44 protein-coding genes, 1 tRNA gene and 1 pseudogene are annotated in these 45,169 nt (G+C 34.4%); 12 read left to right on the top strand and 34 right to left on the bottom strand.

Annotated features, from left to right (window positions below; all coding sequences use genetic code 11):
- Positions 1-59: 59 nt before the first annotated feature.
- The 3 genes from IR213_RS12585 to IR213_RS12575 all read right to left on the bottom strand — a co-directional run bounded on the left by IR213_RS12585 (position 60) and on the right by IR213_RS12575 (position 2,761).
- Positions 60-335, bottom strand: a complete 276-nt coding sequence (locus IR213_RS12585; protein WP_228479183.1) for a cyclic nucleotide-binding domain-containing protein — start codon at positions 333-335, stop codon at positions 60-62.
- Positions 336-435: 100 nt separating this feature from the next.
- Complete coding sequence (locus IR213_RS12580; protein WP_194312660.1) at positions 436-1,623, bottom strand: pyridoxal phosphate-dependent aminotransferase; 1,188 nt, start codon at positions 1,621-1,623, stop codon at positions 436-438.
- 43 nt (positions 1,624-1,666) lie between these two features.
- Positions 1,667-2,761 (bottom strand): fatty acid desaturase family protein, encoded by a 1,095-nt coding sequence (locus IR213_RS12575; protein ID WP_194312659.1) that lies wholly within the window; start codon positions 2,759-2,761, stop codon positions 1,667-1,669.
- A gap of 107 nt (positions 2,762-2,868) precedes the next feature.
- Here IR213_RS12575 and rsmG point away from each other — a divergent pair, with 107 nt between their 5' ends.
- Complete coding sequence (gene rsmG / locus IR213_RS12570; RefSeq protein ID WP_194312658.1) at positions 2,869-3,498, top strand: 16S rRNA (guanine(527)-N(7))-methyltransferase RsmG; 630 nt, start codon at positions 2,869-2,871, stop codon at positions 3,496-3,498.
- 110 nt (positions 3,499-3,608) lie between these two features.
- Here the strand turns inward: rsmG and pruA are convergent, their stop codons facing one another.
- From pruA to xrtF, 5 genes are all read right to left on the bottom strand, one after another.
- Positions 3,609-5,237, bottom strand: a complete 1,629-nt coding sequence (gene pruA, locus IR213_RS12565; RefSeq protein WP_194312657.1) for an L-glutamate gamma-semialdehyde dehydrogenase — start codon at positions 5,235-5,237, stop codon at positions 3,609-3,611.
- Between the two features lie 249 nt (positions 5,238-5,486).
- Positions 5,487-5,873: a Co2+/Mg2+ efflux protein ApaG gene (apaG, locus tag IR213_RS12560; RefSeq protein WP_194312656.1), complete on the bottom strand. Its 387-nt coding sequence runs from the start codon at positions 5,871-5,873 to the stop codon at positions 5,487-5,489.
- Between the two features lie 78 nt (positions 5,874-5,951).
- Positions 5,952-7,205 carry a type IX secretion system plug protein gene (locus IR213_RS12555; RefSeq protein ID WP_194312655.1) on the bottom strand — a complete coding sequence of 418 codons (1,254 nt, stop codon included), beginning with the start codon at positions 7,203-7,205 and terminating at the stop codon, positions 5,952-5,954.
- Positions 7,206-7,263: 58 nt separating this feature from the next.
- Entirely contained in the window at positions 7,264-7,722 is a 459-nt protein-coding gene (locus tag IR213_RS12550; RefSeq protein ID WP_194312654.1) for an exosortase F system-associated membrane protein, read from the bottom strand.
- Entirely contained in the window at positions 7,697-8,254 is a 558-nt protein-coding gene (xrtF, locus tag IR213_RS12545) for an exosortase family protein XrtF (RefSeq protein ID WP_194312653.1), read from the bottom strand. The genes IR213_RS12550 and xrtF overlap by 26 nt, the downstream gene beginning before the upstream one ends.
- A gap of 71 nt (positions 8,255-8,325) precedes the next feature.
- Between xrtF and IR213_RS12540 the strand changes: the two genes are divergently transcribed.
- From IR213_RS12540 to rpe, 5 genes are all read left to right on the top strand, one after another.
- Positions 8,326-8,781: a GAF domain-containing protein gene (locus IR213_RS12540; protein ID WP_194312652.1), complete on the top strand. Its 456-nt coding sequence runs from the start codon at positions 8,326-8,328 to the stop codon at positions 8,779-8,781.
- A gap of 114 nt (positions 8,782-8,895) precedes the next feature.
- The gene (gene rpsO, locus IR213_RS12535; RefSeq protein WP_194312651.1) at positions 8,896-9,162 is read left to right on the top strand and encodes a 30S ribosomal protein S15; all 267 of its coding nucleotides are present in this window, start codon (positions 8,896-8,898) and stop codon (positions 9,160-9,162) included.
- A gap of 179 nt (positions 9,163-9,341) precedes the next feature.
- Positions 9,342-11,468, top strand: a complete 2,127-nt coding sequence (locus IR213_RS12530; protein ID WP_194312650.1) for a polyribonucleotide nucleotidyltransferase — start codon at positions 9,342-9,344, stop codon at positions 11,466-11,468.
- 170 nt (positions 11,469-11,638) lie between these two features.
- The gene (locus tag IR213_RS12525) at positions 11,639-12,502 is read left to right on the top strand and encodes a sigma-70 family RNA polymerase sigma factor (protein WP_194312649.1); all 864 of its coding nucleotides are present in this window, start codon (positions 11,639-11,641) and stop codon (positions 12,500-12,502) included.
- Positions 12,503-12,833: 331 nt separating this feature from the next.
- On the top strand, positions 12,834-13,496 hold the full coding sequence (gene rpe / locus IR213_RS12520) for a ribulose-phosphate 3-epimerase (RefSeq protein ID WP_194312648.1): 663 nt from the start codon (positions 12,834-12,836) through the stop codon (positions 13,494-13,496).
- A 61-nt stretch (positions 13,497-13,557) separates the two neighbouring features.
- Here rpe and IR213_RS12515 read toward each other — a convergent pair.
- From IR213_RS12515 to mraZ, 16 genes are all read right to left on the bottom strand, one after another.
- Positions 13,558-13,631, bottom strand: a tRNA-Arg gene (locus IR213_RS12515).
- Between the two features lies 1 nt (position 13,632).
- A complete protein-coding gene (locus tag IR213_RS12510) occupies positions 13,633-13,878 on the bottom strand; it encodes a GIY-YIG nuclease family protein (RefSeq protein ID WP_194312647.1) in 246 nt (81 codons plus the stop codon).
- 141 nt (positions 13,879-14,019) lie between these two features.
- Positions 14,020-14,469, bottom strand: a complete 450-nt coding sequence (locus IR213_RS12505) for a GatB/YqeY domain-containing protein (protein ID WP_194312646.1) — start codon at positions 14,467-14,469, stop codon at positions 14,020-14,022.
- Between the two features lie 311 nt (positions 14,470-14,780).
- Positions 14,781-16,709, bottom strand: coding sequence for a cell division protein FtsZ (gene ftsZ, locus IR213_RS12500; RefSeq protein WP_194312645.1), 1,929 nt, complete (start codon positions 16,707-16,709; stop codon positions 14,781-14,783).
- A 47-nt stretch (positions 16,710-16,756) separates the two neighbouring features.
- A complete protein-coding gene (gene ftsA / locus IR213_RS12495) occupies positions 16,757-18,127 on the bottom strand; it encodes a cell division protein FtsA (RefSeq protein WP_194312644.1) in 1,371 nt (456 codons plus the stop codon).
- A gap of 6 nt (positions 18,128-18,133) precedes the next feature.
- Complete coding sequence (locus IR213_RS12490; RefSeq protein WP_194312643.1) at positions 18,134-18,856, bottom strand: cell division protein FtsQ/DivIB; 723 nt, start codon at positions 18,854-18,856, stop codon at positions 18,134-18,136.
- On the bottom strand, positions 18,843-20,192 hold the full coding sequence (gene murC, locus IR213_RS12485; protein ID WP_194312642.1) for a UDP-N-acetylmuramate--L-alanine ligase: 1,350 nt from the start codon (positions 20,190-20,192) through the stop codon (positions 18,843-18,845). The genes IR213_RS12490 and murC overlap by 14 nt, the downstream gene beginning before the upstream one ends.
- Before the next feature lie 64 nt (positions 20,193-20,256).
- On the bottom strand, positions 20,257-21,342 hold the full coding sequence (murG, locus tag IR213_RS12480) for an undecaprenyldiphospho-muramoylpentapeptide beta-N-acetylglucosaminyltransferase (RefSeq protein WP_194312641.1): 1,086 nt from the start codon (positions 21,340-21,342) through the stop codon (positions 20,257-20,259).
- A gap of 12 nt (positions 21,343-21,354) precedes the next feature.
- Positions 21,355-22,656 carry an FtsW/RodA/SpoVE family cell cycle protein gene (locus IR213_RS12475; protein WP_194312640.1) on the bottom strand — a complete coding sequence of 434 codons (1,302 nt, stop codon included), beginning with the start codon at positions 22,654-22,656 and terminating at the stop codon, positions 21,355-21,357.
- 52 nt (positions 22,657-22,708) lie between these two features.
- The gene (gene murD, locus IR213_RS12470) at positions 22,709-24,043 is read right to left on the bottom strand and encodes a UDP-N-acetylmuramoyl-L-alanine--D-glutamate ligase (RefSeq protein WP_194312639.1); all 1,335 of its coding nucleotides are present in this window, start codon (positions 24,041-24,043) and stop codon (positions 22,709-22,711) included.
- The gene (mraY, locus tag IR213_RS12465; RefSeq protein ID WP_194312638.1) at positions 24,043-25,272 is read right to left on the bottom strand and encodes a phospho-N-acetylmuramoyl-pentapeptide-transferase; all 1,230 of its coding nucleotides are present in this window, start codon (positions 25,270-25,272) and stop codon (positions 24,043-24,045) included. Before mraY ends, murD begins: the two co-directional genes overlap by 1 nt.
- Positions 25,273-25,278: 6 nt before the next feature.
- Entirely contained in the window at positions 25,279-26,742 is a 1,464-nt protein-coding gene (locus IR213_RS12460) for a UDP-N-acetylmuramoyl-L-alanyl-D-glutamate--2,6-diaminopimelate ligase (RefSeq protein WP_194312637.1), read from the bottom strand.
- Complete coding sequence (locus IR213_RS12455; protein ID WP_194312636.1) at positions 26,739-28,745, bottom strand: penicillin-binding protein; 2,007 nt, start codon at positions 28,743-28,745, stop codon at positions 26,739-26,741. Before IR213_RS12455 ends, IR213_RS12460 begins: the two co-directional genes overlap by 4 nt.
- Positions 28,736-29,086: an FtsL-like putative cell division protein gene (locus IR213_RS12450; protein WP_194312635.1), complete on the bottom strand. Its 351-nt coding sequence runs from the start codon at positions 29,084-29,086 to the stop codon at positions 28,736-28,738. The genes IR213_RS12455 and IR213_RS12450 overlap by 10 nt, the downstream gene beginning before the upstream one ends.
- 16 nt (positions 29,087-29,102) lie before the next feature.
- Positions 29,103-29,999, bottom strand: coding sequence for a 16S rRNA (cytosine(1402)-N(4))-methyltransferase RsmH (gene rsmH, locus IR213_RS12445; protein WP_194312634.1), 897 nt, complete (start codon positions 29,997-29,999; stop codon positions 29,103-29,105).
- Positions 29,986-30,456 carry a division/cell wall cluster transcriptional repressor MraZ gene (mraZ, locus tag IR213_RS12440; protein WP_194312633.1) on the bottom strand — a complete coding sequence of 157 codons (471 nt, stop codon included), beginning with the start codon at positions 30,454-30,456 and terminating at the stop codon, positions 29,986-29,988. Before mraZ ends, rsmH begins: the two co-directional genes overlap by 14 nt.
- Before the next feature lie 373 nt (positions 30,457-30,829).
- On the opposite strand from mraZ, the gene IR213_RS12435 reads away from it, so the two are divergent.
- Together IR213_RS12435 and yihA are read left to right on the top strand one after the other, a co-directional pair.
- Entirely contained in the window at positions 30,830-31,603 is a 774-nt protein-coding gene (locus IR213_RS12435; protein WP_194312632.1) for an alpha/beta fold hydrolase, read from the top strand.
- 28 nt (positions 31,604-31,631) lie between these two features.
- Entirely contained in the window at positions 31,632-32,252 is a 621-nt protein-coding gene (yihA, locus tag IR213_RS12430) for a ribosome biogenesis GTP-binding protein YihA/YsxC (protein ID WP_194312631.1), read from the top strand.
- A 63-nt stretch (positions 32,253-32,315) separates the two neighbouring features.
- On the opposite strand, the gene gldC is transcribed toward yihA, so the two are convergent.
- Together gldC and gldB are read right to left on the bottom strand one after the other, a co-directional pair.
- Positions 32,316-32,654 carry a gliding motility protein GldC gene (gldC, locus tag IR213_RS12425; protein ID WP_194312630.1) on the bottom strand — a complete coding sequence of 113 codons (339 nt, stop codon included), beginning with the start codon at positions 32,652-32,654 and terminating at the stop codon, positions 32,316-32,318.
- A complete protein-coding gene (gene gldB, locus IR213_RS12420; RefSeq protein WP_194312629.1) occupies positions 32,644-33,609 on the bottom strand; it encodes a gliding motility lipoprotein GldB in 966 nt (321 codons plus the stop codon). Before gldB ends, gldC begins: the two co-directional genes overlap by 11 nt.
- A gap of 144 nt (positions 33,610-33,753) precedes the next feature.
- Between gldB and nadE the strand changes: the two genes are divergently transcribed.
- Both nadE and IR213_RS12410 read left to right on the top strand, forming a co-directional pair.
- Entirely contained in the window at positions 33,754-34,560 is an 807-nt protein-coding gene (gene nadE / locus IR213_RS12415; RefSeq protein WP_194312628.1) for an NAD(+) synthase, read from the top strand.
- Between the two features lie 88 nt (positions 34,561-34,648).
- Complete coding sequence (locus tag IR213_RS12410) at positions 34,649-35,278, top strand: response regulator transcription factor (protein WP_194312627.1); 630 nt, start codon at positions 34,649-34,651, stop codon at positions 35,276-35,278.
- On the opposite strand, the gene dnaG is transcribed toward IR213_RS12410, so the two are convergent.
- From dnaG to IR213_RS12385, 5 genes are all read right to left on the bottom strand, one after another.
- Entirely contained in the window at positions 35,275-37,257 is a 1,983-nt protein-coding gene (gene dnaG, locus IR213_RS12405; protein ID WP_194312626.1) for a DNA primase, read from the bottom strand. The genes IR213_RS12410 and dnaG overlap by 4 nt on opposite strands.
- A 133-nt stretch (positions 37,258-37,390) precedes the next feature.
- Positions 37,391-38,455, bottom strand: coding sequence for a hypothetical protein (locus IR213_RS12400; RefSeq protein WP_194312625.1), 1,065 nt, complete (start codon positions 38,453-38,455; stop codon positions 37,391-37,393).
- A gap of 44 nt (positions 38,456-38,499) precedes the next feature.
- Positions 38,500-39,168 carry a hypothetical protein gene (locus tag IR213_RS12395; RefSeq protein ID WP_194312624.1) on the bottom strand — a complete coding sequence of 223 codons (669 nt, stop codon included), beginning with the start codon at positions 39,166-39,168 and terminating at the stop codon, positions 38,500-38,502.
- A complete protein-coding gene (locus IR213_RS12390; protein ID WP_194312623.1) occupies positions 39,155-39,715 on the bottom strand; it encodes an RNA polymerase sigma factor in 561 nt (186 codons plus the stop codon). Before IR213_RS12390 ends, IR213_RS12395 begins: the two co-directional genes overlap by 14 nt.
- Before the next feature lie 204 nt (positions 39,716-39,919).
- Positions 39,920-40,897, bottom strand: a complete 978-nt coding sequence (locus tag IR213_RS12385) for a polyprenyl synthetase family protein (RefSeq protein ID WP_194312661.1) — start codon at positions 40,895-40,897, stop codon at positions 39,920-39,922.
- A gap of 358 nt (positions 40,898-41,255) precedes the next feature.
- On the opposite strand from IR213_RS12385, the gene IR213_RS12380 reads away from it, so the two are divergent.
- A complete protein-coding gene (locus IR213_RS12380; RefSeq protein WP_194312622.1) occupies positions 41,256-42,113 on the top strand; it encodes a hypothetical protein in 858 nt (285 codons plus the stop codon).
- Positions 42,114-42,165: 52 nt separating this feature from the next.
- Here IR213_RS12380 and rlmN read toward each other — a convergent pair whose 3' ends face one another.
- The gene (rlmN, locus tag IR213_RS12375; RefSeq protein ID WP_194312621.1) at positions 42,166-43,209 is read right to left on the bottom strand and encodes a 23S rRNA (adenine(2503)-C(2))-methyltransferase RlmN; all 1,044 of its coding nucleotides are present in this window, start codon (positions 43,207-43,209) and stop codon (positions 42,166-42,168) included.
- 100 nt (positions 43,210-43,309) lie between these two features.
- Between rlmN and IR213_RS12370 the strand changes: the two genes are divergently transcribed.
- Positions 43,310-43,951, top strand: a complete 642-nt coding sequence (locus tag IR213_RS12370; RefSeq protein ID WP_194312620.1) for an O-methyltransferase — start codon at positions 43,310-43,312, stop codon at positions 43,949-43,951.
- 31 nt (positions 43,952-43,982) lie between these two features.
- Here the strand turns inward: IR213_RS12370 and IR213_RS12365 are convergent, their stop codons facing one another.
- Both IR213_RS12365 and IR213_RS16650 read right to left on the bottom strand, forming a co-directional pair.
- Positions 43,983-44,546 (bottom strand): phosphatase PAP2 family protein, encoded by a 564-nt coding sequence (locus tag IR213_RS12365; protein ID WP_194312619.1) that lies wholly within the window; start codon positions 44,544-44,546, stop codon positions 43,983-43,985.
- Positions 44,547-44,683: 137 nt separating this feature from the next.
- Positions 44,684-45,004, bottom strand: a pseudogene (locus IR213_RS16650) (Sec-independent protein translocase subunit TatA/TatB); the annotation flags it as partial.
- Between the last annotated feature and the right edge of the window lie 165 nt (positions 45,005-45,169).

The raw sequence follows: 45,169 nt of genomic DNA, 5'->3' as shown, positions 1-45,169 counted from the left end.
AAGAATGAACAATCCGTTTTTCAACAAAGAATTTTAATTGTAGTTTAAATCACATATATTTACGCTCTGATTAACAAAATTGAGTCCGTTTGAGGGTTTTTAGACGAACTGACGTTGCAAGCAAAACTCATCACGTGTTCGACAATATTATCGTTGATGTTAAAACTTCTCAGTACTCCAGAATTAACAAAATAGGAGTTCTTGCAGACTTCGCCAGCATTCAGTAAAATAGTTTTTGCTTTGTAATGATGCGTTTCTGTTTTAGACAAAAATAGTTCTTGCTCTTGTATAGTGAGAGAAATATGTTTGCTTATATTTTCAAGAATTAAATTCATATGTTCAGATTGTTACTTTTTGAAATTGTGGGCAAGACCAAATATAACAAAAAAAGCCTCAAGAATTTCCTGAGGCTTTGCGTTTTATGCTACAAATTAGTTATGCTACAGCAGCTTTTATTCTTCTTAATGCTTCTGTCAATAAATCTTCGCTGGTTGCGTAAGAAAAACGGATACAATTTGGATTTCCAAAAGCGTCACCGGTTACCGTGGCAACATTGGCTTCGCCCAAAAGGTACATTGAGAAATCATTGGCATCCTTGATAAATGTCCCTTTTAATGTTTTTCCGAAGAAAGAAGAAACGTCTGGAAATACATAAAATGCACCTTCGGGAACGTTAATTTTTATTCCGGGAATATCTTGAAGCAATCCTACCACTAAATCTCTACGGCTTTTGAAAGCGGCAACCATTTCGTGAAGTACGCTTGGATCAGCATCTACAGCAGTAATTGTGGCTCGTTGTGCGATTGAATTTGCTCCTGAAGTTACCTGTCCTTGTATTTTTGTACAGGCTTTTGCGATAAATTCTGGTCCGCCAATATATCCTATCCTCCATCCTGTCATTGCGAAAGCTTTTGCAACTCCGTTTACAGTGATGGTTTTTTCCAACATTCCAGGGATAGAACCGATGCTGCAAAAAGTTCCTGAGAAATTGATGTGCTCATAGATTTCGTCGGCAACAACATAAACGTGTGGGTGTTTTTCCAATACTTTGGCCAAAGCCGTTAATTCTTCGCGATTATACACAGAACCACTTGGATTACAAGGAGAACTGAACCACATCATTTTTGTTTTTGGCGTTATGGCCGCTTCTAATTGTTCTGGCGTGATTTTGAAATCACTTTCTATAGATGTTGGAACCTCTACAGGAACTCCGCCTGATAATTTTACTATTTCGAAATAAGAAACCCAGTATGGCGCTGGCAAAATCACTTCGTCACCGTCATTTAACATTACTTGTGCAATGTTGTACAACGATTGTTTTGCTCCTGTTGAAACTACGATTTGTGATGGTTTATAATCTAAACCATTATCTCTTTTAAATTTTCGGCAAATCGCTTCTTTCAACTCAAGGTAACCTTCTACTGGAGAATAAGTGCTGTAGTTTTCGTCGATAGCGCGTTTTGCAGCTTCTTTAACGAAATCTGGTGTGTTGAAATCTGGTTCGCCCAAACTTAAACTGATAATGTCTTTTCCTTGTGATTTTAATTCTCTGGCCAATGCAGCCATTGCTAATGTTTGTGATGTAGCTAAATTGTTGATTCTGTCTGAAAGCGGATTGTTCATTAAAATGTAATTTTTGGTTTATAAAGTTGGTTGTGTGTTTTATCTATTGAATAGCCGGTTTAATTCCAAGGTCTTTCAAATGTTTGAAATGAGCAATTACGGCACTTCGGAAAGTTTTGTATTCATAATAAGGCAAGTTGCATTCTTTTGCTGTTTCTTTTACGATTTTCGAAATTTTGCCATAATGAACGTGGCTAATATTTGGGAAAATATGGTGTTCGATTTGGTGATTTAAGCCTCCTGTGTACCAATTTACAATCCAGTTTTTTGGAGCAAAATTAGTCGTGGTGAATAATTGGTGAATTGCCCAAGTATTTTCGATTTCGCCTTCTTCGTTGGGAACTGGATTCGTGGTTTCTTTAACCACGTGTGCCAATTGGAAAACAACGCTCAATATTAATCCAGCAGTGTAATGCATTACAAAAAAACTAACAAGAACTTTCCACCAAGTTATTCCTAAAAGTATTGGCAATACAATCCAAATAGTGAAATAAATGGCTTTTGTAATTAACAAAGTTGTCCAAAGTATTTTTGGGCTTTTGGCTTCGCCGTAAGATAATTTTCTTTTCAAATAGCATTTCATCTGTCTAAAATCAGTGGTGATAGCCCAATTGAAAGTCAATAATCCGTATAAAAACACGGAATAATATTGTTGAAAACGGTGAAAACTATACCATTTTGCGTCTTTAGTAAAACGGATTACTCTTCCTGCATCAAGATCTTCGTCGTGACCGGGAATATTGGTGTAAGTATGATGCAAAACATTATGTTGAACCTGCCAATTGTAAACATTTCCTGCCAAAATATAAATACTTCCGCCCATAAATTTGTTAATCCAATTGATATTGGAATACGAACCGTGATTTCCATCGTGCATTACGTTCATTCCAACTCCTGCCATTCCTATTCCTATGACAATTGCCAATAGTAAATGTACCCAAAACGGCATTTCTAACGTTAAAATTAAAAAATAAGGCGCAAGGAAAACAGCGAACATTATTAGGGTTTTTAGATAGAGTTTCCAGTTGCCCGTTTTCTGGATGTTATTTTCTTTGAAGTAATTGTTTACGCGTGAGTTAAGTGTTCTAAAAAACTTCAGATTGTCTTGCTTCGCAAATGTAGGAGTGATGTTGCTCATCTTTAATTTTGAATATGTTGCAAAGGTAATTATTAAAAATTTTCAATCTGTAAATTTGCGTTAAATATTCAAAACTAAAAACTGTACTTTTGTTAAAATTTAAAACGATGGACGAGATTATTAAGTATTTTCCCAATTTGACTGATATCCAAAAGGAGCAATTCGCAAAACTGGATTTTTTATACCACGATTGGAATGCCAAAATCAATGTCATTTCCCGAAAAGATATTGATGAATTGTACACCAAACATATTTTGCATTCTTTGGGAATTGCCAAAATAATAAAATTCGAACCCGGAACTTATGTCTTGGATGTAGGTACTGGCGGGGGATTTCCAGGAATTCCTTTGGCGATTCTCTTTCCGGAAACGCGTTTCTTTTTGATTGATGTCATTGCCAAAAAAATAAAAGTGGTTCAAGCCGTCGCCGAAGCTTTGGAACTCAAAAACGTGAAAGCCGAACAATTGCGCGCCGAATTGGTAAAAGGCGATTTCGATTTTATCGTGAGCCGTGCCGTGACCAATATGCCTGATTTCGTGTCTTGGATTAAAGATAAAATCAAAAAGAAAAACAAACACGAACTAAAAAATGGTATTCTGTATCTAAAGGGCGGTGATTTGACAGAAGAATTGAAAGATTTCCCGAAAGCGACTGAATATAATTTATCTGATTTTTTCAAAGATGAGTTTTTTGAAACTAAGAAAGTGGTGCATTTGCCGTTGAAGTTTACGAATTGAGAAATATGATTTACGAATGAAAAATCAAAACCCACAAGAACTCAATTACCTTGATTCTCGTGGGTTTTTTAAATGTCGTATTTCGTAGATCTAACTTCGTACTTCGAAAATTATTCTCCCAAAAACGGATACCTATAATCTTCCGGAGTTACAAAAGTTTCCTTGATGGTTCTTGGCGAAGCCCAACGCAACAAGTTCAAGGCTGAACCCGCTTTGTCATTGGTGCCAGAAGCTCTTGCACCACCAAAAGGCTGCATTCCCACAACGGCTCCAGTTGGTTTATCGTTGATGTAGAAATTCCCGGCTGCGTTTTGTAAAGCTACTGTAGCTTGCTCAATCGCATAACGATCTTGACTAAAAATTGCGCCAGTCAATGCATAAGGCGAAGTTACGTCAACTAAGGTTAAAGTTTCTTCCCATTTGGCATCTTCATAAACAAAAATTGTCATTACAGGTCCAAATAATTCGGTTTCCATTGTGGTGTAATGTGGATTTGTTGTCACGATTATCGTTGGCTCAATAAAATAACCTACGGATTTATCGTAGTTTCCACCAACGATAATTTCAGCATCCGAATCTTTTTTGGCTTGGTCAATAAAACTTGCCAATTTATCGAAAGAACCTTCGTGAATTACGGCTGTAATAAAATTACCAAAATCTTCCGGAGAACCCATTTTCATTGATTTCACGTCGGTAATTAATTGTTCTTTAAGTTCTCCCCACATACTTTGAGGAACATAAGCTCTTGAAGCTGCGGAACATTTTTGTCCTTGAAATTCGAAGGCACCACGAACAATTCCGGTTGCCACTTGTTTCACATTCGCACTTGGATGCGCTACGATGAAATCTTTTCCTCCTGTTTCTCCAACGATTCTTGGGTATGTTTTATAAGCATGAATGTTGGTTCCAATTTTTGACCAAATTTCTTTGAAAACGAATGTTGAACCAGTATAATGGATTCCTGCAAAATCAGGACTTGCCAAAATGGTATCCGTAATCATAACAGCATCTCCAAAAACGACATTGATAACGCCATCAGGAACTCCTGCTTCTTTGAATACTTCGATGATGATTTGTGCTGAGAAAACTTGGCTGTCACTTGGTTTCCAGATCACAACATTTCCCATCATAGCAGCACTTGCAGGAAGATTTCCTGCAATAGCGGTGAAGTTGAACGGTGTAACTGCATAGACAAAACCTTCTAGCGGACGATATTCCAATCGGTTCCACATATCCGAATTTGATTTGGGTTGGTCATTATAAATTTGTGCCATAAATTCTACGTTGAAACGTAAAAAATCGATGAATTCGCAGGCTGCATCAATTTCTGCCTGAAAGATATTTTTAGATTGCGCAATCATTGTTGCAGCATTTATTCTTGCTCTGTAGGGTCCTGCTATTAATTCAGCAGCTTTAAGAAAAATGGCAGCACGTTGTTCCCAAGCCATATTGGCCCATTTTGTTTTGACTTCAAGCGCATTGGCAATGGCCTTTTCGATATGGGATTTTTCGGCAAGATGATAGGTTCCCACGACGTGTTTGTGGTCGTGTGGAGCAGTCATATTCCGAGTGTTTCCGGTTCTTATTTCTTGGCTTCCAATATATAAAGGAACGTCGATTTTAGAATTCCACATTTGTTTGTAAGCGGCAAGAACGGCAGCTTTTTCTGGAGAATTTGGCGCATACGATTTAACGGGTTCGTTTACGGCTTTTGGCACATTGAAAAATCCTTTAAGCATATTTTTATTTTTGAGAATTAGAAAATTTTCACAAAAGTACAAAGGATTGTTTTAAAAATACGTGAATATTGATTTAATTCTGTTGATTCTGTTGTGAATTTAGCCCAGATGGAAATGAAAACCCCGCAGTGAGAAAAGCTATTTTTTCTTGCGATTACAGAGCGACCAAAGGAAGCTCCTGAAATTGCATTAGAAAAAAGGATTTTTGAACGAGGAGTTGTAATGGACAGCTGGAAAAAGCTACAAAAATCAATTCAAGGCAAAAGGTGCGCACAAACGAAATGTAGGCACGATAACTTTGAAGTTTTTTGTAGTGGTAAAATTTACCATATTGAAATAGCCTTTCATCGCGCCATAAGGGGACGACAACAAACAGCCGGAGTTATAAGTGTGTAATTCGCCTGGTTTCAAAACGGGTTTTTTACCAATAATACCTTCTCCATCAACGACTTCTATGCCGTTAAGGGAGTCAAAAATTTCCCAATGGCGTGAAATTAATTGGACAGAATCTTTGCTGTGGTTTTCGATTGTGATTTCGTAACTGAAGGCAAAATGAATCTTGTAGTTTTTGAAATAAGTGCCTTCAAAACTAGTCAAAACCGATATTTTTATGCCTCTTGTTATCTGTGAAACCATAGCAAAGTATTAAAAATGAGTTTAATGCTGCAAATTTACAAAAAAAATAAGTTGGTTTTACAGTTTAAAAAATGTTTTTTAGTTGGTAATTACATTTGAATTTGTAATTGCTTTGCCAATCACTCTTTCGTAACGGTCATTGTTTTCGCGATAATATACGAGTATGGTATAATCATTTTCGGTTTGCCAAAAATTACCGTCTATAGCATTTTCAGCATCTATATTTCCTTTTTCGTCAGCAACTTGGTATTGATAATTTGTAAATCCTTGTTTTATGAGAACGGCTTTTTCAAAGATATTTTTTGCTGCGTTGAAGTCCATTTTATACTCTGGTGTTATGCTATAATTATTGAACATTCCGGTAATATAAATGCCTTTATTCATCCTAAAAGCCGGAGCCGAAAGACTAAAATAAACCCAAGCGTAATCCGCTTCAACTTCATTTTTTGCTCCTCTGATGTTGCGAACCACAAAATTTCCATTGATATCCGGAGTTACAGAATAAGGATAATTTGCTCTGGCATTATTAGTATATAAATTAGCCCCATAAATACCCTTACTCGAATCTATTTGCGAGACATTATTTCCAGCGGCTCTTATATCATTATTGTCAAAATACAAAAACTCATTTCCAGCCCAAAATTGTGTTTGAGCATCGTATTTATATATTAATTCATTCCCAATGGTATATTGCGGGACTATGTTTTTGATTGCAGTATTAAACTGTCCGTTTTGTAACAAAACCACTTTGATGTTTTTTAAAGGATTTTGAAAATTGATTATAGACGATCTTACTGAAAATTGAATATTGTGTTTATAATCTAAATAGTTTGCAGTCCTGGCTCGTCTTATTTCCACAGGAACATTTACAATATCTTCGTAAACAATGAATTTTCTGGAAAATAAGACTTCTTTATTTTCATCCAAAATTTTCAACATATAATTACCGCTGATACGCAATTGAACAAATTGGTTAGGAATGGGTAATTTATAATGTGAATAAATTTGCAAAGTGTTAAAAGAGTTTTCATATTCTTGAATTCTTTGTCCGTCGAAACCTTTTAAATATTCGGTTTTCGGTATATCCGTTGGTTTCCAATCGTAATCACAATGTACAATTTCGAAATAATAGTTAGCTTCATTCCCAAATAAATCATCAAATTGAAATTGGAAACCATCACCTAATTTGAAAATAGGGACAACATTTTCATTGCTTTGAATAAAAGAAATGGTTTTGATGTTGTACGGTGGAGCAACCTCTGTTTCTGTTTGCGCAACAGCCGAAGTGATGATAAAAATCAATGCTATTTTTCTAAAGAAGGCTTTAAACATAGTCTTGTGATTGATAAATTATAAATGTAATGAATTATGTTTTAATAATCTTATTTGTTCAATCTGGGACTGCTAATCTCTTTTGCTTATGGTAATAAAATGCCGGAAGAAATAACAGTAAAAATATAGGTTGAATAATAAATCGTCTAACGTAAAACAAAGCCATTTTATTAGTCTCGCCAACATAAAAAAGCGCAAAAAAGAAAATAGTGACAAGAATTACAAAAAATATCAAATACAATATCGAAGCAAATTTAACAGCTTCAACATCCTTAAATAACACATAAATTATCGATAACGAAATTGAAGTATTCAGAAAATATCTGAAAAGTAAGCCGAAAAACAATTGAATATTATTAATTTCAGGTAAAGGCAAGTTATAATAATCTGTTTTGAAATAATTCAAAAAAGGGTCGTAAAACAAATTGTCCTCATAAGCTCGTATGAGAACTAAAAAGATTGTAAGCAATATTGACAATGCAATTCTAACTTTATGATTTAGCAGTTTTTGGAGCATATTTTGAAAATTTATTGACCCACATAATCCATAACATAAAAACCACTCCATAAATAAACAACGGAAACAATACTCCATGCAAAAGATGTTGCTGTTTAGGATAATAATACATCAAGACGCATAAAAGTGCTATTCTAAAAACGTTTAAAATATGAATGAGAAGGCTTCCGCCAATTATAAATAAAATGGTTTGTTTAATCTTTCCTGAAAATGCAATTACAAATGAAATAAACAAGATGATTACACTCAATCCATTACAACCCTCTATAATTCGCGCCATAAGTCGTTGATTATAAAATAAATTTATTCCCGGTTCTTTAATATTTAGTATGATGCTGGAATCAAAATTAAAAAAAATCATCACATCTTTAGATTGTTTTGCCACTATTTGAGTAAACCCATCTACTTCGAATTTTTTGGCATCAAATTGATTTAAATAACTTTCGTAGACAAAAGTCAAAAGCAAATAAGCCAACAAAAACCTGGTTAAAAACAGTAGAAATGATTTATAAAGAATAAAATATTTTTTCAAAATTGAATTTTTAACAAATTTATATAAAATTAGACAACCAGATTTAAATACTTTTACAAAAAAATACGACTATGACTTTCGAAGAATTAAAACCAAAAGTAACCGAAATTACTTCAAATTCCGTTATTTCAAGAGAAGAAAAGCTATTGAAAATTTGCGAACTTCTAAGTGACTCTATCGATTATTACAATTGGGTAGGCTTTTATTTTGCAAACCACGAGACTAAAACTTTACATTTAGGACCTTATGTTGGAGCTCTAACAGATCATACTGTTATCCCTTTTGGAAAGGGTATTTGCGGACAAGTGGCAGTTTCTAACTCAAATTTTGTGGTTCCGGATGTTGCAGCCCAAGATAATTATATAGCATGCAGTTTTACCGTAAAGTCAGAAATCGTAGTTCCACTTTTTGTAAATGGAGAAAATATTGGACAAATAGACATTGACAGTCACGTTATAAACCCATTTAACGAAGATGATGAGCGGTTTTTAGAATTTGTGAATAGTGAAATCGCAAAATTGTACTAGTATCACTCAAAACTTATAACTCATTCGTTTGCAATTCCAAAAATAAAAATTACCTTTGCGCACGAATTAAGAAAATCTTGATTCATACATAATAATCATTTAAATAATATTGGAATGTACTTAACTAAAGAAGTTAAAGAAGAAATCTTCGCTAAACACGGAGAAAAAACAAACACAGGAAAGGCAGAAGCGCAAATCGCTTTATTTACTTTCAGAATTAGCCACTTGACTGAGCACTTGAAAAAAAATCGTCACGATTATAACACAGAGCGTTCACTAGTTTTGCTGGTAGGTAAAAGAAGATCTTTGTTGGATTACTTGAAGAAAACAGAAATCAACAGATATCGTGAGATAATCAAAGAATTGAATATCAGAAAATAATCAATACTAAAGAGGTGCGTAAGTGCCTCTTTTTGTTTTTATAATAAAAATCCTCTTCTCAACTTTGGGGTTTGAGGGATAAAAAAGTTTGGTTTTTCATTGGAACACAACAACTACAATAACACAACTATTCTGCTGACAGGCAGAGAAACCAATGTAAAATTAAAAAAGGAAAAATTATGATTCCACAATTATTTGTAGAAAGCATCGATTTAGGTGATGGGAGAAGCATCACAATCGAGACAGGACGATTAGCTAAACAAGCTGATGGTGCTGTAGTAGTAAGAATTGGAAAAACTGTTATTTTAGGAACAGTTGTTTCTTCAAGAAAAGCAAGTCCCGGTATCGACTTTTTACCACTTACGGTAGATTATCGTGAAAAATTTGCAGCCGCAGGTCGTTTTCCTGGAGGTTTCTTCAAAAGAGAAGCACGTCCAAGCGACAACGAAGTATTAACAATGCGTTTAGTAGACCGTGTATTACGTCCACTTTTCCCAGACGATTATCACGCAGAAGTTCAGGTAATGATTCAATTAATGTCTTATGATGAAGATGTAATGCCAGATGCATTAGCCGGTTTGGCAGCATCAGCGGCTTTAGCTTTATCTGACATTCCTTTCGAAACATTGATTTCTGAAGCAAGAGTTGGCCGTATTGACGGGAAATTTATCATCAATCCAAGTCGTGCACAATTAGCATTATCAGATATTGATATGATGATTGGAGCTTCAACTGATTCTATCGCAATGGTAGAAGGAGAAATGAAAGAAATCTCAGAAGCAGAAATGGTGGAAGCCATCAAATTTGCTCACGAGCACATCAAGAATCAAATCGCAGCACAAGAAAGATTAGCAGCAGCATTTGGAAAAAAAGAAGTTCGTACTTACGAAACCGAAAAAACAGATGAGGCTATTTACGCTAAAGTAAAAGCTGCAGCTTATGATAAAATTTATGCAATTGCAAGCAAGGGCTCTTCAAAACAAGAACGTACCGCCTCATTTGCAGAAGTAAAAGAAGAAGTAAAAGCTTTATTTACAGAAGAAGAATTAGCTATTGATGGCGATTTAGTTTCTAAATACTTTTACAAAACAAACAAAGAAGCAGTTCGTAACGTAACCTTGGATTTAGGAACACGTTTAGACGGAAGAAAAACGACTGAAATCAGACCTATTTGGTGTGAAGTAGATTATTTACCTTCTGTACACGGTTCAGCATTGTTTACTCGTGGAGAAACACAAGCATTGGCAACAGCCACTTTAGGAACTTCTAGAGAAGCAAACCAAATTGACTCTCCATCTGAACAAGGTGAAGAAAGGTTCTACTTGCATTATAACTTCCCTCCTTTCTCAACAGGTGAAGCTCGTCCTTTAAGAGGAACTTCAAGAAGAGAAGTAGGTCACGGAAACTTAGCTCAAAGAGCCTTAAAAAATATGATTCCTGCTGATTGTCCTTACACGATTCGAGTGGTTTCTGAAGTTTTAGAATCTAATGGTTCATCATCTATGGCGACGGTTTGTGCTGGAACTTTATCATTAATGGATGCCGGAATTCAAATGATTCGTCCTGTTTCTGGAATTGCTATGGGATTGATTACTGACGGCGATCGTTACGCAGTTTTATCTGATATTCTTGGCGATGAAGATCACTTAGGAGATATGGACTTTAAGGTAACCGGAACTTCTGAAGGAATTACAGCTTGTCAAATGGACATTAAAATTGACGGATTGAAATACGAAATTATGGAAGCTGCTTTGGCTCAAGCCAGAGACGGTCGTTTGCATATTCTTGGAATTCTAACAGATACGTTAGCAGCTCCAAAAGCAGATGTTAAAGCCTATGCTCCAAAAATCATCACTAGAACTATTCCTGGACAATTCATTGGAGCTTTAATTGGACCTGGCGGAAAAGTAATTCAAGAATTACAAAAAGCCACTGGAACAACTATCGTTATCAACGAAGTAGACGAGCAAGGTGTTATTGAAATCCTTGGAACTGATCCTGCTGGAATTGAAGCGGTATTGGCTAAAATCCAGTCCATCACTTTCAAACCACAAATGGGAGAAGCATATGATGTCAAAGTAATCAAAATGCTTGATTTTGGTGCAGTTGTCGAATATTTGGCAGCCCCTGGAAATGAAGTATTGCTTCACGTATCTGAACTAGCTTGGGAACGTACAGAAAACGTTTCTGATGTAGTAAAAATGGGTGATGTTTTCCAAGTGAAATACCTTGGAGTTGATCCAAAAACACGTAAAGAAAAAGTGTCAAGAAAAGCACTTTTGCCAAGACCTCCACGTGAGTCTTAAATAAGAGTAATCAGATCTTAGTTTACTAAAGGTTCATTCATAGAAAACCCCGTTTCATTCATTTGAAACGGGGCTTTTGGTTTAAAAAAATTAATTTACTTTTTTTGTAACTTTTTTGAAACCCCATACGTATAATCACTTGTACACTTAAAAATTGAGGAGACGCAACTATGAGACAACTTAAAATCACCAAGCAGGTAACCAATCGTGAAACTGCATCGCTAGACAAGTATTTACAGGAAATTGGAAAGGTAGATTTGATTACCGCCGATGAAGAGGTAGAATTAGCACAAAAGATAAAGGCCGGTGATCAGGCAGCGCTAGAAAAATTAACAAAAGCCAATTTACGTTTCGTGGTTTCGGTGGCTAAACAATACCAAAATCAAGGTTTAACACTTCCCGATTTGATTAATGAAGGAAATTTAGGATTGATAAAAGCAGCACAACGTTTTGATGAAACACGTGGTTTCAAATTCATTTCGTATGCCGTATGGTGGATTCGTCAATCGATTTTGCAAGCTTTGGCAGAACAATCTCGTATCGTTCGTTTGCCTTTGAATAAAATTGGTTCCATCAATAAAATCAACAAAATGTACGCTTTGTTAGAGCAATCTAACGAAAGACCACCAACAGCAGAGGAAATTGCCAAGGAATTGGATATGACTGTAAATGACGTAAGAGAAAGTATGAAAAACTCTGGTCGTCACCTTTCTATGGATGCACCTCTTGTTGAAGGAGAAGATTCAAACCTTTACGATGTATTGCGTTCTGGTGAATCTCCAAATCCAGACAGAAATTTAATCCAAGAATCATTACGTACCGAAATTGAGCGTTCATTGGAAACATTGACTCCAAGAGAAGCTGATGTGGTTCGTTTGTATTTTGGTCTTGGTGATCAACATCCAATGACATTAGAAGAAATAGGAGAAACTTTCGACCTGACTCGTGAACGTGTACGTCAGATTAAAGAAAAAGCCATACGCAGATTGAAACACACTTCAAGAAGTAAAATATTAAAAACCTATTTAGGGTAATTTTAAAAGTAACGACGGTCTGATTAACTGTTCGTTTTTTGATTGATGATTGAAACCTCGGCTGATTACCGAGGTTTTATTTTTTGCAGGGCAAATAAAACCTCAGTCTGTTCGCTATCGCTCGGGTGTCCGAGGTTTTATTTTGGGCGTGACCCAAAAAGGGTCAGTCTGTACGTTGCAATCTTTTATTACGCAAGCTCCACAAAAGGATTTCCACTTCCATCCTTCACGCAAAAAACAGTAAATCAAAACAAAAACCTTCTGAACTTTGCGAAAAACTTTGTGAACTTTGCGGTTAAAATTCTACTTTTGCAAAAACAACACACAAACAATGAAGAATACTCTTATCGCACCTTCAGTACTTGCTGCTGATTTTGCCAATTTACAACGTGATATCGAAATGATTAACAATTCTGAAGCCGACTGGTTTCATATTGATATCATGGATGGTGTTTTTGTCCCAAACATTTCCTTTGGAATGCCAGTTTTGGCCGCCATTGTAAAACACGCCAAGAAAACAATCGATGTACATTTAATGATTGTGGATCCAGATCGATATATCAAAACTTTCGCAGAATTAGGTGCTAATGTATTATGTGTTCACTATGAAGCTTGTCCGCATCTTCACATAACCTTACAGGCCATCAAAGCTGAAGGAATGAAAGCTGGAGTTGCCTTAAATCCACACACCAATGTCGATTTATTGGAAGATGTCATCAATGATATCGATATGGTTTTGATTATGAGCGTGAATCCTGGTTTTGGAGGACAATCGTTTATTGAAAACACCTATTCTAAGGTTAAAAAAATGAAAGATTTAATTACTCGAAAAGGTGCAAATACCATTATAGAAATTGACGGTGGTGTAACCAATAAAAACGCCAAGCAATTAGTAGAAGCCGGAGCAGATGTTCTTGTAGCCGGAAGTTTTGTTTTCAAAGCCGAAAATCCAACTGCAACCATAGCTGATTTGAAAAAATTGACCTCTTTATAAAAATTTAAAAATAGCTCTAAATAAAAAATCCAAAGACTAGACAAGCCTTTGGATTTTTTTGTGACCGCGACAGGGTTCGAACCTGTAACCCTCAGAGTCGAAATCTGATATTCTATCCAGTTGAACTACGCAGCCATTATATTATTAATTTTCCTTTTAAAAATTCTCTTCCACTTCCTGTTTTGAAATATTTTTCACGAAGAACCGCTTCATCTCTTCTTTCAAATGTTTCAAAATAAACCAATTTCCATGGCTTATACCCTTTGGTGGATTTTGTCTTACCTGAATTATGTTCTTTTATTCGTTTATTTATATCACTTGCCTGACCTTTATAAAGTCTGCCATCAATTTCACTCTCTAAAATATATACAAAATATTCCATTTCTTGTTGAAATCTGATATTCCCTGCCTGCCGGCAGGCAGGTATCCAGTTGAACTACGCAGCCAATATGATTTAGGATTGAATATTAACGATTTTAGATTTGTGATTTACAAACATCAAAACACAAAGATCCTAAATTATTTACACTAAAAGTTTTTTAACGATTGTCGAAATGGTTTTTCCTTCAGCAGTTCCTCCTAATTGCGCAGAAGCTAATCCCATTACTTTTCCCATTGAAGCAATACCGGTTGCTCCAGTTTCCGCAATAATTTTTGCAATTACTGCTTCAACTTCGGTATCACTCATTTGTGCTGGCAAGAATTTTTCGATTACGGCAATTTGTGCTAATTCTGGTTCGGCTAAATCCATACGGTTTTGTTCCGTAAAAATTTTAGCACTATCCTTGCGAGTTTTTACTAATTTTTGAAGCAATTTGATCTCATCAGCTGCTGTAATTTCTTCTTTTGACCCTGTTGCTGTTTGTGCCAAAAGAATTTCGGATTTAATAGCTCTTAATGCTTCTAATGCCACGGTATCTTTGGCTCTCATGGCGGTTTTGATATCCTCCATGATTTGTGTTGATAGGCTCATATAAATTATGATTTGTTTGTTACGACATTATTTAATTCTGAATTGCCCCAGATGGAAATAAAAAGCCTTTATTGAGAAAATGTATTTTTTTTCCTGAACTTAAAAAGCGACCAAAGGAAGCTCTTTTCTGTTCTTGGAAAAAAGCATCTTCGAAAAAAAGCTTGAAATGAACAGCTGGATTAAGGCTCGACAAATTTAAAGAAATTTAATGGAATTAACAACTGATTGCTCCGTCGTTACTTCTCGAAAAGGCAAAAAATAACCCGAAAATTGAATTAATTTTCGGGTTGGGCAATTTAGTTTTGAATTAGCTAGTCAACATTATCGTGTAAGTACGAATTGTTTGAACGAAGTTGAAGGTCGTCATTACTGTCTGTTCCAACTGAAATTCTTGAATTCGTGCTGTTTACTTGTGGTTTAGAAAGATCTATTCCCAATCTTTTGTAGGCTGGTTCTCTTTCTAATTCATCAATTTTTGAAATATTATTGTGGAATTTATAATTGAATTCCTTTAATTTTTTTCTTCTTTCGTCAGATCTGAATTTTAACGCTTCCTGAATTGACATATCCATTGGAGAAACATTTTCGAAAGTTGAAGACGTATTTGAAACAACATCTACCTGTTTCATAGTGATATTCAACTCTTCGGGCACTTCTTCTATAACTGTTGTTGACGACTTAGAATCCAATAATGTATTCTCCATCTCTGTATATTCTTCAAGAGAATATCTGATGATTCCGTTGTCAGTCAATTCCGTTACCGGAACAAATTGAACAGGCTCATTCACTTTAATATCTCGAGTCTCATTCGTTAGTTCAAACAAGATTTTGTTTTCATCTGTTTTTACTGGTTCAGACTTAAAGAGTGGTAAATCAAAAGAAAAAGTAGCTTGTTCTTCTTTTACAAAAACTTTTGGCTCAACCACATTTATTTCCTTAACTTTTGCTGACGAAACAACAAAGTCAAGATCTTTAATAGGAGAAACTATTTCGAAAGTCACGTCTAAATTTTTAATGAATTCAGTCATTCCCATTAGCTCTTCACTATTGATTAAAACTTTAGCAGGTTCTTCAGGAACAGCATCTTCTAATAATTCGAAAACGACTCTTTCGGCTGTATTAACAACTGGAGATTCGTTATTATCCCAATTAAATGCCGGAACTATTTTTTTTGTCAAATCATGAACGCTTATCTGTTCGTCACCAAGAGTATGAATTATTTTTTTTGGTTCTACATTTACAATTTCATGTTGTTGTTCAACATCAAATCCTGTTGCAATTATTGTTATAGAAATAGCGTCGCCAAGCGATTCATCTTCACCAACACCCATAATAATATTGGCATTGTGACCTGCTTCTACTTGAATAAAATCATTGATTTCACCTATTTCATCAATTGTGATTTCATCTGATCCAGAAACTATGAGCAACAATACGTTTTTGGCACCAGTAATTTTATTATCGTTCAATAAAGGAGAATCCAATGCTGAAATAATCCCTTCTTTTGCTCTGTTTTCACCTGAAGAAACAGACGAACCCATAATAGCAGTTCCACTATTTGCCAAAACGGTTTTGGCATCTTTTAAATCAATATTTTGAGTGTAATGATGTGTAATTACTTCGGCAATCCCTCTTGAGGCTGTGGCCAAAACTTCATCTGCTTTTGAAAATCCAGCTTTGAAACCAAGATTTCCATATACTTCTCTTAATTTATTGTTATTGATAACAATTAACGAATCGACTTGTTTGCGTAATTTATCAATACCAATAAGTGCTTGCTCCTGACGAACTTTTCCTTCAAAAGAGAAAGGTAAAGTTACGATTCCAACAGTTAAAATATCTCTTTCTTTGGCCAATTGAGCAATTACTGGCGCTGCACCAGTTCCGGTTCCTCCACCCATTCCTGCGGTGATAAAAACCATCTTAGTGTTACTGTCAAGCATTTTTTCAATTTCAGCTATACTTTCAATTGCTGATTGTTGCCCAACGTCTGGGTTAGCTCCTGCTCCAAGTCCTTCGGTCAAGTTCACACCTAACTGAATTTTGTTTGGCACAGAACTGTTATCCAAAGCTTGTGAATCAGTATTACAAACGATAAAATCTACGCCTTTGATACCTTGTTTAAACATGTGGTTTATGGCATTACTTCCGCCTCCACCTACACCAATAACTTTTATTACATTTGATTGGTTCTTGGGTAAATCAAATGAAATGCTTCCAAATTCTGAGTTGCTCATCATCTTATTGGGTTTTTATTGTTTTTATATATTTAATTTGTTCCTTATTTTTATTCTGCATTATCCAAGAAATCTTTAATCTTGTCGACATATCTGTCAAAGAAAGATCTCTGAATTCTTTTACCTGTAGATTCTTCTTTTATAACTTCTTCCTCTACAATCTCATTTCTTGGTTCCTCAATTTCTTGTTTCTGATAAACTGGCGGTTTAACAGATGTCTTTTCTGGTACCACAGCATCAATTTTTATAGCACTTTGTGTTTTATTTTCAATGCTGTTTATTACTAATCCTACTGCTGTTGCATATAAAGGACTTGATATTTCTTCGTCTGAATCCCCAGCCAAATGCTCGTTAGGATATCCTATTCTAGTATCCATTCCGGTTATGTATTCAACCAATTGTTTGATGTGGTTCAATTGAGCTCCGCCACCGGTTAAGACAATTCCCGCAATCAATTTTTTACGAGGATCTTCGTGTCCGTAATCTTTTATTTCGTTAAAAACCTGTTCTATAATTTCAACAACACGAGCGTGAATTATTTTGGATAAATTCTTTAACGAAATTTCTTTTGGTTCTCTTCCTCTTAAACCTGGAATTGAAACAATTTCGTTATCCTTATTTTCTCCTGGCCAAGCCGAACCGAATTTTACTTTCAATAATTCAGCTTGCTTTTCGATAATAGAACAACCTTCTTTAATATCGTCAGTAATCACATTTCCTCCAAAAGGAATAACAGCTGTGTGACGTATAATTCCGTCTTTAAAAATGGCCAAATCGGTTGTTCCTCCACCAATATCAATTAACGCAACACCTGCTTCTTTTTCTTCCTGACTTAAAACGGCATCTGCTGAAGCCAATGGTTCCAATGTTAATCCCGATAATTCAATTCCAGAACTTTGGATGCATCTGCCTACATTTCGAATAGACGATGCTTGCCCAACTACAACGTGAAAACTAGATTCTAATCTTCCACCATACATTCCTATCGGCTCCTTAATCTCTGATTGTCCGTCGATTTTAAATTCTTGTGGCAAAACGTGGATAATTTCTTCTCCAGGCAACATCGCCAATTTATTTACCTGATCAATCAAAAGCTGAATATCATAACCTCCAATTACTTCCTCCGCATTTTTTCTAATGATGTAATCACTGTGCTGAATACTGCGAATATGTTGGCCGGCAATTCCCACAACCACGTCTTTTATTTTATAACCCGACTTGTTTTCTGCTTCAAGAACGGCTTGCTGAATCGATTGTATCGTTTGAGTGATATTGTTTACCACACCTCGAGCCACACCTAAACTTTTGGATTTCCCTACACCCAAAATCTCCAGTTTTCCGTACTCATTTTTCTTGCCTATCATGGCAACTATTTTTGTTGTCCCAATATCTAGACCTACTGCAATATTCTCTTTTTCCATTATCTATTATTTAGTACACACTACTTGCTGCGCAAATCTGAGGTCAATTGTTTTATATTTATAAAGCGAACTATCTAAAACCGCTTTCTGAAAAAACGCTTTGTAATTATTGAATTTTGCTTTCATTCTTACGGTTCCACCAAAATCAATTTGATAATTATAATTTCTGTTGAGCATTTTCAAGCTTCCGCTTGGCATAATCTGAACACCGATGATGTTTTTTTTCAAAAACGCATCGTCATATATTATCCGAAATAATTCGGCTAATTCTTCGCTATTTTTTTTATTAATTTCCCCCGAAACAAGTGGAACTCTAGCCGAAAAATTTGCTGACAATGGCATTATATTTCCCTTATAATCAATATAAAAAGAATTATTCCCGTCAAAAACTCTGGCTATAGGAGTCTTTTGTTTAACTACTGCTTTTAATACCCCATCGATGCTCACAAACACCTCTGATTTTTCAATCATTTCTTGTGCGTTCAGCCTTTTTTCCAATCTATTCAAATCTAATTTATCTTTACCTATACTTTTTGCGTCTTTACTATTTTCTATTAACAATTTATTAACCGTTTCCTGATCTACAAAAGGAGCGTTTTCTCCTATAAAAACAACCACAGATTTTGATAATTTTCTGTTATTATTCCGATTTGAAGTAAACGAAAATAGGAAAATTACCAATGAAAACATTAGCACTAACCGAATATTTGTCCAATTAAAGAGTTTCATTTAATGATTTTTTAATTGATGAAACCAATTCTCCAATATCTCCTGCTCCAATAGTCACAATTACAGTAGCATCACTTTCTAAAATAGAAGGAATCAATAGCTGTTTTGAAACTAATTTCTTATCATTATTTCGTATTTTATCTAACAACCAACTTGAGGTAATTCCTTCCATTGGCAATTCACGTGCCGGATAAATATCCAACAGAATTACTTCGTCAAAAGCCGCAAGACTTTGTGCAAAATTATCTGCAAAATCTTTCGTTCTGCTGAACAAATGAGGTTGAAAAACTGCCAAAACTTTTTGGCCCGGATATAATTCTCGAACTGCCTGATGAACCGCATTTATTTCGGTTGGATGATGGGCATAATCATCAATATAAATCAACTTATCCGTTTTGATTTGATACGAAAATCTTCTTTTTATTCCTTTGAATGAAAGTAAGGCACTAGCAATGTCTTCGGTTGGGAGGCCGAAAGTTTTTGCCATTGCCAATGCCATTAGTGCATTCATCAAATTATGTTTACCAGGTAAACCAAATTCTATATTATACAATGTTTCTGATGGTGTTCGCACATCAAAAACATATTGACTATTTATAATTCTTATATTGAAAGCGGTAAAATCAGCGTCTTCATTAACAGCACAAGTAACTCCTTTTATTGGTAGATCTTTTGTGATGAAAAGCTTGGTTTTATCTTCAACTTTATCAGCAAATTCTACAAAAGAAGCTTCGATGGCTGATTTGTCCCCATAAATATCCAAATGATCTGCATCCATAGAAGTCACGCAGGCAATATTGGGATACAAATGCAAAAAGGAACGATCGAATTCATCCGCTTCGACAACCGTTATCGTTTTTCCGTTTCCTATTAAATTCGAATTATAATTTTCGACAATACCACCCACGAAAGCAGTAACATCAACACCACTTTCAAATAAAATATGCCCAAGAATTCCCGAAGTAGTTGTTTTTCCGTGTGTTCCAGCCACTGCAAAACAAAAAGTGTCTTTCGTAATAATTCCAAGAACTTCGGATCTTTTCTTCACTTCATAATCTCTTTCCAAGAAATAATTCCATTCCGAATGTGATTTTGGAACTGCCGGCGTGATAACTACCAAAGTATTTTCTAAATAGTAATCCTCAGGAATTAAATCAATCTTGTCTTCAAAATGAATGTTAATGCCAAGTTTATGCAACTCTTTTGTAAGTTCAGTTTCGGTTTTGTCATAACCAGACACATTCTTGCCGATGGTTTTAAAATAGCGCGCCAAAGCACTCATCCCAATTCCTCCAATGCCTATGAAATAGACGTTATGTATTTGATTTAGATTCATAATTTAGTTTAAAAGTTTTAAAGTTTTAATGTCCAAGAGTCGTTTGACTTTATGACTTTCGCCTTTAGACTAATTTTAATATTTCGTCAACTATTTGTTTCGTGGCGTTTGGCAAAGCCAAATGTTTAATATTTTTACTCAACTGATCTTGCTTTCCCTGGTCTTTCAACAAGGCTTCAAAAACAAGACTGAATTGAGAATCCAATTCCAATTCCCTTAGCATTATAGCTCCTTTTTTATCAACAATTGATTTTGCGTTTTTAGTTTGATGATCTTCGGCAACATTTGGTGAAGGAATAAAAATCACAGGTTTCCCAACGATACACAGCTCTGAAACCGATGATGCTCCGGCACGGGAAATCACAATATCCGCAGCCGAATAAACCAAATCCATCCGGTCAATAAACGCTAAAACCTGAACATTATTCGAATTGTATTTTTTATAATCTTCAAAATATAATTTCCCGCATTGCCAGATAACCTGCACATCTTGGGCAATAAATTTATCTAATTCTTTTTCTATTAATTGATTGACCCTTCTTGCACCAAGGCTTCCGCCAAGAACCAACAATGTTTTCTTGTTGGGATCCAAATTGAAATATTGTATCGCCTCTTCCCTTTTGCTTTCGATGTCAATCAAATCCTGACGAACTGGATTTCCTGTCAAAATCATTTTTTCTTTTGGAAAAAAACGTTCCAGATTTTCATAAGCAACACAAATTTTATTCGCTTTTTTGCTCAATATTTTATTGGTTATTCCCGGATAGGAATTTTGTTCCTGAATCACCGTTGGAATACGCATCATATTTGCCATTTGCAATAATGGCCCCGAAGCAAAACCTCCAGTTCCAATAACTACATTTGGTTTAAACTTTTTAATTATTTTTCTGGATTTCCACAAACTGTCGATTAATTTGAAAGGAAACATTGCGTTTTGCAAGGTTAATTTTCGTTGTAAACCAGCAATCCAAAGACCTTCAATCTTGTAACCTGCTTGCGGAACTTTTTGCATTTCCATTTTATCCTTGGCACCCACAAAAAGAAATTCGGCATCAGGGAAACGAGATTTCAATTCATTGGCAATTGCAACCGCAGGATAGATATGTCCTCCTGTTCCACCTCCACTTAATATGAATTTTAGTTTTTCCATTTTTTAGACGAATTATTTATTCAAAACAGCATTCATTGGATTACCCGCATTATCTTGTATAGAATAATTTTCTTCGGCCTCATTTTCGGCTTCGTTTTCCTCTTCCAATTGCTTATCAATTAGTTTCTGTAAAGCTGCTTCTCTCTTTGCTTTATCACTTATTTCCTGAGCAATTTCCTCTTCTTTTTTGGTCACATTGATGATAATTCCCAAAGCAATACACGTCATCCAGATGGAACTTCCGCCGCTACTAATTAGTGGCAACGTTTGACCTGTTACCGGCAATAATTCAACTGCAACAGCCATATTAATCATCGCCTGAAAAATCATTGGAAAACCAAGTCCAACAACTAATAATTTCCCGAACAGTGAATTTGCTTTATGGGCGGCAATTACAAATCTAAAAAACAGCAATAAATACAAAAACAAAATTCCCAAACCGCCCATTAATCCCCATTCTTCGACAATAATGGCATAAATAAAATCGGAAGAAGATTGTGGTAAAAAATGTTTTTGCACGCTTTTACCTGGTCCAAGTCCATAAATTCCTCCAGAAGCTATTGCAATTTTTGCCTTTTCGATTTGGTAATCATCTTCCCCTGGTTTATTGGTTCTAAAATTTTCAATTCTACTTTCCCAAGTATTGACTCTGCTAAACAAATGAGAATCTGGAAATGCCTTTGCCAATAAAACAAATAATAATAATGCAGTAAATCCGGCTCCAATTATAAATCCTAAATATTTTATTGGATATTTTCCAACGAAAGTCAGCATTAAAATCATTGAAAATATCAATGCAGCAGTAGAGAAATTAGAAGGTAAAATAAATCCTAAAGTTATAAAAATAGGAAGCCAAAGTTCTATGAGTGAGTCTTTAAAACTAATTTTCTCTTCACGTTTTTTGGCTAAATATCTTGCCGTAAAAACAAACAAAACAATAGCCGCAAATGTTGATGTTTGAAAGGATATTCCGATAAATGGTATTTGTATCCATCTGCTGGCATTGGCTCCGGCGATAACGGTTCCTTTTATCATTGTGTAGCCTAATAATAGCCAAACAATTGGTAAAGCTATCTTAGAAATTCCTCTATAATAATGAAATGGCACTTTATGAACCCAATAAATAATGATGAATCCTATAAAAATATGTGCCAAATGCTTCAACAAATAGCTAATCGTATTACCTGTTCCGTGTCCTAAATAGGCCAAATTACTACTCGCACTAAAAACAGGCATAAACGAAAACAATGCTAATAAAGCCACGAATGACCATATTACTCTGTCTCCTTTTAGATTGTTTACTAGTTCCTTCATTTTTTGGTTTTGGGTTCTGGGTTTTACGTCTAAGACTAAACCTTATGTCCCTTTATAAATTCTTAACCGCTTGTTTAAATTGATTTCCTCTGTCTTCGTAGTTTTCAAATAAATCGAAACTGGCGCAAGCAGGCGACAACAAAACGGCATCTCCTTTTTCGGTTAAGCGTTGTGCCATTTTCACGGCATCTTCCATATTATTGACTTCAATCATAATATCAACTACATTTCCAAAAACATCAATGATTTTCTTGTTATCAACACCCAGACAGATGATAGCTTTCACTTTTTCGCGAACCAAAGACATCAACTCATTGTAATCGTTTCCTTTATCAACACCACCCACAATCCAAACCGTTGGCGTATTCATACTGTCCAAAGCAAAAAAAGTAGCGTTTACATTGGTCGCTTTTGAGTCGTTGATGTATTGCACATTTTGGATTTTTAACACTTTTTCCAGACGGTGTTCCACTCCCTGAAAATTGGACAAACTTTCTCTGATTGTCGCATTTCTAATTTTCATCAATTTTGCCACAGAAGTCGCTGCCATTGCATTTTTCATATTGTGCTTTCCTTCAAGTGCCATAGCCTCAGTCTCCATTGTGAATTCTTCTTCGTTGATGATATTTACTTCCATATTTTTGTCTTTAATAAATGCTCCTTTTTTGAATGTTTTTTCCAAGGAAAAAGGAATTAATTGGGCTTTTGTTTTATTGTGTTTGAACCATTCTGCAATTGCTTCGTCATCTGCATCATAAATGAGGAAATCATCCTCGGTTTGGTTCATTGTTATTCTAAATTTTGAAGCAATATAATTTTCATATTTGTAATCGTATCGATCCAAATGATCCGGGCTTATATTTGTGATAATGGCAATGTGTGGCTTGTACTCTTTGATTCCGTCAAGCTGAAAACTACTCAATTCCAACACGTAACTATCGTATTTATCATCTGCAACCTGCCAGGCAAAACTCTTTCCGATATTGCCTCCCAATCCTACATTCAATCCCGCAGATTTCAGCAAATGATAGGTCAACATTGTTGTTGTTGTTTTTCCGTTGCTTCCAGTAATTCCAATCGTGATTGCTTTTGTAAATGGTGCCGCAAACTCAATTTCTGAAATTACTGGAATTCCTTTTTCAACCAATTTTTTTACTATTGGTGATTTTTCCGGAATTCCTGGGCTTTTCATTACCACATCAGCATTCAAAATCAGGACTTCTGTATGAGTCTCTTCCTCCCAGGCTATCCCATTAATTATAAGAACTTCTTTGTAATTTTCTTTTATTTTTCCAAAATCGGATACAAAAACATCATACCCTTTTTTCTTGCCAAGAATTGCAGTTCCTACACCGCTTTCGCCACCACCTAAAACTACCAGTCGCATTATCTTAATTTTAATGTCACAATTGACAATATGGCCAGCATAATGGCAACAATCCAAAATCGAGTTACAATTTTACTTTCGTGATAGCCTTTTTTTTGATAATGATGATGCAAAGGCGCCATCAAAAAGATTCTTCGGCCTTCGCCAAAACGTTTTTTGGTGTATTTAAAATAAGCAACTTGCAAAACAACCGAGAAATTTTCGACCAAAAATATTCCGCATAAAAGAGGGATTAAAAGTTCTTTTCGAACTGCAATCGCAAGAACAGCAATGACTCCACCAATAGTTAAACTTCCGGTATCACCCATAAATACAGAAGCCGGATACGAATTATACCAAAGAAATCCGATTAATGCCCCCACGAAAGCTGCGATAAAAACAGTCATCTCACCTGAATTTGGGATGTACATAATATTCAAATAATTTGAAAAAATAATATTTCCAGAAACGAAAGTAAAAATCCCCAATGCTAAGACAGAAACAGCCGAAGTTCCCGCAGCCAAACCATCGATACCATCGGTAAGATTAGCACCGTTTGAAACTGCCGTGATGATAAAAATGACCACCGGAATAAATATTAGCCAAGCCCATTTTTCATAGCCCTCACCTGTCCATGCTAAAATTTCGGCATAGTCAAATTGATTATTTTTAAAGAAAGGAATCGTAGTTGCTGTCGATTTTTCATAAACAGGTGCTTGTTTAATAACATTTTCTGTTGTCACCTTAAAAATATCTCTTTTAGCAACATCAGTTCTAATCGTTACATCAGGATTAAAATACAGGACTGAACCTACAATCAAACCTAAACCCACTTGTCCAAAAATCTTAAATATCCCTTTTAATCCTTGTTTGTCTTTTTTGAAGATTTTGATATAATCGTCAATAAAACCAATAGTTCCCATCCATAAGGTGGTTACAATTAACAAGACAATGTAAATATTATGCAATTTGGCAAAAAGCAATACTGGAATAATTGTCGCAAATATGATAATCAATCCACCCATTGTTGGCGTTCCTGCTTTTTCGTTTTGACCTGCCAACCCCAGTTCACGAACTGTTTCGCCAATTTGTTGTTTTCGCAAAAAGCTGACTATTCTTTTACCATAAATAGTGGATAAAAGCAAGGAAAGCATAAATGCCAATGCTGATCTGAAAGTAATGTATTGAAAAACTCCTGCACCAGGAATGTCCATTGTTTTGTCTAAATATTCAAATAAGTAGTATAACATAGATTTCTATTTATTGAGTTGGTTTAGTAATTCTGTTACTGTTTTCATATCATCAAAATCGTGGCGAACACCTTGAATTTCCTGATAAGTTTCATGTCCTTTTCCTGCAATTAGAATAATGTCATTGGGCTGAGCCAATTGACAAGCCGTTTTTATGGCTTGTTTCCTATCCGTAATCGACAGTGATTTTTTATAATTTTGAGGTGCTACACCTTGTTCCATTTCATTGATAATAACTTCAGGATTCTCATTTCTTGGATTGTCAGAAGTCAGGATAACTTTATCGCTAAGTTCAGAGGCAATGCCTGCCATGATTGGTCGTTTGGCTTTATCTCTGTTGCCACCACAACCCACAACGGTTATTAATTGCTCGTTTTTAGTACGAATATCATTGATTGTTTTCAGCACATTTTCTAATGCGTCTGGGGTGTGCGCATAATCAACAATTGCTGTAATATTCGAATTGGAAACAATAAATTGAAAACGACCTGAAACGCTTTCTAAATCAGATAATAATCGGAGTACTTCAAGACTTTCCATTCCCAATTGAATCGCCGTTCCATAAATTGCCAATAAATTATAAGCGTTGAAAGTGCCAATGAGTTTTACCCAAACTTCATTGCCATTTATTTTCAACAACAGTCCCGACAATTGATTTTCGAGAATTTGTGCTTTATAATCGGCATAGGATTTTAAAGCATAAGTTAATTTTTTGGCAGCCGTATTTTGCAGCATTACCTGACCGTTTTTGTCATCGATACTCGATAATGCAAAAGCAGTTTTTGGCAAATTGTCGAAAAATGACTTTTTTACGTCTCGGTATTCTGCAAAAGTGGGATGATAATCTAAGTGATCGTGCGATAAATTAGTAAAAATTCCCCCAACAAAATGCAATGCTTCGGTACGTTTTTGATGAATTCCGTGCGAACTCACTTCCATAAAACAGTATTCAACTCCAGCGTCAACCATTTCTTTTAAGTAATGATTTATCGTAATTGAATCTGGTGTGGTATGTGTGGCTTTGTATTCTATATCATCAACCATAATTTTCACGGTCGATAACAGCCCCACTTTAAAACCTGCTTTTTTGAATAATTGGTACAATAAAGACGCAATTGTCGTTTTGCCATTTGTTCCGGTAATACCAACTAATTTTAATTTTTGCGAAGGATTTCCAAAATAATTAGCGGCCATATAAGCCAAAGCTTTGTTAGCGTCTTTTACCTGAATATAAGTGATTCCTTTTGTAATCGTTTCAGGAAGAGTATCACAAACAACTGCGACAGCACCATTCCAAATGGCGGTTTCAATAAAATTATGACCGTCTGAAATCGTGCCACGAATAGCCACAAAAACATCATTTGCTCCAATTTTTCTGGAATCAAATTCCATTTTATTGATACCAATATCTGTCGAACCTTTTACGGCTTCGATAGCGACTTTGTATATTATTTCTCTTAAAATAATCACGATAATTCTAATGTTATTGTTGTGTTTTTATCTAAATTTTCGCCTGCTTGTATGGATTGTTTTTTCACTTTTCCAACGCCAATTATTTTTACTTTTACACCTAGATTTCCAAATAAAGCGACTGCATCCATTCCTGACATTCCTTTTACATCGGGAACAACGGATGATTGTTGTTTTTGTGATTTTGCATAATAGGAATCATAATCATTTTCCTGTTTTAATATTTTCCTGTCTATATTTTTTATCTCATTTGTCGAAGGCGCATCAGTAAAAATTTTCTGTGCAATTCGTTTGAAAACTGGCCCGGCAACATCGACACCATAATAATTATTATTCGCAGTGTTTGGCTTATGAACTACAACTATACAGGAATATTTGGGATTTTCAGCGGGAAAATAACCCACAAAGGATGAGATATAATATTTATCTGCACCTCCATTAGTTCTATAGTTGGCCGCAGCCGTTCCTGTTTTTCCTGCCATCGAAAAATCTTTAGAATAAAGTTTAGCCGCTGTCCCTTTTTTTACCACGTTCAATAAAACAGCCTTCAACTTCTTAATAGTTTCCAGCGAACATACTTTAGGGTTTATAACCTCTGTGTCATATTTTTTAATGGTTCTGTTCCATTCTTTGATTTCGGAAACAAATTGTGGTTTTACCATCACACCCATATTGGCAACTGAGTTATAAAAAGTCAAGGTTTGCAATGGCGTAATCGAAACTCCATAACCAAAAGCCATCCACGGAAGCGAAACATTAGACCAGTTTTTGTCCGTTGGTTGCGGAACAAATGGTTTTCCCTCTCCTTTTATTGGAAGTCCTAAACATTTGTTTAATCCGTAACTATTGACGTGATTAACGAATTCCGATGGATTATTTTTGTAGTTATTATAAACAGCCTGTACCATTACTGTGTTTGACGAAACTTCAAATCCGCGTGCCAATGATATCTTTCCATAACCCCCTGTGTGGGAATCTCGAACTGATTTCCCTGAGTATTTAATTACCCCACCGTGACTATCAAAAACTGCACTTGTATCTATTTTTTTATCTTCAAGCAAAGTCATCAAATCAACTAATTTGTAAGTCGAACCAGGTTCATGTGATTCGGCAACTGCATAATTTGTGGTTTCATAATAAGAACCATCTAAATCTCTCCCTAAATTCGAGATGGCTTTTATCTTGCCTGTTTTGGTTTCCATAACCACAACGCAACCATGATCCGCCTGATATTCTTCTAATTGTTTTAACAAGGCGTGATGTGCAATATCCTGAATAAAAACATCAATTGTCGAAATCACGTCATAGCCATCTTGCGGATCAATTTCGTTAACGTCACGGATAGGTTTCCACTGTCCTTTTGCAATTTTTTGTTTTAAAATTTTGCCGTCTTTGCCATTGAGATATTTTCTGTAAGCCCATTCAATTCCTTTTCCATCTGGAGTCCCATTAGAATTTCTTCTTTCGTAACCAATGGTTCGCTCCGCAATTTTTCCAATCGGATGTTCCCGAACGGTTTCTTGTTCGATAATAATTCCGCCTTTGTAAGCACCTAATTTAAATAATGGAAAACCTTTAATTTTCACAAATTCTGTATAACTTAAATCGCGGGCTACAAGATAATATCTGTTTTTATTGGCTCTGGCTTTTTGTAATTCGTTTAGAAAAAAACCGCTTGGTTTTCCCAAAAGAAGAGCCAAGGAATCGGCTAATGGTTTTACATTTTTTTCGAATGCCTCCGCTTTTGGAGCAACAGCATCAAATCGTATTTCATAATTTGGAATTGAAGTTGCCAATAAACTTCCATCAGCTGAATAAATATTTCCTTTATTGGCAGGAATTACAAAATTTCTAACGGTTCTTTCTTTGGCTAATTTTCTATAATAATCGCCTTCAACCCATTGAATGTTTGTTAATTTTATGACAATAGCAATTGCCATCAAAAAGACGACGAAAGCTACCAGATAAATTCTGTAGGATATATTTTTATCTTCTACTGCCATAATTTTTGAAAGAAATTTTTCTCTTCAGCTACTTTTCTAACTTTTATTTTAATTGGAGGAACTGTCGACTGGAAAATTTGTTTTTCCACCATTCTTTCTGAAACAGTTGATTCCATTTTTAGTTTCATTAATTCGGAACGTCTATCCACAAATTCGGAACGTAGTTCTTTCACTTGATTTGTCAACTCGGCAATCTTAAATACTTTTTGCTCAAAACGTTGTGTATTTGCAATCATAATAATGGCGAGAACAATCAAAAAAACGATAAAACGCCAGCTTTTTATGGCATCATCTTCTATAAGAAACCGCGCTTTTAATATGCCGTAAACTCCGTTTTTCATTATTATTTCTGACTAATTATACCTTTTCAGCAATTCTTAATTTTGCACTTCGAGCTCTATTATTTATTTTTATTTCAGCATTATCAGGAACAATCAGTTTTCCAATGGTTTTGAATGGGACTGAAAAATTGCCAAAAAAGTCACGCTCTGGCTCCCCTTCGAACATGCCGTTTTTCATAAATCTTTTTACTAATCGGTCTTCCAATGAATGGTAAGAAATCACGCTTAATCTTCCGCCCGGATTTAATATTTCCAATGATTGTTCTAGAAATTCTTTCAAAACGTCCATTTCCTGATTGACTTCAATTCGAATGGCTTGATAGATTTGAGCCAATATTTTATTTCGAACTCTTTCAGGTAAATATTTTGCCAAAACTTCTTTTAATTCATCTGTAGTTTTAATGGGCTGATTCTCTCTAGCTTCGATAATTGTTCTTGCCAAAGCCGGTGCATTTTTCAGTTCGCCATAATCCAAAAAAACTCTTTTCAAGTTTGCATCATCATATTCATTGACCACTCGATAGGCATTTAAATCATTTTTTTGACTCATTCTCATATCCAATTCCGCATCAAAGCGAGTCGAAAAACCTCTTTCAGGAACGTCAAATTGATGAGAAGAAACTCCTAAATCAGCTAAAATTCCATCAACACTTTTCACACCATAAAAACGTAAAAATCTTTTTATAAATCTAAAATTTTCATGGATTAATGTAAATCTTTCGTCAGGCAAAGCATTGGCTAAAGCATCTTCGTCTTGGTCAAAAGCAAACAATTTCCCGTTTGGACCCAGCCTTTTTAAGATTTCTTTTGAATGTCCTCCACCACCAAAAGTCACATCAACGTAAACTCCATCGGGTTTTATATTCAACCCGTCAACCGATGCCTGAAGCAAAACTGGATTATGATATTCCATTGTCGTTATTTGTATTTCCCATTACTTCTTCGGCTAAATCTGCAAAATCCACATCTTCTCCGTTTATCGATCTTTCGTATAAGTCTTTATCCCAAATCTCAACTATATTTACAGCTGAGGAGAACACAACGTCTTTTGAAATACTTGCAAAAGCCACTAAATCTTTTGGAACCAATAATCTTCCCAAGGCATCTATTTCAACCACTTTTACACCCGCTGTAAATCGGCGAATGAAGTCATTATTTTTCTTAACGAATCGGTTAAGTCTATTGATTTTTTGCATCATCAAATCCCACTCTTCCATTGGATACAATTCTAAACAAGATTGAAAAACGGAACGCTTCAAAACAAAACCGTTTTGAAGAGAAGTAGCTAATTGCTTTTTTAAAGGCGCTGGCAAAAGCAACCTTCCTTTAGCATCAACTTTACATTCATATGTTCCTACAATTGTATTCAAGTGAAAAAAAATTAAATAGACGTTGAGCAAAAATATAAAAAATATTACCACAAATTACCACAAAATACCACTTTGTTGATAAGTTTTACCACTTTAGAAGATGAAAGGCTAATTTTTAGACAATCAGAACATTAGCTTCCTTTGGACTTGTCATTAAGAAGTCCTGATTTGCAGAAAAAGTTCAGTAGGAAAAAACAACAGAAATTTAGTTTTAAAGCCTAAATTTAAAACTAAAAAATTCGAAGCATAATCTTTGCAGTTTTATTAATTCCTTATAATAAATAGCATAAAACATTTAAAATTTGACTCTAAAAATTCTTTTTTATTTTTAAAATCCTATATTTGTGAAAAATGAAAATTCGCGATAAACCGTATGGAAAAATACTTTAAGAAAGAAGGCAGATACAGCTATTACGAAGCTGGAGAAGGAACTCCAATAGTTGTTTTACACGGTTTAATGGGAGGTTTAAGCAACTTTGATGCCGTTGCAAGTTATTTTTCTGAAAGAGGTTATAAAATAGTTATCCCAGATTTGCCGATTTACACCCAAAGTATTTTGAAAACGAATGTAAAAGCTTTTGCAAGATATGTAAAGGATTTTATCACTTTTAAAGGATTTGACAGAGTAATTTTGTTGGGAAATTCACTAGGGGGACATATTGCATTATATCACACCAAAATGTATCCCGAAAAAGTGGCCGGACTTGTATTAACAGGGAGTTCAGGGCTTTACGAAAGTGCAATGGGAGATAGCTACCCTAAAAGAGGCGACTATGAATACATCAAGAAGAAAGCTCAAGATGTTTTTTATGATCCCAAAATGGCCACAAAAGAACTTGTTGACGAAGTATACGCCTCTGTAAATGATCGCATAAAACTGATAAAAACATTAACTATTGCTAAAAGCGCTATCCGACACAATATGGCCAAAGATTTGCCAAAAATGCATGTTCAAACTTGTTTAATTTGGGGAAGAAATGACAGAGTTACGCCTCCGTCTGTTGCCGAAGAATTCAATGAATTATTGCCAAACGCTACCTTATATTGGATAGACAAATGTGGCCATGCAGCTATGATGGAGTGCCCAGACGAGTTCAATCGTTTACTAGAAGATTGGCTAACACACACACATTTGAAAGCGCACTAAACGCTGGCGAATACTTTAAAAAACAATCATGAAAATCACTACCGCCGAATTTATTGTAAGCAACTCAGAAGTTGACAAATGTCCAAAAGACTTTTTGCCGGAATATGCTTTTATTGGCCGATCAAATGTTGGGAAATCATCATTGATTAATATGCTGACTAATCACAAAAATTTAGCAAAAACATCAGGAAGACCAGGAAAGACACAGTTGATAAATCATTTTAAGATAAACAACAATTGGTTTTTAGTCGATTTACCTGGTTATGGTTACGCCAAAGTTTCGAAGAAAACAAAATCCGTTTTTCAGCAATTTATTACGGATTATTTTGAGACAAGAGAACAACTCGTTTGTGCTTTTGTACTTATTGACATTCGTCACGAAGCACAAAATATAGACATCGAGTTTATGGCTTATATGGGTGAAAGTGAAATTCCTTTTTGCATCATTTTCACAAAAGCAGATAAAATTAGCAAAGTGAAAATTGACTCCCATATTGCAGCTTACAAAAAGAAAATGTTTGCTAACAACTGGGCCGAAATGCCTCAGTATTTTGTAACCTCAGCAACCGAATCTACAGGAAAAGAGGATGTTTTAAGCTATATTGAGGAAGTAAATCAGGAAGTTTTTAAGAACAATAATGAGTTTTAAAAAAATATAAAATCCCAAATTCCAAATAATTAAAATTGGGTTTGGGATTTTTTATTGAGCTTTTTATTTCAACTTCAACTCTAATTTCTCCGCGAAATAATCGCAAAAATCTTGCATTGTTGCTGACATCTTTTCGTCGCCTGTTGCACGTTGAAAAGTTTCGGTCATAGACAATAAAGTTTGATGAAAGAAAATTTTCATTTCTTCGACAGACATGTCTTTAGTCCACAATTCGATACATTTTGTTGTTTTTTCGTCACTGTTCCAAACCGAGAGCATAAAAGCTTTAGCCTCTTCGAGATTTACACCTCCTTCTACCGCAGCCCAAGATAATTTTTCGGGAATTCGATTTTCATCTAATTCGATTTGTATTTTTATTTCTGATGTGTTGTTATTCGACATTTTTTTTTGGTTTATATTTAGATTTTTCAAATAATTCTTTAGCATTCATTTTCAACATTTCCTGGAGGGACACTTCGTTGTTTTTCATAAAAGATCGCACCATTTGCCAGCCTATCCAGGCTCCAACTCTCCCTGGGGATTCATTGTCAATTTCTAGATAAAATTTAGAGAATGGCGCTGGATTGATAAAACGAATATTCAGTTTTTGATCGTCGCTGTAGAGCATTTCATTTTCAAGAAAATAGCGCCACATATAGCTTTCGTTTTCTTCACACCACTTGATTTGTTCTGGCATGTATCCCATTTTGTCAGCATCTGAATAATCAGGTAAAAGAATGTCTTTTATGTACAGTTGTTTTCCAAAATAAATCATTTGACTCAATAAATTCTTCTCTGAGACTGGTATTATTTTTTGTGTAGAAAAACTCGAAATTACATCAGGCAAAATTTGTTTTTGCTCGAAATTTTGTTTCAAATACTTAGGGAATTGATAAAATTTATGTTCTTTTCCCAAATACAATTCCAGAGAAATAATCACTAAACTATCTGCATAAATTACCTTGTTATTATAATCCATTTCGGAGATTACAGTAATTATTTTTGGGGTTTTAGTTTTAGGGAAATAGTATTTTATATGTTTAAAAAGAGTTGTAAGCTCCTTTTTTACAGGTTCAAAATTTGAATATTTTTTTTGAACTTCAGTATATAATTCTCTCCAAAGCGGATTTTGCATTTTTTCTAACCAAACACTATCAGGAGTTCCTTTTGGGAAAAAAAATGGAAATTCTTTTTTTAATTTATCCAAATCCTTTGGAGAATTTTCAAAAAAAAGTTCATCAAAACGTTCTACTTTAAGTTCTACCGGAATTTTTTCGACTGCTTTTTCGACTTTTGATTTGTTTTCACAAGAACTAAAAGCAAATGTTACAGCAATTATAAAAATTATTCTTCTCATTATATTTTATTTATTCACTATAACGATATAAATCTGATTCTTTTTTGCAAAAAGGAAAAGATTAAAATGAATAGCGGGAATAGCTTCTAAAAATTATTATTTTTGCAAATATACAATTCCTACTTTTTAAAAACCCAATCTATTATGCCTAAAAAAAGCACCATTCAAGTTGAAAAAGTAAATACATATATTGTCAATTGGTTAAAAAGCTATGCGGAAAACGCAAAAGTTAATGGTTTTGTTGTGGGGATTTCCGGCGGAGTCGATTCAGCAGTTACTTCAACACTTTGTGCACAAACCGGATTACCCACTTTGTGTGTAGAAATGCCTATTCATCAGGCTCCAAGTCACGTAAGTCGAGGTCGTGAACATATTGAACAATTGAAAAAACGGTTTCCAAACGTAACCAATATTGAAGCAGATTTAACTTCGCTTTTTGAAACTTTCAAAACCATTGTTCCAAGTGTGGCAGTTTCAGACAAGGTAAATTTATCTTTGGCCAATACTCGGGCACGATTACGTATGACCACTTTATATTATTTTGCAGGAATTCAAGGTTCGTTGGTTGCAGGAACAGGGAATAAGGTAGAAGATTTTGGTGTTGGTTTTTATACAAAATATGGAGATGGCGGAGTTGATCTAAGCCCAATAGCGGATTTAATGAAGTCCGATGTATATGCTTTGGGTAAATATTTAAAAATCCCGGTTTCAATTTTAGAAGCTTCGCCAACCGATGGATTATTTGGAGATGACAGAACTGATGAAGACCAAATTGGTGCTAGTTATGATGAACTGGAATGGGCCATGCTTGAGGTTGAAAAAGGAAAAGTTCCCGAAGATTACTCTGGAAGAGAAAGAAATGTTCTTGAAATTTATAGGCGATTAAACAGCATTAATCAGCATAAAATGAGAGAAATTCCGGTTTGTAAGATTTCAAAGGAATTTAAGTAGTATATTTCTAATAATATTAGAAATATTTCAGATTTTTTTATTAACTTTACTTGTTAATAAAACATAGACAATTCAAAAATTTAATATTATGATAAAAGTTTGTTTAGCAAATAATCATCCCGTCGTGCATTTTGGGGTAAAATCCTACTTTAAAGACCACGATGATATCTCAATTGTTGCCAATGTTGGGAATTTTTTAATGGTAAGAGACATCCTCCTTACTAAGGAGATTGATGTTTTAATCTTGGATCTGGAATTAGAAGGTCTTTCTAGTATTTTTGAAGTTAAAAATATTTTGAAAAATTTTCCAAAAACAAAAATCATCATATTTAGCGACCTTTCAGAACAAATATATGCGCCAAACGCAATAAAAGCTGGAGTTTCAGGATTTGTTTCTCAAAAAGAAAAATTAGAAACTTTAGGCCAGGCAATTATTAAAGTGCATCAAGGAAAGATCATCATAGACGAAACCGTTAAGAAAAATCTTGCGCTGATTGCTAAACAAAATAAAAGTGACCGTTTGTATCGTAAACTCTCTAACCGTGAAGTGGAAGTTTTGCGCTATTTAAGTGATGGTAAGAAAAATAACGAGATTTCTAAAATACTAGGGCTTAACGAAAAAACAATTAGTACTTATAAATTAAGATTATTGCAAAAATTAAATGTCACTAATTTAGTGGATTTGGTAAATAAAGCCAAAACACTGGAAATAGTTTAATTATAGCGTGACATTACTCTTCCTAATTTTTTCGAAAAAGAATTAATTAATTTGTAGTAATCCATTGCCATAGATAAATGCTCAATATTATCAGAATCTGGTTCTGAGGATATTGAGTTTTTTATTTCCTCAATAATTCTATCTACTAAATACCAACGCAATGTTAGAATAGTTTCAGAAACATACTGGCTAATGGAATCATTTTTAGTCTTTGGAAAGATACTTTGACCTTCCCAGTTATGCAAAGCGACTCTTTCGTCTTCCATCAAAATATCTGTCACTTCCTGAGCAAATTCAGGTTGTAAATGCATTAAATAATGTTCAATACTAAAATTTTCAGTTTGAAGATAATAGTTTATCAAATTATTAAATATGTCTTTGAATAAAGGATTTGCCAGTTCAACCTCATCTTCCTGTAAACTCAAATAAATTCTTTGAAACACTTTGTATTGCTTTTTTTCAATCACATTTTCAATTTCACCATCGCTATTTGTTTTTAAAAGAACGTCCTCAAACTCTTCTGTTTTGTTTCCGTACAACAAAAGAATTTCTATGATTTTTCTTTCTAAACCATAAAGAATATCAATTTTTTCGACCTGAATTGGAGCGTTATTTTTTACGACATCAAAAGCTTTATCTTTTTGCTCTTGCTTTTGTTTTTTTCCAATGTCAGCAACATCTTTTTGAACCAATTGTGCCAATGTACTAACAAGAACTTGCTCGGAAATATCCATAATTCGGGAACATTCCTGAATATAGATTTCGCGCTGAATTCTGTCTGGAATTTTCGAAATACTCACGACCATATCCCGAATTAAATCGGCTTTTTTGATTGGGTCATTTTTGGCATCTTTCATCAAAAGTGATGCTTTGAACTGAATAAAATCTTTAGAATTTTCGTCTAAATATTTGACCAATTCTTCGTAAGGCGTTTTCTTGGCAAAACTATCTGGATCTTCTCCGTCAGGAAAAGCACAAACTTTTACGTTCATTCCTTCCTCTAGAATCAAATCTATTCCCCGAATGGAAGCGCGCAATCCTGCAGCATCACCGTCAAAAAGAACGGTTATATTTTTTGTCAATCTATTGATTAAACGGATTTGGTCTGGTGTCAAGGCTGTTCCTGAGGAAGCCACCACGTTTTCTATTCCAGCTTGATTAAACTGAATTACATCTGTATAACCTTCAACTAAATAACAATTATTTTGTTTAGCAATGGATTGTTTGGCTTGAAAAATCCCATACAAAACCTTGCTCTTATGGTAAATATCACTTTCGGGGGAATTGAGGTATTTTGCTGCTTTTTTATCATTGCCCAAAATTCTTCCTCCAAAACCCAAAATTCTTCCCGACATACTTTGGATGGGAAACATCACCCGACCTTTAAATCGATCAAAGGGTCTGTCATCTTTAGGAATTGTCAATCCTGTGCTCTCTAAAAACTCTAATTTATAGCCTTTCCCGAGAGCTTCTTTGGTAAAAGCATCCCAAACTTCGGGAGAATATCCAAGAGCAAATTTCTTTATTGTTTCGCTGGTAAAACCACGTTCTTTGAAATAAGAGAGCCCAATAGCCTTACCTTCTTCTGAATGTAAAAGTGTGTTGTGAAAATAATCTTTTGCAAATTCAGAAACCAAATACATACTTTCGCGAACGTCTGTATTAATTTTCTCTTCATCCGTTTGTTCGGTTTCTTCAATTTCGATATTATATTTTTTTGCCAAAAATCGAATGGCTTCCGGATAAGTAAAATGGGAATGTTCCATCAAGAAAGCCACGGCATTCCCGCCTTTTCCAGAACTGAAATCTTTCCAAATTCCTTTGGCAGGCGAAACCATAAATGACGGAGAACGCTCATCAGAAAAAGGACTCAGTCCCTTGAAGTTACTTCCCGCACGTTTTAATTGCACAAAATCGCCAATAACCTCCTCAACACGAGCAGTTTCGAAAACAATATCTATGGTGGCTTTTGAAATCAATTAATGTTGAAAAATTTAATTATTGGAAAACTGTAAAAATACGTAAATCAAAAATATAAATTTTGATTTAAAAAACAAAAAAGTGCTTCATTCCTGAAACACCTTATATTGCATCAAACTAATTCAACAAAATTTAATTGAAATCGAAACGAACGCCAAGCGAAATATTGTTTTGATTAGCCACATTATTCTCAAATAATGTATTTAAATCATATTTCAAATACAAGCTGGTTTCTTTGTAGCCTAGGTAAGTACTCACACCATAAATAAAATCATTGGCATTGAAATTTCCTTTGGTTTTTGTCCGTATTTTATCATCGTCAATATGGTAATACAATTTTTGCTTTGACTTAATTCTAAAACCTCCATAGCCTCCTATCCCGAAGCGAACCCCTTGATGTGTAGAAAAACTGGAATTACCAAATTTTGATTTATTCCCAGAGAAATCAAATTCTAAATGCAAGGGTGCGACTAAGTAAACATTTTTAAAACGAGAATCCTCTAATTCATAAGGAAACACCTCAAGATTAGTTTGACCATTACCGTCAGGCACAAAATAGCGATTCTTCGTTGCAGAAATATTGTTATACATCACTGAGAAACCATATTTAAAATGTAATAAATTATGGTTTTTAAAAATTCTTGTATTCTCAGTAAATCCCCATTCGAAGAAATGAGACTGCCAATAATAGAAATCGGAATTGGCAACTGCACTATTTGTAACCAAATTATTAGCTCCAAAAGCCAACACAAACTGCGAAGTAGTTCTTTTCTCTGGTTTATTTTTATTATTACAACAAAATTTATTATCTAAATGAATTACTATAGTTTTAGATGAATCAGTCTCTGTAATTTTTCCGTCAACTTGCTTTTGAACTAAAGTTTTAAGATTTTCTTGCTCGACCGCCACTCTTGCCTCAATGTTTTTAGCTCTGGCTTCTGCAAGTTTTTGTTTCTTGGCGTAAGCTTCTTCTTTAGTCATTTTGCCATTTTGCAATTCTACATTTACCGCTTCTACTTCGATTTTTAGAGCTGACTTTTCTTCTTTTGTAATCTTTTTAATGTTTGAGGCAATATCATTTGCCTGTTTATCAAAGGCTTGTTTCACCTGTTCGCCATTATGGCTTGTGGCTTGTGCTTGTATTTTACTTGCAAAAAGAAGAATTAACACTGTTAGATAAAGGATAAATTTAGTCATAATTTAAAGATTTTAATTGTTCGTTTTTTGATTATTGATGATGATTATTGATTATTTCTGTTAGCCAAAGCTTCTTTAGCTTCTTTATATTTTTTAGTTATGGTTTTTAATGCTTTTTCTCGAAATGAAACTTGTAATTCCCCATCTACCTGACCCAAAAGCGTGGCTGAATTTATTTTTATGAATGATTTTTTAATATCTGGATTCGGTTTTGAAGCTGAAGCAAGTAAGGAATCAATATCAGTCCGAATTGTATTTTTATTTACTACAATTTGTTCGTTTTGGCTGAAAGGTTGAATTTCAGCGACAACTTCTTCTTGACCTTTAATTGTTTGATTTTTAATATTGCTTTCTTCTTTCTTATATATCTGTACCAAAGGTTTTGTTTCTTGTTTCAAAATGGCTTTAGAATAATCAAGCTCATTTATTATTGATTTATCTTTTGTTTTTAAACTGTCCTTTTGAATTTTATCATTAATTACAACATTGTTTTTACTACCATCAATTGAGCTTTCTTTTTGATTAAAAAAAATAGTTCCAACCAACAGAAACCCTGCAACACTAGCCGCTACATAAAACCAAATCAACCTGAGTTTTGGTTTTTCGTTGATGGTTAACATCGCATCCAATCTATCCCAAGCTGCTTCCGAAGGATTAATTTTTCGATTATTTAGCTTTTCTCTAATTTGATTTTCAAGCTTATTCGGTTCCATATTCATAATTTTTTAACTTGTTAATCTGGCCTTGTAGCATTTTTCTCGCCTGAGATAATTGTGATTTTGAGGTTCCCTCATTTATTCTCAACATAGTGGCGATTTCACGATGTTTGTATCCTTCAATGGCAAAAAGATTGAATACCATTTTATAGCCATCGGGCAAACTGTCTATTAAAAACTGGATATCTTCTAAGGAAAGCTGACTTTCAATATTGTTAAAACTTTCTTCTGAATAATTTTCGTCTTCAATAAAATTTACTTTCTTCTGAACTCTGATGAATGAAATACATTCGTTTACCATTATCCGTCTAATCCAACCTTCAAAACTACCTTTGTTTTCAAATCCATTTAAATTAGCAAATACTTTCATAAAAGCCGTAATCATAATGTCCTCGGCCTGATGAATATCTTTAATATATTGGCGACAAACTCCTAACATTTTTGGAGAAAATTGTGTATAAATCCTTCGTTGCGCTTGTCGATTGTTCTCGACCGCCAATTGAATGATCTCATTTTCTTCTTGATGTAAATTAATTACAGTCATTTTAGATTTAGGATTTGTTATGCCTGTTTGCCGATCTGGCTTGAGTCATATATTAAATTTTCTAATAACAGCATTCTATTTGTATAGACGACTAACGATGCAAAAAGGTTGCATCTTATTTGTAAAATTTTTTGACCAAAAAAATTAAAATCAATAAAAGTCAATTTATACAATGGTTAACACAGGAAATTATTTGGGGAAATTCTATTTTTTCCTTTCAATAACATAATTCACCATCAAAGTCAAAGCGTCTTTGAACTCAGATTTTGGATAATTTTCCAAAAGTAAAAGAGCTTCCTGCTGGAAATGTGCCATTTTTTGTTCGGCATAAAGTAGCCCGTTGTTATTTTTCACAAAGGCAATAACTTCTTTTACTCTCTTTTTGTCTTTGTTGTGATTTTTGATGGAATTAATAACCCAGGATTTTTCTTTTGAAGTACAATTATTCAAAACATGAATAAGAGGCAAAGTCATTTTTTGTTCCTTGATGTCAATTCCTGTGGGTTTACCAATAGCTTCCTCGGTATAATCAAATAAATCATCTTTAATTTGAAAAGCCATTCCGATAAGTTCTCCAAATTTTCGCATATTTTCGACCTGGATTTCATCTTCAATAACCGATTTTGCTCCCAAAGCACAACAAGCCGCAATTAAAGTAGCGGTCTTTTTTCGGATGATTTCGTAGTAAACATCTTCAGTAATATCTAGTCTTCTGGCTTTTTCTATTTGGAGTAATTCGCCTTCACTCATTTCGCGCACGGCAACAGAGATAATTCGCAACAAATCGAAATCTCCGTTATCTATGGAAAGTAACAACCCTTTTGATAGCAAATAATCTCCTACAAGCACGGCAATTTTATTTTTCCAAAGAGCGTTAATCGAAAAAAAGCCTCTTCGGCGATTACTGTCATCCACCACATCGTCGTGAACCAAAGTAGCAGTATGTATCAACTCAATTACTGATGCGCCACGATACGTCCTTTCGTTTACAATTCCTTCAGAAACCATTTTTGCAGTCAAGAAAACAAACATAGGACGCATTTGTTTTCCTTTTCGATTGACTATATAATAAGTGATTCTGTTCAGTAAAGCCACTTTTGAAGTCATCGATTCATAGAACTTTTTTTCAAAAAGTTCCATTTCGTTAAAAATAGGCTGTTTTATTTGAGAAGTAATATTCATTTCGATTTCAAATATACCATTTTCGAATAAAACAACGTTATCCATTTACGGTAAATGAAAGTGTCTTTTGAATTATTCTATTATGAATTAAAATGATTTTGAATTATTCTATCTGATTATCCCTCTTTTAAAAACTTCTTAATGAAATAAGATAATATGAATTTTTTACGATTTTTTAATGCTTTTGACACTTAAACAATTAATTATTAAACAAATAATAATTAGCTGAAAATGTGTAGTTCATCGATTTTAAGAGAACAACTCAAATATTTTGCATTTTTTTACATAAATTTGATAGCCCTATTCAAACCTTTTATTAATTTCTCTATCAAAGATAGAAACCTTAAAAAAAATTATTATGAAAACAAAAAAATTATTATTTGTGACATTGGTTTCGATTACATTTTTTATTGGATGTAATACTAATGAACCTGTTAATCAAACAACAGCAGCAATAACATCAGATGTTGCAGTTACCAATTCAGAAATTGATGCTTCAATAGATGATGTTTCCATTATTGCAGAAGACCAATTTGATATACAAAAAAGCATGACTGCCAAAACAAGTATGGGAATGGTTACTATCTTGCCTACTTGTGCTACAATTACCACTGTTTTAACCAATGATACCTATACAAAAACTATTGATTTTGGGACTCAAGGTTGTGCTTTGCATAACGGAAATATTGTGAAAGGAAAAATCATTATTAGTTTTACAAAAGATTTTACAATTCCAATAAAAACCATCACTTATACTTTGGTAGGATTTTACCATAATGGCAAGTTGATTGAAGGAACTAAAACAATTATTCGCGAACTTAAAAGCACTGAATTATTAGCTGCAATACACCCTGTTACTACACATTCAATAGATATAAAAATTACATATCCTGATGGTAAAATTTATACCAGAATAGGAACTCGAGTTAGAGAAATGATTGAAGGAATAACTTCTATCAATAATTGGGAGGACAACGTTTTCTTAATTTGGGGATATAATATTACAACTTTTCCTAACGGTGAAAAATATACTAGTACCATAAAAACCCCGCTTCGAATTAATATGGGTTGCAAAATGCCTTTCCCGGTTTCTGGTGTTATTGAAATCATGAAAAATGATGGAAAAGCTACACTTGATTACGGAAAAGGAGATTGTGATGATCTTGCAACTATTACCGTTAACGGCGTTGTAAAAGAAATTCATCTTAAAAAATAGCCCGTACATTTAAAGCATAAAAAACGTTTAGATTGTTATCTCTGGACGTTTTTTATACTTCTTTATTTGCTAATTGGCCACAGGCTGCATCAATGTCTTTTCCACGACTTCTGCGCACTTTTACCACAATATCATTAGCTTCAAGTGCTTTTATGTAAGCGTTAATTGTTTCTTCAGAAGCTTGCTGAAACTCGCCATCATCAATGGGATTGTATTCTATTAAATTGACTTTGCAAGGAACATATTTACAGAATTTCACTAATGCATCAATCGATTCTTTGTTGTCATTAATCCCTTTCCAAACGACATATTCGAAAGAAATTTTACTTTTAGTTTTCCTGTACCAATATTCCAATGATTCTCTCAATTCAGCCAAAGGGAAATTAGCGCTAAAAGGCATAATTCGAGAACGAATTTCGTCTATTGCAGAATGCAAAGAAACGGCGAGTTTAAATTTGACCTCATCATCGGCCAGTTTTTTTATCATCTTTGGCACACCGGAAGTCGAAACCGTAATCCGTTTGGGCGACATTCCTAAACCTTCGTTTGAGGTTATCATTTTGATGGCTTTCATCACATTATTGTAATTCATAAGTGGCTCACCCATTCCCATAAAAACAATATTTGACAAAGGATGATTGTAATACAAGCGACTTTCTTTGTCAATAGCTATTACTTGGTCATAAATTTCTCCGGGCTCCAGATTTCTCATTCTTTTTAATCGTGCAGTTGCACAAAAATTACAATCCAAGCTACAACCCACTTGGCTAGAAACACAAGCTGTTGTTCTGGTATTTGTTGGAATTAAAACACTTTCTACCACTAACCCATCGTGCAAACGAACTGCATTTTTTACCGTTCCGTCTTCACTTCGCTGCATTGTATCCACTTTGATGTGATTGATTACAAAATTGTTTTCAAGCATAGTGCGAGTTGCTTTTGCAACATTTGTCATATCCTCAAAACTGTGCGCTCCTTTGCTCCACAACCATTCGTAAACTTGATTACCACGAAAGGCCTGGTCGCCATTGGCAACAAAAAAATCTCTTAATTGTTCTTTGGATAAGGCTCTAATATCTTTTTTTTCGATTTGCATGGTGCAAATTTAATGACTATTTGTCGATTTATTTCATCAATTCGCATAAATGCTCGTGTGTTGATTTGATAATTTGATAACTTTGACAAAAATTAAAAAAATGCATTTCATTTCCCAAGAATTAGAAGATTATATTGAGCAACATTCACAGAAAGAGCCGGAATTACTAGCTGCTTTGGACAAAGAAACTTATCAGAAAGTTTTATTGCCCCGAATGCTGAGCGGACATTTTCAAGGACGCGTTTTGAGTATGCTCTCAAAACTGATTGGCCCAATGAATATTCTCGAAATTGGAACTTATACTGGATATTCAGCATTGTGTTTGTGCGAAGGAATGCAGGAAAACGGAATGCTTCATACGATTGACATTAAGGAAGAATTGGTAGATTTTCAAAGAAAATATTTTGACAAATCGCCTTGGGGAAACCAAATTGTACAACATCTTGGTGAAGCTTTGGAGATTATTCCAAAGTTAAACTTGAAATTTGATTTGGTTTTTATTGATGCTGACAAGGAAAATTACATCCACTATTTTGAAATGATTGTTCAAAAAATGAACAAAGGAGGAATTATACTTTCGGATAACGTTTTGTGGAGCGGAAAAGTTCTTGAACCTTTACAACCGAACGATTTGAGTACAAAAATCATTCTGGAATACAATCAATTATTAAAAAATGACCCCAGAGTAGAAAGTGTTTTATTGCCTATTAGAGATGGATTAACTGTAAGTAGAGTGTTGTAAATTCTTTAGATGTTTGTTCCTAGCAATACTATTAAATCGGGAAATTTCTTTTTTGAGCTATTCGATAGACCTTGAACATCAAAAATCCTAATATTGCTCCACATAAATACCCACAAATAATATCTAATGGATAATGCAATCCCAGATATATCCTGCTATAAGCGAAGATTAATGGCCACAAGAACAAAAGCCCAAAATATTTAAATTTGTCTTTTAATATATGGTATAAAAATGTAGTAACTGCCATTGTGTTTGCAGCGTGACCAGAGAAAAAACTAAATGATTTCCGAACTTGCACAACTCTTATAAAAGAGTTTATTGCTAGGTTATTGCATGGTCGAAGCCTTTGAAATCCGTTTTTAGATAAATTGGTGATTTGGTCTGTAAAAAGCAATAAGGTTGCCACAAATAAAAGCAAAAACAAGGTTTGTTTCGTTCCTAATTTCTTTAAAATAAAATATAACAATAAAATAAAAAGCGGAAGCCAATTGATTTGTTTGGTAATTAACAACCAAAGTCCATCATAAGTTTCGGAGCCCAGACCATTTAAGTAAATAAATAATTTTTCGTCAAGCGACAGTATTTTCTCCAACATTATTTTTTACGTTTTATTGGACCAACACTTTCTTCTGTTTCAGGAATTGTTTCGGCTATTAAATTGTCTTTAGACTTGTCAATTTCTACACTAACTGTAGTTGAAACTTCAGTAATAGAGGTTGTTGTTTCGCCCAGTAAATCGCTTTTGGTTTTATTTATCTCTGAAGTAAAAGTACTCGAAATTCCGCTCAATACATTTGTATCTCCAAGTAAATTTGATTTGACACTATTGATTTCTGAAGTGATATTATTAGTCAAATCGCTTAACATTTTTTGGTCGAAGCCATTAGCATCGGCTCCTTTTTGGATTTCACTTTTTATGTCGTTTGTGGCATTTTTCAATTGCGCCATCGCCTTGCCCATCGTACGGGCAATTTCCGGAACTTTATCAGAACCAAAAAGCATTAGAACCACAAACATTATAAAAATTAATTCGCCCCCACCAATTCCAAACATAATCTTTTTTTTTAAGTTGCAAAGTTACAAAGATGTACAATTACAAAATAATATTATTAATAATTAATTAACTATTATCAAATCTTAACTTTTTAATTTTCAAATGTAGTAAATCTTTTGAATTCCTCGTTTTTTGTAATTAGAAATTCAATCAATTCAAATTCT

The organism is Flavobacterium soyangense (genome assembly GCF_015277675.1).
Classification (GTDB): Bacteria; Bacteroidota; Bacteroidia; order Flavobacteriales; family Flavobacteriaceae; genus Flavobacterium; species Flavobacterium soyangense.
The sequence above is the reverse complement of the archived record's forward strand: the minus strand, read 5'-3'. Positions and strand labels throughout refer to the sequence as shown.

Excerpts from the sequence above, each read along its gene's own strand:
- IR213_RS12585 (WP_228479183.1), bottom strand. The coding sequence starts at position 335 with ATGAATTTAATTCTTGAAAATATAAGCAAACATATTTCTCTCACTATA.
- IR213_RS12580 (WP_194312660.1), bottom strand. The coding sequence starts at position 1,623 with ATGAACAATCCGCTTTCAGACAGAATCAACAATTTAGCTACATCACAA.
- IR213_RS12575 (WP_194312659.1), bottom strand. The coding sequence starts at position 2,761 with ATGAGCAACATCACTCCTACATTTGCGAAGCAAGACAATCTGAAGTTT.
- rsmG (WP_194312658.1), top strand. The coding sequence starts at position 2,869 with ATGGACGAGATTATTAAGTATTTTCCCAATTTGACTGATATCCAAAAG.
- pruA (WP_194312657.1), bottom strand. The coding sequence starts at position 5,237 with ATGCTTAAAGGATTTTTCAATGTGCCAAAAGCCGTAAACGAACCCGTT.
- apaG (WP_194312656.1), bottom strand. The coding sequence starts at position 5,873 with ATGGTTTCACAGATAACAAGAGGCATAAAAATATCGGTTTTGACTAGT.
- IR213_RS12555 (WP_194312655.1), bottom strand. The coding sequence starts at position 7,205 with ATGTTTAAAGCCTTCTTTAGAAAAATAGCATTGATTTTTATCATCACT.
- IR213_RS12550 (WP_194312654.1), bottom strand. The coding sequence starts at position 7,722 with ATGCTCCAAAAACTGCTAAATCATAAAGTTAGAATTGCATTGTCAATA.
- IR213_RS12540 (WP_194312652.1), top strand. The coding sequence starts at position 8,326 with ATGACTTTCGAAGAATTAAAACCAAAAGTAACCGAAATTACTTCAAAT.
- rpsO (WP_194312651.1), top strand. The coding sequence starts at position 8,896 with ATGTACTTAACTAAAGAAGTTAAAGAAGAAATCTTCGCTAAACACGGA.
- IR213_RS12530 (WP_194312650.1), top strand. The coding sequence starts at position 9,342 with ATGATTCCACAATTATTTGTAGAAAGCATCGATTTAGGTGATGGGAGA.
- IR213_RS12525 (WP_194312649.1), top strand. The coding sequence starts at position 11,639 with ATGAGACAACTTAAAATCACCAAGCAGGTAACCAATCGTGAAACTGCA.
- rpe (WP_194312648.1), top strand. The coding sequence starts at position 12,834 with ATGAAGAATACTCTTATCGCACCTTCAGTACTTGCTGCTGATTTTGCC.
- IR213_RS12510 (WP_194312647.1), bottom strand. The coding sequence starts at position 13,878 with ATGGAATATTTTGTATATATTTTAGAGAGTGAAATTGATGGCAGACTT.
- IR213_RS12505 (WP_194312646.1), bottom strand. The coding sequence starts at position 14,469 with ATGAGCCTATCAACACAAATCATGGAGGATATCAAAACCGCCATGAGA.
- ftsZ (WP_194312645.1), bottom strand. The coding sequence starts at position 16,709 with ATGATGAGCAACTCAGAATTTGGAAGCATTTCATTTGATTTACCCAAG.
- ftsA (WP_194312644.1), bottom strand. The coding sequence starts at position 18,127 with ATGGAAAAAGAGAATATTGCAGTAGGTCTAGATATTGGGACAACAAAA.
- IR213_RS12490 (WP_194312643.1), bottom strand. The coding sequence starts at position 18,856 with ATGAAACTCTTTAATTGGACAAATATTCGGTTAGTGCTAATGTTTTCA.
- murC (WP_194312642.1), bottom strand. The coding sequence starts at position 20,192 with ATGAATCTAAATCAAATACATAACGTCTATTTCATAGGCATTGGAGGA.
- murG (WP_194312641.1), bottom strand. The coding sequence starts at position 21,342 with ATGGAAAAACTAAAATTCATATTAAGTGGAGGTGGAACAGGAGGACAT.
- IR213_RS12475 (WP_194312640.1), bottom strand. The coding sequence starts at position 22,656 with ATGAAGGAACTAGTAAACAATCTAAAAGGAGACAGAGTAATATGGTCA.
- murD (WP_194312639.1), bottom strand. The coding sequence starts at position 24,043 with ATGCGACTGGTAGTTTTAGGTGGTGGCGAAAGCGGTGTAGGAACTGCA.
- mraY (WP_194312638.1), bottom strand. The coding sequence starts at position 25,272 with ATGTTATACTACTTATTTGAATATTTAGACAAAACAATGGACATTCCT.
- IR213_RS12455 (WP_194312636.1), bottom strand. The coding sequence starts at position 28,745 with ATGGCAGTAGAAGATAAAAATATATCCTACAGAATTTATCTGGTAGCT.
- IR213_RS12450 (WP_194312635.1), bottom strand. The coding sequence starts at position 29,086 with ATGAAAAACGGAGTTTACGGCATATTAAAAGCGCGGTTTCTTATAGAA.
- rsmH (WP_194312634.1), bottom strand. The coding sequence starts at position 29,999 with ATGGAATATCATAATCCAGTTTTGCTTCAGGCATCGGTTGACGGGTTG.
- IR213_RS12435 (WP_194312632.1), top strand. The coding sequence starts at position 30,830 with ATGGAAAAATACTTTAAGAAAGAAGGCAGATACAGCTATTACGAAGCT.
- yihA (WP_194312631.1), top strand. The coding sequence starts at position 31,632 with ATGAAAATCACTACCGCCGAATTTATTGTAAGCAACTCAGAAGTTGAC.
- gldC (WP_194312630.1), bottom strand. The coding sequence starts at position 32,654 with ATGTCGAATAACAACACATCAGAAATAAAAATACAAATCGAATTAGAT.
- gldB (WP_194312629.1), bottom strand. The coding sequence starts at position 33,609 with ATGAGAAGAATAATTTTTATAATTGCTGTAACATTTGCTTTTAGTTCT.
- nadE (WP_194312628.1), top strand. The coding sequence starts at position 33,754 with ATGCCTAAAAAAAGCACCATTCAAGTTGAAAAAGTAAATACATATATT.
- IR213_RS12410 (WP_194312627.1), top strand. The coding sequence starts at position 34,649 with ATGATAAAAGTTTGTTTAGCAAATAATCATCCCGTCGTGCATTTTGGG.
- IR213_RS12400 (WP_194312625.1), bottom strand. The coding sequence starts at position 38,455 with ATGACTAAATTTATCCTTTATCTAACAGTGTTAATTCTTCTTTTTGCA.
- IR213_RS12395 (WP_194312624.1), bottom strand. The coding sequence starts at position 39,168 with ATGGAACCGAATAAGCTTGAAAATCAAATTAGAGAAAAGCTAAATAAT.
- IR213_RS12390 (WP_194312623.1), bottom strand. The coding sequence starts at position 39,715 with ATGACTGTAATTAATTTACATCAAGAAGAAAATGAGATCATTCAATTG.
- IR213_RS12385 (WP_194312661.1), bottom strand. The coding sequence starts at position 40,897 with ATGAATATTACTTCTCAAATAAAACAGCCTATTTTTAACGAAATGGAA.
- IR213_RS12380 (WP_194312622.1), top strand. The coding sequence starts at position 41,256 with ATGAAAACAAAAAAATTATTATTTGTGACATTGGTTTCGATTACATTT.
- rlmN (WP_194312621.1), bottom strand. The coding sequence starts at position 43,209 with ATGCAAATCGAAAAAAAAGATATTAGAGCCTTATCCAAAGAACAATTA.
- IR213_RS12370 (WP_194312620.1), top strand. The coding sequence starts at position 43,310 with ATGCATTTCATTTCCCAAGAATTAGAAGATTATATTGAGCAACATTCA.
- IR213_RS12365 (WP_194312619.1), bottom strand. The coding sequence starts at position 44,546 with ATGTTGGAGAAAATACTGTCGCTTGACGAAAAATTATTTATTTACTTA.